Origin of the sequence: Streptomyces sp. NPDC000594, from assembly GCF_040299965.1 — a bacterium.
Taxonomy (GTDB): Bacteria; Actinomycetota; Actinomycetes; order Streptomycetales; family Streptomycetaceae; genus Streptomyces.
Genome location: NZ_JBEPCY010000032.1, coordinates 1 through 57,671, shown reverse-complemented (window position 1 = coordinate 57,671; position 57,671 = coordinate 1). Strand labels below are relative to the sequence as shown.

42 protein-coding genes and 1 pseudogene (1 of these 43 running past the window's edge) are annotated in these 57,671 nt (G+C 73.0%); 28 read left to right on the top strand and 15 right to left on the bottom strand.

Going from position 1 to position 57,671, the window contains the following annotated elements; all coding sequences use genetic code 11:
• Both ABT354_RS30365 and ABT354_RS30360 read right to left on the bottom strand, forming a co-directional pair.
• On the bottom strand, nt 1–1,846 hold the 5' portion of the coding sequence (locus ABT354_RS30365) for an N-6 DNA methylase (RefSeq protein ID WP_351499672.1). The gene continues 182 nt to the left of window position 1, outside the view; only the first 1,846 of its 2,028 coding nucleotides appear in the window; it begins with the start codon at nt 1,844–1,846; its stop codon lies off the left edge, out of view.
• Nucleotides 1,847–3,209: 1,363 nt separating this feature from the next.
• A complete protein-coding gene (locus ABT354_RS30360) occupies nt 3,210–4,106 on the bottom strand; it encodes a helix-turn-helix transcriptional regulator (RefSeq protein WP_351499670.1) in 897 nt (298 codons plus the stop codon).
• Nucleotides 4,107–4,259: 153 nt separating this feature from the next.
• Between ABT354_RS30360 and ABT354_RS30355 the strand changes: the two genes are divergently transcribed.
• Both ABT354_RS30355 and ABT354_RS30350 read left to right on the top strand, forming a co-directional pair.
• The gene (locus tag ABT354_RS30355) at nt 4,260–5,021 is read left to right on the top strand and encodes a nuclear transport factor 2 family protein (RefSeq protein ID WP_351499668.1); all 762 of its coding nucleotides are present in this window, start codon (nt 4,260–4,262) and stop codon (nt 5,019–5,021) included.
• A 221-nt stretch (nt 5,022–5,242) separates the two neighbouring features.
• Nucleotides 5,243–6,871, top strand: a complete 1,629-nt coding sequence (locus ABT354_RS30350; protein ID WP_351499666.1) for an MFS transporter — start codon at nt 5,243–5,245, stop codon at nt 6,869–6,871.
• 82 nt (nt 6,872–6,953) lie between these two features.
• Here ABT354_RS30350 and ABT354_RS30345 read toward each other — a convergent pair whose 3' ends face one another.
• From ABT354_RS30345 to ABT354_RS30330, 4 genes are all read right to left on the bottom strand, one after another.
• The gene (locus tag ABT354_RS30345; RefSeq protein WP_351499664.1) at nt 6,954–7,937 is read right to left on the bottom strand and encodes a hypothetical protein; all 984 of its coding nucleotides are present in this window, start codon (nt 7,935–7,937) and stop codon (nt 6,954–6,956) included.
• 78 nt (nt 7,938–8,015) lie between these two features.
• Nucleotides 8,016–8,987, bottom strand: coding sequence for a helix-turn-helix domain-containing protein (locus ABT354_RS30340; protein ID WP_351499662.1), 972 nt, complete (start codon nt 8,985–8,987; stop codon nt 8,016–8,018).
• A complete protein-coding gene (locus tag ABT354_RS30335; RefSeq protein WP_351499660.1) occupies nt 8,969–10,018 on the bottom strand; it encodes an AraC-like ligand-binding domain-containing protein in 1,050 nt (349 codons plus the stop codon). Before ABT354_RS30335 ends, ABT354_RS30340 begins: the two co-directional genes overlap by 19 nt.
• Nucleotides 10,019–10,312: 294 nt before the next feature.
• A complete protein-coding gene (locus tag ABT354_RS30330) occupies nt 10,313–13,297 on the bottom strand; it encodes a helix-turn-helix transcriptional regulator (protein WP_351499658.1) in 2,985 nt (994 codons plus the stop codon).
• A 173-nt stretch (nt 13,298–13,470) separates the two neighbouring features.
• Here ABT354_RS30330 and ABT354_RS30325 point away from each other — a divergent pair, with 173 nt between their 5' ends.
• From ABT354_RS30325 to ABT354_RS30305, 5 genes are all read left to right on the top strand, one after another.
• A complete protein-coding gene (locus tag ABT354_RS30325) occupies nt 13,471–16,344 on the top strand; it encodes an AAA family ATPase (protein ID WP_351499656.1) in 2,874 nt (957 codons plus the stop codon).
• Nucleotides 16,345–16,618: 274 nt separating this feature from the next.
• Nucleotides 16,619–18,499 carry an amidohydrolase gene (locus ABT354_RS30320; RefSeq protein ID WP_351499708.1) on the top strand — a complete coding sequence of 627 codons (1,881 nt, stop codon included), beginning with the start codon at nt 16,619–16,621 and terminating at the stop codon, nt 18,497–18,499.
• Between the two features lie 97 nt (nt 18,500–18,596).
• Nucleotides 18,597–19,259, top strand: a complete 663-nt coding sequence (locus tag ABT354_RS30315; protein ID WP_351499653.1) for a hydrolase — start codon at nt 18,597–18,599, stop codon at nt 19,257–19,259.
• A 41-nt stretch (nt 19,260–19,300) separates the two neighbouring features.
• The gene (locus ABT354_RS30310; RefSeq protein WP_351499706.1) at nt 19,301–19,828 is read left to right on the top strand and encodes a DoxX family protein; all 528 of its coding nucleotides are present in this window, start codon (nt 19,301–19,303) and stop codon (nt 19,826–19,828) included.
• Nucleotides 19,809–20,552, top strand: coding sequence for a DUF1275 family protein (locus ABT354_RS30305; protein ID WP_351499652.1), 744 nt, complete (start codon nt 19,809–19,811; stop codon nt 20,550–20,552). Before ABT354_RS30310 ends, ABT354_RS30305 begins: the two co-directional genes overlap by 20 nt.
• A 4-nt stretch (nt 20,553–20,556) precedes the next feature.
• Here ABT354_RS30305 and ABT354_RS30300 read toward each other — a convergent pair whose 3' ends face one another.
• Nucleotides 20,557–21,057 carry a carboxymuconolactone decarboxylase family protein gene (locus tag ABT354_RS30300; protein WP_351499650.1) on the bottom strand — a complete coding sequence of 167 codons (501 nt, stop codon included), beginning with the start codon at nt 21,055–21,057 and terminating at the stop codon, nt 20,557–20,559.
• Between the two features lie 96 nt (nt 21,058–21,153).
• On the opposite strand from ABT354_RS30300, the gene ABT354_RS30295 reads away from it, so the two are divergent.
• Both ABT354_RS30295 and ABT354_RS30290 read left to right on the top strand, forming a co-directional pair.
• Nucleotides 21,154–22,110 (top strand): pirin family protein, encoded by a 957-nt coding sequence (locus tag ABT354_RS30295; RefSeq protein WP_351499648.1) that lies wholly within the window; start codon nt 21,154–21,156, stop codon nt 22,108–22,110.
• A 23-nt stretch (nt 22,111–22,133) separates the two neighbouring features.
• Nucleotides 22,134–22,481, top strand: coding sequence for a GNAT family N-acetyltransferase (locus ABT354_RS30290; RefSeq protein ID WP_351499646.1), 348 nt, complete (start codon nt 22,134–22,136; stop codon nt 22,479–22,481).
• A 55-nt stretch (nt 22,482–22,536) separates the two neighbouring features.
• On the opposite strand, the gene ABT354_RS30285 is transcribed toward ABT354_RS30290, so the two are convergent.
• Nucleotides 22,537–23,961 carry a YVTN family beta-propeller repeat protein gene (locus ABT354_RS30285; protein WP_351499643.1) on the bottom strand — a complete coding sequence of 475 codons (1,425 nt, stop codon included), beginning with the start codon at nt 23,959–23,961 and terminating at the stop codon, nt 22,537–22,539.
• 447 nt (nt 23,962–24,408) lie between these two features.
• Here ABT354_RS30285 and ABT354_RS30280 point away from each other — a divergent pair, with 447 nt between their 5' ends.
• Nucleotides 24,409–25,449 (top strand): vWA domain-containing protein, encoded by a 1,041-nt coding sequence (locus ABT354_RS30280; protein ID WP_351499641.1) that lies wholly within the window; start codon nt 24,409–24,411, stop codon nt 25,447–25,449.
• A gap of 81 nt (nt 25,450–25,530) precedes the next feature.
• Here ABT354_RS30280 and ABT354_RS30275 read toward each other — a convergent pair whose 3' ends face one another.
• Nucleotides 25,531–25,950 carry a YjbQ family protein gene (locus ABT354_RS30275; RefSeq protein WP_351499639.1) on the bottom strand — a complete coding sequence of 140 codons (420 nt, stop codon included), beginning with the start codon at nt 25,948–25,950 and terminating at the stop codon, nt 25,531–25,533.
• A gap of 157 nt (nt 25,951–26,107) precedes the next feature.
• Here ABT354_RS30275 and ABT354_RS30270 point away from each other — a divergent pair, with 157 nt between their 5' ends.
• From ABT354_RS30270 to ABT354_RS30255, 4 genes are read left to right on the top strand one after another with little or no spacing between them, the layout of a single operon-like run.
• Nucleotides 26,108–27,283: an NAD(P)/FAD-dependent oxidoreductase gene (locus tag ABT354_RS30270; protein WP_351499636.1), complete on the top strand. Its 1,176-nt coding sequence runs from the start codon at nt 26,108–26,110 to the stop codon at nt 27,281–27,283.
• Nucleotides 27,284–27,322: 39 nt separating this feature from the next.
• The gene (gene hglS / locus ABT354_RS30265) at nt 27,323–28,765 is read left to right on the top strand and encodes a 2-oxoadipate dioxygenase/decarboxylase (RefSeq protein ID WP_351499634.1); all 1,443 of its coding nucleotides are present in this window, start codon (nt 27,323–27,325) and stop codon (nt 28,763–28,765) included.
• Entirely contained in the window at nt 28,762–30,375 is a 1,614-nt protein-coding gene (gene amaB, locus ABT354_RS30260) for an L-piperidine-6-carboxylate dehydrogenase (RefSeq protein ID WP_502983529.1), read from the top strand. Before hglS ends, amaB begins: the two co-directional genes overlap by 4 nt.
• A 45-nt stretch (nt 30,376–30,420) precedes the next feature.
• The gene (locus tag ABT354_RS30255; protein WP_351499632.1) at nt 30,421–31,608 is read left to right on the top strand and encodes an NAD(P)-binding domain-containing protein; all 1,188 of its coding nucleotides are present in this window, start codon (nt 30,421–30,423) and stop codon (nt 31,606–31,608) included.
• Nucleotides 31,609–31,618: 10 nt separating this feature from the next.
• Here ABT354_RS30255 and ABT354_RS30250 read toward each other — a convergent pair whose 3' ends face one another.
• Nucleotides 31,619–32,536, bottom strand: a complete 918-nt coding sequence (locus tag ABT354_RS30250; protein WP_351499629.1) for a PIG-L deacetylase family protein — start codon at nt 32,534–32,536, stop codon at nt 31,619–31,621.
• A gap of 107 nt (nt 32,537–32,643) precedes the next feature.
• A complete protein-coding gene (locus ABT354_RS30245) occupies nt 32,644–34,455 on the bottom strand; it encodes an ABC transporter ATP-binding protein (RefSeq protein ID WP_351499627.1) in 1,812 nt (603 codons plus the stop codon).
• Between the two features lie 395 nt (nt 34,456–34,850).
• On the opposite strand from ABT354_RS30245, the gene ABT354_RS30240 reads away from it, so the two are divergent.
• The 14 genes from ABT354_RS30240 to ABT354_RS30175 all read left to right on the top strand — a co-directional run bounded on the left by ABT354_RS30240 (nt 34,851) and on the right by ABT354_RS30175 (nt 52,561).
• The gene (locus ABT354_RS30240) at nt 34,851–36,845 is read left to right on the top strand and encodes an HAD-IIIC family phosphatase (RefSeq protein ID WP_351499626.1); all 1,995 of its coding nucleotides are present in this window, start codon (nt 34,851–34,853) and stop codon (nt 36,843–36,845) included.
• A gap of 12 nt (nt 36,846–36,857) precedes the next feature.
• Complete coding sequence (locus ABT354_RS30235) at nt 36,858–37,277, top strand: hypothetical protein (RefSeq protein WP_351499624.1); 420 nt, start codon at nt 36,858–36,860, stop codon at nt 37,275–37,277.
• A 274-nt stretch (nt 37,278–37,551) separates the two neighbouring features.
• Entirely contained in the window at nt 37,552–39,381 is a 1,830-nt protein-coding gene (locus tag ABT354_RS30230) for a fatty acyl-AMP ligase (protein WP_502983528.1), read from the top strand.
• Between the two features lie 3 nt (nt 39,382–39,384).
• On the top strand, nt 39,385–41,232 hold the full coding sequence (locus tag ABT354_RS30225; protein ID WP_351499620.1) for an acyl-CoA dehydrogenase family protein: 1,848 nt from the start codon (nt 39,385–39,387) through the stop codon (nt 41,230–41,232).
• The gene (locus tag ABT354_RS30220) at nt 41,226–43,052 is read left to right on the top strand and encodes an acyl-CoA dehydrogenase family protein (RefSeq protein WP_351499618.1); all 1,827 of its coding nucleotides are present in this window, start codon (nt 41,226–41,228) and stop codon (nt 43,050–43,052) included. The genes ABT354_RS30225 and ABT354_RS30220 overlap by 7 nt, the downstream gene beginning before the upstream one ends.
• A gap of 34 nt (nt 43,053–43,086) precedes the next feature.
• The gene (locus ABT354_RS30215; RefSeq protein WP_351499616.1) at nt 43,087–43,392 is read left to right on the top strand and encodes an acyl carrier protein; all 306 of its coding nucleotides are present in this window, start codon (nt 43,087–43,089) and stop codon (nt 43,390–43,392) included.
• Nucleotides 43,389–46,415, top strand: a complete 3,027-nt coding sequence (locus ABT354_RS30210; RefSeq protein WP_351499614.1) for a type I polyketide synthase — start codon at nt 43,389–43,391, stop codon at nt 46,413–46,415. Before ABT354_RS30215 ends, ABT354_RS30210 begins: the two co-directional genes overlap by 4 nt.
• A gap of 127 nt (nt 46,416–46,542) precedes the next feature.
• A complete protein-coding gene (locus ABT354_RS30205; RefSeq protein ID WP_351499612.1) occupies nt 46,543–47,583 on the top strand; it encodes a 3-oxoacyl-ACP synthase III family protein in 1,041 nt (346 codons plus the stop codon).
• A 106-nt stretch (nt 47,584–47,689) separates the two neighbouring features.
• Complete coding sequence (locus ABT354_RS30200) at nt 47,690–47,917, top strand: acyl carrier protein (RefSeq protein WP_351499610.1); 228 nt, start codon at nt 47,690–47,692, stop codon at nt 47,915–47,917.
• The gene (locus ABT354_RS30195; protein ID WP_351499608.1) at nt 47,914–48,771 is read left to right on the top strand and encodes a 2-oxo acid dehydrogenase subunit E2; all 858 of its coding nucleotides are present in this window, start codon (nt 47,914–47,916) and stop codon (nt 48,769–48,771) included. Before ABT354_RS30200 ends, ABT354_RS30195 begins: the two co-directional genes overlap by 4 nt.
• Nucleotides 48,704–49,648 (top strand): 4'-phosphopantetheinyl transferase family protein, encoded by a 945-nt coding sequence (locus ABT354_RS30190; RefSeq protein ID WP_351499606.1) that lies wholly within the window; start codon nt 48,704–48,706, stop codon nt 49,646–49,648. Before ABT354_RS30195 ends, ABT354_RS30190 begins: the two co-directional genes overlap by 68 nt.
• A gap of 339 nt (nt 49,649–49,987) precedes the next feature.
• Nucleotides 49,988–51,103: an alpha/beta fold hydrolase gene (locus ABT354_RS30185; protein ID WP_351499604.1), complete on the top strand. Its 1,116-nt coding sequence runs from the start codon at nt 49,988–49,990 to the stop codon at nt 51,101–51,103.
• Nucleotides 51,104–51,284: 181 nt separating this feature from the next.
• Complete coding sequence (locus ABT354_RS30180) at nt 51,285–51,545, top strand: hypothetical protein (protein WP_351499602.1); 261 nt, start codon at nt 51,285–51,287, stop codon at nt 51,543–51,545.
• 2 nt (nt 51,546–51,547) lie between these two features.
• Nucleotides 51,548–52,561, top strand: a complete 1,014-nt coding sequence (locus ABT354_RS30175) for an alpha/beta fold hydrolase (protein WP_351499600.1) — start codon at nt 51,548–51,550, stop codon at nt 52,559–52,561.
• A gap of 342 nt (nt 52,562–52,903) precedes the next feature.
• On the opposite strand, the gene ABT354_RS30170 is transcribed toward ABT354_RS30175, so the two are convergent.
• The 4 genes and pseudogenes from ABT354_RS30170 to ABT354_RS30155 all read right to left on the bottom strand — a co-directional run.
• Complete coding sequence (locus ABT354_RS30170; protein WP_351499598.1) at nt 52,904–55,615, bottom strand: AfsR/SARP family transcriptional regulator; 2,712 nt, start codon at nt 55,613–55,615, stop codon at nt 52,904–52,906.
• Between the two features lie 59 nt (nt 55,616–55,674).
• Nucleotides 55,675–56,718 carry an AfsA-related hotdog domain-containing protein gene (locus ABT354_RS30165; RefSeq protein WP_351499596.1) on the bottom strand — a complete coding sequence of 348 codons (1,044 nt, stop codon included), beginning with the start codon at nt 56,716–56,718 and terminating at the stop codon, nt 55,675–55,677.
• 361 nt (nt 56,719–57,079) lie between these two features.
• Nucleotides 57,080–57,406 carry a ferredoxin gene (gene fdxA, locus ABT354_RS30160; RefSeq protein ID WP_351499595.1) on the bottom strand — a complete coding sequence of 109 codons (327 nt, stop codon included), beginning with the start codon at nt 57,404–57,406 and terminating at the stop codon, nt 57,080–57,082.
• A gap of 38 nt (nt 57,407–57,444) precedes the next feature.
• Nucleotides 57,445–57,671: pseudogene (locus tag ABT354_RS30155) on the bottom strand (2-oxoacid:ferredoxin oxidoreductase subunit beta); the annotation flags it as partial.

The window sequence follows — 57,671 nt, the reverse complement described above, 5'->3', positions numbered from 1 at the left end:
TCCGAGAGGAACTCGACGCATGGGTACCGGCGTGGCGGGCATTGGCCGGCGCCTTGAGCGAACCCGCCAGGAACCAGGGATCGAGTACGTCCGGGTCGACCCGGAGGGCGTGGATCTGCGGACCGACCGCCATCGGCGGGCCGTCGTGGACCCAGGCCGAGAACTCCCTGGAGACACCGACGACCACCACTTCCCCGGATTCCACGACGACGGCGTCGTCCGGGTACGCCCAGCCGCCGGGGGATCCGTCCAGCAGCAGATCCGAAAGCATCAGCAGGGGGATCTCCTCGCGCCGGGGCTCCCTTGAGTCCACTTCGGCCGGGTGCCTGCCCGAACGAAGGGTGAGCGCCCCGGCCCGGACGAGCTCTCCGACAGTTGCGCTCGGCTGATCCGCCGTTCCGTTCGCGAGATCGAGCGCGGCCAACCGGGCGCTCTCGGTCCGGAGGCCGCCCAGCAGTTCGCCGACCTTGTTCCAGGAGTCAGCAAGCCGGGTTCCGGCGTGTCCAGGGACCGAGGCGATGTGGCGGCCAGGGGTGAGATCCACCTCGTCGTCGAGGAGGTCGATCAGCGGGACGACAGCGCTCCACGGGGTCACACCGGCGCCTGCGGCAGATGATCCGCCCCTTTCCTCGGCCTCTGTTCCCCGGCTGGCCGCGCCGATGATGGCAGACCGAATGAATGCTCGCATTTCGCCCCAATCAGGGCCGGTCTCCCGGGCTGCGGACCGGGGAAACCTCGCGGCAGCGTCCGCGAGCACGAGCTCCCCCGGGCCCGGCAGGATCTGCCCCGGGGTAGGCCGCCGCAGCACCCACAGGTGCAGCGAGAGGCTGTGTGGTGCAGCTGATCCGGGCGGGAGCGCCACCACAGCCCGCAGGGCACCCGTGCGCAACAGCGAGCTGCGGATCCTCCGGCCGGCCTTGCGCGCGGCCACGGCCGGCGGCAGCAGCAGGACAGCGCTACCTCCGGGACGGAGTCGTGCGAGGCAGTGCTGCACCCAGGCGAGCTCGGGTTCGGTGCGGGGCGGCATGCCGTGCGCCCACCTGGCGTCCGTGGCAAGGTCCTCGTACCCCCAGTCCCGTTCGTTGGATGGCGGGTTGCAGAGCACCATGTCGGCCTGTGTACCGATGAGGGGATCCGCACGGAGGGAATCCCCCGGCGCCACCACGGGCGCGGGCGCCCCGGAAGGCGGCAGCAGTGCGAGCCGCACGTCGGTGAGAGCAGTGAGCACGGGGTCGCGATCGCAGCCGAGGAGCGCGGCGGGGACGGCCGCCGCGGCGGCGGCCAGCAGAGAGCCCGCGCCACATGCGGGGTCGAGCACCGTGACGGGCTCCTCGCAGTGCTTGTCGGTGGCAGCCTCTCGCACCAGCAGGGCGAGATCGGCCATGAGGTCGGCGAGTGGTTCAGGGGTGGTGGTGATCTGGCGTACATGCCTGTCCAGCCAGCGGCGCAGCAGAAACGTGAGGATGTCGGACGAGCCCTCGCGCCGTCCCAGCTCCACAGCGGCCCGCACCGGGCTCGATCCGGCTTCGTCGGGGCCGCGGTCGTTCTCCACCCCGGCGAGCAGCCGTCCCGCAGCGGCGATGGCAAGCCCGGTCTCGTCACGGTCACCCAGGGCCTCGAACTGGGGCCAGAGCCATTCGCGGCTCGTGGCCTTCCCCAGCTTCCTGTTCTCCCTGAGCCATTTCTCGATCTCCGTCAAAGAGAAGTGCGGACTAGTATCCGTGCCGCCGATCCGTGGAGGAAAGGTGTCATGGCGGCGGCGCCAGTTGCTCACGGCGGCCCGTCCCACCCCCGCGAGCCGGGCAATCTCGGCCAGGGTCACTGGTACGGCGGGGGGCGAGATCATCACTTCTCCAGAGACGTCGGCCAAGCGGAATCGGAGTATCGGCTTGTGGGAGCACTCGAGCAAGCAACTGCTCGCGCCTCTCCCGCTCCCGAGTAAGGCTAACGCACGTTGACTTTGTTCACAGGCTCCCATCTCATAGCCTGGGCACCCTCCATGAGGGCACGGTCCTCAAGGACCACTGCCGGCTCGATTGCTCGCGGTGGTCGTCACGGTCGGCTTCTCCACCTGGAACCAGCCGAGCATCCTCTGCCCTTCTGGCGGGGCCAGTGCATACTGACGGCGGCCGGACTGTCGTACGCGGAATCTCGCTTTGCCTGAAGTCATCGTGGGATCGCGCCGCCGTCCAATCAAGCGGTGATGTCCGCCGACGGGAGCGGCATCGTTCAGCACGTTCACCTGCTGCCACTCCGGCAAATTCGTCACCGCTTGACCCGGGACAGCTGACGCACACTGACCTGTACCTTGGTTCGAGGTGTGCCGCCAACCAGGTGCCCACCCAAGGGTGAGTACAGGGGCGCGCGTTCGACAAGTGGCTGAGCTGATGGACTGCTGGACTGCCAGCTGCTCACAGGCAGCGGTGCCTACTTCCCTCCCTCTGCTGAGAGGCTGCCGTCCTGAGCGGTCTGCGGGGAAGCATAGGGGCGTAACGCACCAGATCCGCCGTGGTCGCAAGAACTTCCTTCACGCTCTTGTCCACCTGGCTGATAGCGGAGGGGTCCAGGGTGAACAGGTACTTGCCCTGCCACGCCCACGTCCCTTCACCAATGGGCGGGGGCAGAAGAACACGATCCCGCCGTCAGGTGTTCCGCGCCGGACCAGCTGCGTTCCTGGCGGCAGGTTCTCTCTGGTGGGAACCGGTACGTATCCGATTCTCTCGAAAGCTCGCTGCTGACTGGTCTCGCTTTCACGGCTGAAGCAGACCCGTCTGACTCCGCTACATCTCCGGATTATCTCAGTTGCTGACGCTCGAATCCGCCGGACCCCGCTGGGGCAACCTTCACCAGAGTCGAGCGATTCTGAGCGACTGAAAGATCTCCCCGTCCCCACGTGTCGCCTGCCGTACCACTCAAAACAGTAGTCCGACTCAGCTGCCCTCCACCACGGCCAAGCCGCAGCCATCTGCGGTCGGGGCATTGAGCATGCCCGGTTGATCCTGGTGACCTCCTCCGACGCAGCTTCCGTCTGTCACCGCCGGCATCGCCGGTTCTGGACCGCCTTCGCCAAGCCTCGGCCGGTTCCACTCTGGGGTCGTTGTTGCGCCGGCCATAGTCAAATCTCTCCCCCCCCCACTCGTCGGCACCGTCCACAGCCTGGACTTCGACACCATGCCGGAGCCTCACCAGGCGGGCGGGTACCCGGAATCTCACCTCGCGGGGTGTCCGCGGACCGTGTCGCGGAAGGCGATCGGGGTCTGTCCGGTGCGCTGGTGGAAGTACTTGCTGAAGTGGGTCGCGCTGGAGAAGCCCAGCTGGTCGGCGATGCGGGCGGCGGTCCGGTCGCTGTGGGCCAGGAGGCGCTTGGCTTCGAGGACGACGCGGCGGTCGATGAACTCCTTGGCGCCGAGGCCGGCGGTGGCGAGGGTGGCACGGGAGAGGGTGCGCGGCGAGTAGCCGAGCGTCTCGGCGTACTCCTCGACCCGGCGGGTGCGGGTGAAGTCCTTCTCCACGGCGTCACGGAACCGTAGGTACGTGGCGTCGGGCTCGGGTGCGGGACCGCCGGCGGGCGTGGTGAGGTGGGCCAGGCGCAGGACGAGGACGGCCAGCAGATGGCGCAGGGCCGCGGTGTGGATCTCCAGGGGCAGTCGTCCCAAGGCGTGGAACTCGGCGGTGAGGTGGTCGGTGGCCAGCCTCAGGGCCGCGACATCGTCGGGAAGGGGACGCCGCAGGATCGGGGCGTGCGGGTCCTCCAGGCGGGCGCCGTCGGTGGTGGTCGGGTCGAGGAAGTCCCGGCGGAACAGGATCAGGGTGCCTTCGGCGTGGGTGAGGTCGCCCCACTGCTGGACCTGACCGGGGCGCACCCAGAGCCAGGGGCCGGGGTCGAGGGTGTGGGCGGTGAAGTCGACCGTGTGCCTCAGGGTCCCCCCGGTGAGGGTGATCAGATGGTGGAAATCCGGGCGCTGAGGAGCCCTGAGCCGCTCGGCGGGTACGCGCCGGCGCAGGTCCGCGAGGGGCAGCACTTCGACGCCGGCGGGGGTTCCGGCAGGCGCGGCGAAGAAGATCTCCGGGATGCCACGAGCGGCATCGTGTCGCTTTTTGACCATCGTAAGTCGTCAGCGTATCCGATTCATCCTGCTCATCGCCTCTAGCGTAAGAGGGTCAGCCCATCCGGCGGCAAGACATTGTCGGAAATCGGCAAGAGAGTGCGCCGATCCGTCCAACGCCGCCGACCCGACCCCGCAAGGAGACCGTCCGTCATGAGCAACGCCAAGAACACCGTCCTGTCCGCCGTAGGTGAGCTTTTCGGCCGGAAGGACCCGAGCGCGGTGGACCGCTGGGTCGCCGCCGACTACCGCCAGCACAGCTCCCTGGCCGCCGACGGCCCCGAGGCCCTGCGGGGGCTGGTCGCCGGGCTGCCGGAGGGCTTCCATTACGAGGCGGCCCGGGTGATCGCCGACGGCGACCTGGTGGCCCTGCACGGCACGTACCACGGCTTCGGCCCCGACCCGCTGGTCGCCTTCGACATCTTCCGCGTCGATGCCGACGGCAGGCTCGCCGAGCACTGGGACGCCCTGACCCCGGTGGTCGAGGACACCGTCTCCGGCCGCTCGCAGACCGACGGTCCCGACCGGGTCACCGCGCCGGAGACGACCGAGGCCAACCGCGCCCTGGTCACCGCATTCGCGCGGAAGGTCCTGGTCGGGGCCGACTACTCGGTACTCACCGACTACATCTCGACCGGGACCTACCACCAGCACAACCCGGAGGCCGCCGACGGCCTGGCCGGCTTCGGGGCGGCCGCCGCGACCTGGGCCGAGCAGGGGAAGAGCCTTCTCTACCGGACCGTCCACAAGGTCATCGCCGAGGGAGAGTTCGTCCTGGTCCAGTCCGAGGGCGAGTTCGGTGTCCCGGTGGCGTACTACGACCTCTTCCGGGTGGCCGACGGCAGGATCGTCGAGCACTGGGACGTCATCGCTCCGGTCCCGGCGGCGCTCCCCCACACCAACGGCCTGTTCTGACACCCCCCGGGGGGGGAGGGCCTCGCAGAACAGCGAGCCCGCACCTCCCCCACCGCGTAACTGTGCACCGGAGGGCGTGTTCCCGTGCGCCGACAGGACAGACGGCGGTGCCACCGAACCTAGTCTGACGGCGCGACGGTCGCCGTTCGCCCCTGGATCCGGCGGCGAGGGCTCGGACCGGCGCCGCCTCCCCGCCCGCCCCGCACACGGTCTGGACACCTATGAAGAGCACTCCGCCGTCACCGGCGCCCGCCAGGGCCGACTCCCCTTGGGCGCCGCTCGCGGCACCCCTCTTCCGGGCGCTGTGGACAGCCCAGTTGGTCTCCAACATCGGCAGCTGGATGGCGACGGTGGGCGCCCAGTGGCAACTGGTCGGGCACAGCGCCGCGCTGGTGACACTCGTACAGACCGCCTCCAGCCTGCCTGTCGTGCTGCTGGCCCTGCCCTCCGGGGTGATAGCCGACCGTCTGGACCGCCGATCGGTGTTGCTGGCCGCGCAGTTCGCGATGCTCGTGGTCTCCGGTGCGCTGGCCGTACTGGCGTTCATGGACGCGCTGTCGCCGACGCTGCTGCTCGCCCTCACCTTCCTTCTGGGATGCGGTACGGCGCTGATGGGCCCGGCCTGGCAGGCGATCCAGCCGGAGCTGGTGGAGCGCCGATCTCTCGGCCAGGCGGCGGCGCTGGGCGCGGTGAACATGAACCTGGCCCGCGCCGTGGGCCCGGCGCTCGGCGGTGCGCTGGTCGCGGTGGCCGGCGCGGGGTGGGTGTTCGCCTTCAACGCGGCTTCCTACCTCGGCATCGCGGCCGTCCTCCTGGTGTGGCGGCGTCCCGCCGCGGCGTCCGCCCCGCCCGCCGCGGGCGAAGGGCTGCTGGCCGCGCTGCACGCCGGCCGCCGCTACGTCTGGAACGCGCCCGGCGTCCGCCGTGTCCTGCTGCGCACGCTGCTCTTCATACCCGGCGGCGCCGCCCTGTGGGCGCTGCTGCCGCTGACCGCGACCCACTCCCTCGGTCTGGGTCCGGGCGGTTACGGGCTGCTGCTGGCGGCGGTGGGGGTGGGCGCGGTGGCGGGCGCGTTCGCCCTGCCCCGTATCGGCCGCGTACTGGGGGGCAACGGCACACTGGCGGCCGGATCCGTGGTGTTCGCCGTGGTGCTCGCGGTACTGGCCACGGTCACCGTGCCCTGGCTGGTCGCGCTCGCCCTGCTGCCCGCGGGCCTCGCCTGGATCGCCGCCCTGTCCACCCTCAACGCGGCCGTGCAGACCCGGCTCCCCGGCTGGGTCAGGGCCCGCGGCCTCGCCGTCTATCTGCTGGTCTTCCAGGGCGGTCAGGCCCTGGCGGCGCCCTTGTGGGGCGCGGTCGCCGACGGGCTCGGGCTGGGCGCCTCGCTGCTGATCGCCGGCGCCACCATGCTGCTGAGCGCGCTCACCGTACGGTGGTGGCCGCTGCGCGACTCCGGGGACATCGACCCCACGCCGTCGGACCACTGGCCGTCGCCTCCCCTGGTGTTCGAACCCGGTGAATCCGACGGCCCGGTCCTGGTCTCCGTCGTCTACCGCGTCCCGGCGGAGCGGCAGCGGCTGTTCACCGACCGGATGCGTCACGTGGCGCGTTCCCGACGCCGTACCGGAGCCCTGTCCTGGGGCCTCTACCAGGACGGTCACGACCCGGAGCGGTTCATCGAGAACTACCTGGTCCCCTCCTGGGCGGGGCACCGGGCCCAGCACCATGTCCGGCTGACGGCGACGGACCGCCGCTACGAGGAGGAGGCACGCGCGCTGCTCGTACCGGGCACCGCGCCGGAGGTGACGCATGCCTTTGACGCCTCCGGCGGGCCGGCTGTACTGCCCTGACCCCACGGGCGGGCGGGGCGCGGCTCCGGGTCCGGGTCCGGGTCCGGGTCCGGGGGAAGTCATCCCTCCGGATACGGGCCGGTCAGCCCTCGCGCCGCTCGCCGTGCGCGACCCGGACGGTGAGCACGTTGGGATCGGTGTCGGTGAAGTAGGCGCCGCTGGCGATGTACGCCGTACCGCCCCGCACGGCGAGCGAGGTGGGGTTCTGGAGGCCGTCGGCGGCGGTCAGCACGGTCCGGTGACTGCCGTCGGGCCCGACCAGGGCGACCTCGTTGCCCCGGTTGACCGCAGCGAGCAGGGTGTCGCCGGGGCCGGTGAAGGCGAAGTCGTCGATGTCGGCCAGTCCGGTGGCCCGGGTCTCGACGGACCCGGCACCGCCGTGGCAGGTGAGGCGGATGCGCAGCACGGTGCCCTGGTCCAGATTGGTCACCCAGACCGCCCCGTTGTGGATCTTGATGCCGTTGGCGCCCAGGAACCCGGTGGGCCGAAGCCGGGGGACGGCGGCCCACCGCGTGGGCGTGCCGCCCGCGACGGGCACCCGCCAGACGGCACCGAGGGCCGAATCGGCCACGTACAGCAGGCCGCTCTGGCTGTCGAGTGCCAGGCCGTTGGGCAGGCTGTCCGCCGGGAGCGCGGCGACGCGCTGCGGGGTGCCCCCGGGGCGCAGGCGCCAGACACCGGTCAGGTCATCGGTGCCCGTGGCGTACACAAAGGACAGCGTCCCGTCGTGCGCGCGGACGATGCCGCCGAGGAACGGCGAGGTCAGAACCGGGGTGGCGGACCCGGCCGGGGGTGCCGGCAGGGTCGCCAGGACCCGCACCCCGCCGTCGGGGGCGATCCGGGCGACCTGGCGGGAGAAGGCGAAGGTGACGACCGCGCCACCGCCGGGCTCCAGGGCTATGTTCTCCGGTCGCTGTCCGTCGGCGATGTTCAGATGGGCGAGGAAGCGCGCGTCCGTCACCGGATCCGGGGCGGCTGTCGCCGATCCCGTGACGCCGGCGGTGAGGATCGCCGCCAGGGCCGCGGCCGGCAGTCCGGTCCGTGACCAACGCTTGGCTGTGGACATGTTGGTGTTCCCTTCGGTGGTGACGACAGGAGGACGGTGACCCGGGCTCGCCGGGGCGGGAACAACGGCCGCCGGGTGTCAGGTCTTCAGCTGTGCGGCGCGCCACTGCCCCGGCGACATCCCGTACGCCGCACGGAATGTCCGGCTGAAGTGGGAGGGGTTGGTGAATCCCCAGCGTGCGGCCAGCACCGCGATCGGCCGGTGGGCCGCGCCGGCCTGGGCCAGTTCCTCGCGCGCCGACTCCAGCCGTCGCGTCCGCAGCCAGGTGGTGACGGTGGTGCCCTGAAGCTCGAAGAGCCGGTGCAGATGACGCAGGGAGATGTTGTGCCGGTCCGCGATGGCCTGCGGGGTGAGTCCGGGGTGCCGCAACCGGGCCTCGGTGCATGCGGTGATCCGCTCCCACAGGGCGGGCGCGGTCCGGCTGCCGACCCGCTCCAGGGCCAGGGTGGCCAGGGCGTCCACCGCGATACGGGCGAGGTCGTCGCGCCGGGCCCCGGCGGTCCGCGTGACCTCTTCGGCCAGCCCGGACAGCAGCGGCAGCAGCAAGGCCGCCGCTCCTTCTCCCGTACCGTCCACCGCGGTGGCCGTCAGGGTGGACAGCTGCTCCTCCTCCAGGAGCAGCCGAGCGCGGGGCATCATGAGGACCCGGGCCCGCTGCCGGGCCGGCACCACGATCCGGTACGGCCGCAGCGTGTCGTGGAACGCCAGTCGACCGGGCCGGAGTTCGGCGGCGCGACCGTCCTGCACCAGCAGGGCGGTACCGTCGAGTTGGATCCGTACGAGGACATGGGTACAGGGGTCGGCGGCCACCGAGCGGACGCCGCGCCGGATCGTTCCCGGGCCGAACTCCTCGGTGGCGATCTGGAGCGCGCCCAGGCGCTCGGCGGTCAGCTCGCCCACCCATGGCCGGCCGCTCTCCACGGTGACTTCGAGAGCCGTGAAGACCTCCGACAGCGCGCGTTCCCAGGCCGCGGCGCGGTCCCCGGGGGCCAGGCTCCGGGTGGAGAAGGACACTCCCCGGCCCGGGGCGGTCAGCGATCCGGCCGGCACGGCGCTTCCCCCGTCCGGCGGCTTGCCCGCTCCCGGTCGAGCCACTCCGTGGGAGACATTCCGAAGGTGCCGCGGAAGGCCCTGCTGAACCGGGCGGCGCCGGTGAAGCCCCAGCGTCGCGCGACCCGGCTCAGGCTGACCGGCTCGGCCGCCGGTGCGCGCAGTTCGCGGCGGCACTCGTACAGCCGCAGCTCGCGGATCCACCGGGACACCGTGGTGTCCTCGGCCTCGAACAGCCGGTGGAGATAGCGGACGGAGATGCCATGGGCCTGGGCGACGGCCCGGGGGGTCAGTCCGGAGTCCGACAGATGCCAGCGGATGAAGGTCTTGATCCTCATCAGCAGGACCCGGTCGGCGCCCGGCCGGCCGGCGCTGTCCTCGCCCAGCCGGGCCGCCGCCGTGGCCGCGATCAGGTCGACGGCCGCGTCGGCCAGTCGCTCCGCCACCGGCGTCGTGTATGCCTCGGAGGTGTCGGCCAGTCGTTCCAGCATGGGGGTGAGCAGGGCGGGCAGACCGCCGCTCGGGCGCACGGCCCGCGCGGTGAGCCGCCGCATATCGGCCTCCGACCGCCCGAGCAGCTCCCTCGGGACCGTGAAGATCTTCAGCTGGAAGCGTTCCGGGAACGTCGCACGGAAGGGCCGGACGGTCTCGAAGAACCCGATGTCACCGGCGCGCAGTTCGGTGGTGCGGCCGTCCTGTTCGACGTGGGCCCGGCCGCTGCTCTGGAGCGCCACGAGGATGTCCCGCCCGTCGCCGCGGGCGATGAGGCGCGGCGACCGGTGGACGCGTCCCGGGTCGCCTTCCACCATGGTGATCCGCAGGCTCCCCAGGTGATCGGTGCGCAGGGCCGCGTCATAAGTGGGGCCGTCGGTGGCGATGTCCATCCCCACCAGGGTCGCGAGCACCGCGTCGTGCCAGAAGTCCAGGCTCTGACGCGGCGGAACCGAGCGGGTGCTCAGCACCAGGGCGCGGCTCCCGCCGGACGCCGGACGCCGATGTCTCTCCGCCAAGGAGTCGATCACGGTGGGCATACGGTGAGCATGCCGGTGCCGTGCCGTCCGGCGCATCAGTCGGTCGACTGGTCGTCAGCCCGGTGACACGGTTCCCCGGCTCGGATCGGCCACGTCGGAGGCAGAACCGGCCGTCGGAGCCGTCCGGGTGGAGGGCCCTGGTTCTGCTCGCTCATGTCCCGGGAGCCGTCGGCGGCCGTGGTGACGACCGGCGGCGACGGCCGGCCCGGCTCCCGCGCGGTCGCCCGCCACGGTGGGTCGGTCCACGGGCCGAGCAGGGCCGGGCACAGGGGCCACCGGACGGTCCCTCCCCCCTCAGCCCTTCCGGAGGAGGTCCCGCAGTTGCTGGCGGCGGCTGATGCCGAGCTTCGGGTAGACGTTGTACAGGTGGGAGCCCACGGTGCGGGGCGAGAGGAAGAGCTGTTCACCGATCTCACGGTTCGACAGGCCGCGTGCGGCCAGCTGGGCGATCTGCCGTTGCTGTGCCGTCAGCCGCTCCAGCGCACCCGGGGTGCCGGGGGTGGGGGCCGCCCCGCCGGCGCGCAGCTCGCGGGCCGCGGCCGTGGCGAGGGCGCCCGCGCCCAGGCGTTCGGCGGCTTCCAGCGCGGTGGTCAGCTGCTGACGTGCCTCGCGTGTCCGGCGGCGGCGCCGCAGCCAGATGCCGTGGTTGAGGCGGGCGTGGGCCCGTTCCCACGGCCACCGGCCCGCCTCCGGGCCGGCCAAGGCGAGGCGGAAGTGCCGCTCGGCGTTCTCGTCCGGGCCGACCAGTGCGGCGGCATGGTGCAGGAGCAGCGTCATCCTGGTGCCCGGGCGCTCTCCCCGCTCCGCGCGGATACGGGCGAGCAGCGGCACGATCTCGTCGGACCGACCGAGACGCTGGGCCACGGCGGCGAGTTCGGCGATGCTCCGGGGGGACAGGAAGGGGTGCAGCGGCGAACCGTCGGCGGTGAACAGCGCGCGCAGCTGCCGCCAGCCACCGTCCCAGTCACCCAGGGCGAGGGAGGCGAGTCCCCGCGCGCGCAGCAGTCGGGCGTGGGTGGCCCGGTTCTCGTCCAGGCAGACGGCGCGCCAGATCGAGGGGGTGAGCAGGGGCTCCGGCGGGACGGTGCCCCGAAGGGCCTGGAGGGTCAGGGCCTGGGCTTCCAGATCCGCCTGGAGGCGGGGCAGGCGCAGCACCGCGGCCTCGGCCGTGGTCTCCCGGATCAGCTCATCGGCCTCGGTGAACCAGCCGACGCCCACGAGGGTGTCCACGAGGGCGGAAGCCGTCCAGCCCCGGATGCCCAGGGCACGGGCGGCGCCGAGCCGGGCGTCGGTGTCGCGGAACTGTCCGAGGCAGACATCCGCCTCGTCCGCGAGATGGGCCGCCGCGTGGACCGCCGTACGGGCGGCCAGGGTGTACGGGTCGGCCGGCGGCGCTCCTTGCGGCCCCGCGGCGCTCGCGGGCGAGCCTTGCGCGCCCGGCGGGTGGAGAACCGCGGAGATCAGCGCCTCCAGGGCCCGCTGGGTGTCCGGGTGGCCGGGGTGCCAGGTGGCCGGAGGCCGGTGCGGGTCGGTACGGCCGGTGTCCCGGGGGGCGTCGGTGTCCCAGGAGTCGTCGTCCGGGACAGGGCCGGTGTCCGGTGCAGGGCAGGTGTCCGGTGCAGGGCAGGTGTCCCGGGCAGGGTCGGTGTCCTGGGCATCACCCGTATCCCGGGCATGGGCGGCCCGGTGACCGGGGCGGGCCCGCTGGGTACGGTCGAGCAGCCCGGACAGCCCGGCCCGGTGTTCCGGCAGGCCGGACTGGACGGTGATGCCCGCCGCCACCGCCGTCAGCGCGAGCGCGACGGGGCGGCCGACCGCCGGAAAGTGCCCGGAGGCATCGACCAGAAGGTCGAACGCCTCCCGCTGGGAGGACTCCAGCGACAGATTCGCGGCCAGGGCACCGGCCGCGACACAGACGAGTTCCGGATCTCCCCCCTCCCGGGCGAACCGTCCGTACAGCTCCCTCACCCAGCCGGGATCCCCCACCGCATGCGCCGCCACCAGGGCTTCGGCCAGCCTGCGGGCGCGTGCCGGCCCCGGCGGGCCGATGCGGGCCGCCTGTTCCAGGGCGCGCGCGGTGCCCACGACATCCTCATGGCACCACGCGGAGTCCTCCAGCGCGGCGGCCACCGGCTCGCTGGGGCGCAGGGTCGCGGCGGCCAGGTGGCGGGCTCTGCTCTCCGGCCGTGCGACGGCGGCCGCGAGGTCCCGCCGGGCCCGCTGCCGTTCGGCCGCCGGATGCCGCGCGAGAACGGCCGAACGCGCCAGGGGATGCCGGAGGACCAGGCGGTCCTCGACCAGCGAGACCAGGCCGGCGGCCTCCGCCGGGGCCCACACCGCGAGGTCTCCGTCGCCCAGGGCGGTCATGAGCGAGGCGACGCTCTCGCCCGGCTCCGCGGCCGCGGCGTAGAGCAGGGCCCGCCCTGTCCCGGGGGGCAGCGCGTCGATACGGGCCGTGAGGCCGGGTGCCGTCGGCGGGTGCGGCACCGGGGCGCCGGCGGTGCCGCCCGCCCGGCGGGCCGTGGGCGCACGACGGCTCAGTTCCACCAGGGCCAGCGGGTTGCCCGCGGCCTCCGCCAGGATCTCCAGCCTGGACCGGCCGGTGGGCGCGTCCGGCTGCCGGTCCAGCAGCGCCGCGGCCCAGGGAGCGCTCAGCGGACCCAGACGGAGGTGCTCCGCGCCGGGCGGGAGGCCGGGCCGGGGCGCCTCGCTCCGCGCGGTGAGCAGAAATCCGACCGGCCGGCCGGCCAGCAGCCGGATGCCCGCGCGGAGCGCGTCGGCGAAGGCGCGGTCACAGGCGTGGAGGTCGTCCACGCACACCACCACCGGGCGGGACGCGGCGAGGTGGTCCAGCAGCACCAGCAGTGCGGTCCGTACCTGTGCGTCGTCCGGCCCGCCGTCCCGGGCCGCGGGCTCCAGGGCGGCGCTCAGCACCCGGCCGTGCGCCGCGGGCAGACGGGGCACCTCGTCCAGGACCGGCACCAGCAGCTGGTGCAGACAGGCGCGGGCGGGCCGGAGATCCGTGGCCCAGCCCTGCGCCGACAGGACGAGCGTGCCGTCGTCGGCCGCCCGTTCCCGGACATGGCGGAGGACTGTCGTCCGCCCGATCCCCTCCTCCCCGAGGAGCAACAGCGCCTGGGGGCTTCCGGGCCGACACGTCACGCACCGCAGGATCCGGTCGATCTCGCTGTCCCGGCCGAGCGGGCGCGGCACCGTCGTACGGCCGGACAGACGGGCGGCGTCCTCGCCGGCCGCCGATCGGGGTGGGTGGACCGTCATGCACATACTCCGGACCTGCTCGGCTGCCCACCGCTGTGGGCGTGTTCTGCGGACGGGCCCATCCTCGGGGAGGCGAGGTCACGGCGCTTCTGTCACATGACCAGTCGTCCGCCGTCCCCGGCCCGGACCCGCGTCGCCGCCGCCCGGCGGTCGTGCACGGCGGGGTTGGCATCATGGGGCCCGAGGGGGCGATCACGGACATGGGTGCGTACACCGTTCATCAGGGTGACGAGCTGCGGGGCAGGGACCCCGAACTGGCGGCGATCCGGCGGCTCCTCGCCACCGTCGAGCCAGGGGCGTACGGTCCCGCCGCCGCCGAGGCAGGAGGAAACGGCATCGCCGTGCCGGGAGGGGGCGCCGCCGCCTCCGGTCCGAACGTCCTCGTCCTGACCGGAGAGCCGGGGACGGGAAAGACCACCCTCGTGACACACGCCGGCACCGAGGCCAGGGCGCGCCGCCTGCGGGTGCTGCGGGCACAGGGCTCGGAAGGGGAGCGGGACCTGGCCTTCGCAGGCGTCCACCAGCTGCTGCGACCGGTCCTCGGCGCGGTCGGCGGCCTGCCAGCCCGGCACCGCGACGCCCTGCGGAGCGTGTTCGGCACGGCCGGCGACGGACAGGAGGCTCCCGATCCGCTGATGATCAGGATGGGCGTGCTCGGCCTGCTCTCCGACGTGGCCACCGGGCAGCCGCTGCTCATGACCGTGGACGACGCCCAGTGGCTCGATATCGGTTCGCTCGATGTGCTCGCCTTTGTCGCCCGGCGCCTGGCGGGCGAACGGATCGCCCTGCTGCTCGCGGCGCGGGAGGACGCGGTGCCGAGGCGCTTCGACCGTGACTTCGCGCATCTGCCGGTCGGCCCGCTGGACCGGGTCTCGGCCGGGCAGTTGCTGGACGCGCAGCCGTACCGCCCGCGCGGCAGGGCCCGTGCCCTCGTCCTGGAGCAGGCGGCCGGCAACCCGCTCGCCCTGGTCGAACTGGCCCGTGCCGCCGCCGGGTCCACGCGCGGCGGCGGCCCCGGTGCCCTGGACGATCCGCCCCTCACCCAGCGGCTGGAGCGGCTGTTCGCCGCCGACCTGCCCCTTCTTCCCGAAGCGACCCGTGGCGCGCTGCTGCTGGCGGCGGCCGCGGGCACCGACACCCCACTGGAGGCGTGGCAGGCCGCCCCGTTCCCGGACGGCGATGCCCGGGTGTGGCTCCCCGCGGAGCAGGCCGGGCTGGTACGGGTGGAGAGCGGACGCGTCCGTATCCGCCATCCCCTCGTCCGCTCCGCGGTCTACCGGGCCGCTTCGTTCACCGAGCGGCGTACGGCCCATCTGGCCCTCGCGGAGTTCCACGCCGGTGAACCCGACCGGCGGGCCTGGCATCTGGCCGCGGCCGCGCCCGGGCCGGACGAGGGCGTCGCGGCGGCCGTCGCGGAGAGCGCCGAGCGCTATCGGCGCCGGGGCGGTTACGGAGCCGCCGCCAAGGCCCTGGAACGGGCCGCCGACCTCACTCCCGACACCGGGCGGCGCGCCGGACGGCTGCTCTCCGCGGCCTCGTACGCCATGCTGGCCGGGCATCCCCAGTGGGTCGGCGAGATCACCGGCCGGGTCGACCGTCTCACCGACGACCCCCGGACGCGCTCCGAGGCGGCCCTGCTCGGCGGCTGGTCCCTGGCGGTGACCCTGCGGCACGAGGACTCCCTCGGCTTCCTGCTGCCCGTGGCGGAGAGGATGGCCACCGCCGCGCCGGAGCTGGCGCTGAACGCCCTGAGCACCGGCGCCACCCCCGCGTACAACTCCGGCGACCCGTTCCACCGGGCCGAACTGCGCCGCGTCGGCGGGCTGATACCGCCGCGCCCTGAGCACACCGGGAGTCTGTGGCCACGGCTGGTCGCCGATCCGTTCACCGGGCGGCGGGCAGCCGTCGAGCAGCTGAGCGGTCTGGTCGACGCCCTGCCGGAGGACTCCCTCCCCGGTCTGGTCCTCCTGGGTGCCTGTGCCTGGATCCTGGACGAGACCGGGACGGCCGTTCGCCTCCTCGGCCGGGCGCGGGACCACCATCGCCGCGCCGTCACGGCCGGCACCAACTGCACCGTCACCCAGACCCTCGCCCTCGCCCTGTTCGAGAGTGGGGCGTGGACGGCGGCCGAGACCGCTGCCGAGGACGCCTTCTGCATGGCCACGGAGGCGGGTGCGGACAATGTCGCCGTGGGCGCCCCGATCCTCCTCGCCACCCTGCGGGCCGCCCGCGGCGACCACGCCGGTGCCCGCGCCCGCGCCGGCGACGCCGTGCGCGGCGTCGACCTGCGCGGCTCCCGCAGCCTCTTCGTACGGCACTGCCATGCCCTCGGCCTCGCCGCCCTGGCGGAAGGCGACCACCGGGCCGCGTACGAGCATCTGCGCGGGGTGTTCAGCCGGGACCTCCACCCGGCCCCCGTCCATCACCATGCCTCGTACTACTACGTCGCCGACCTGGCATCGGCCGCTGTCCGGACCGACCGCCGGGACGATGCGCGGGCCGTGCTGACCGCCACGACCGCCGTCCTGGGGACTCCCGGATCCGCGCGGCTCGCCGCCCTCGTACACCGGGCCACGGCGCTGCTGAGCGACCCCGACGAGGCGGAGCCGCACTTCCGCGCGGCGCTCGCCGGTCCGGAGGCGTCCCGGTGGCCCTTCGAAAACGCCCTCGCCCAGCTCGACTTCGGCGAGTGGCTGCGCAGGCGCCGCAGGTCCGCCGAGGCCCGTCCCCTCTTCGCCGCGGCCCTGGATGTCTTCGAACGGCTCGACGCCCGCCCGTGGACGGAGCGCGCGGCCTCCGAGCTACGGGCGGCGGGTGTGTCCGTCGCCGTCGCCGCACCGCCGTCGGCCGCCACCGGGCTGACCGCGCAGGAGCTGAACATCGCACGGCTGGCGGCGGCGGGGCTGACCAACCGGGACATCGCCGCCCGCCTGTATCTGTCTCCCCGGACCGTCGGATTCCATCTGGGCAAGGTCTTCCCGAAGCTCGGTGTCACAGGCCGGGCCCAACTGCGCGACGCACTGGCCCGGTTGCCGCGCCGCGGCTGACCGGGCGGGGGGCCGGGCCCGGTCGCCGGAGGCGACGCCGGGGCGCGAACGAAGGACACGGAGCCTGTACGGGGTGGGACGGCGCGCTCCCGTCGGGGCGGGCGGGGCACAGCTGTGCACTGCCGGGCCGGTACCGGTGCGCTGTCGGAAAAGCCGGGTCCCGCGCGCCCGCCTAGCGTGGCGACGCAGCGGATCTTGAGCAGTTCGCCGGGAGCCGTGCCGTCCACGTCGTGCGTCCCGTCGACGCCGTAGGAGGTTCCGGAAGGTGTCCACGATGCCGGTCGGCGGTCTGGTTCCCCAGACCACCGAGAACGCGGCGGACCTCGTCGTCCGCAATGCGAAGATCTACACGGGCGACCCGTCCCGCCCCGCCGCCCAGGCTGTCGCCATCCGCGACGGCCGGGTCCTCGGCGTCGGCGACGACCACGACATGGCCGGCCACGTCGGCCCCGCGACCCGGGTGGTCGACGCGCTCGGCCGCCGCGTGGTGCCCGGCCTCAACGACTCCCACCTCCATGTCATCCGCGGCGGTCTCAACTATGTGCTCGAACTGCGCTGGGACGGAGTGCGCAGTCTCCGCGAGGGCCTGGCCATGCTGCGGCAACAGGCCGCCCGTACCCCCAAGGGGCAGTGGGTGCGCGTGGTGGGCGGCTGGTCGGCCGAGCAGTTCGCGGAGCGGCGGCCGCCGACCGTCGCCGAACTCAACGCCGCCGCGCCCGACACCCCGGTGTTCGTCCTGCACCTGTATCGGTCGGCGGTGCTCAACCGGGCCGCGCTGACAGCCGCCGGCTTCGACCGGGACACGCCCGACCCCCGGGGCGGGCAGATCGTACGGGGCCGGGGCGGCGAGCCGACCGGTCTGCTGCTCGCGGCGCCGAATGCCCTGATCCTCTACTCGACCCTCGCCAGGGCGCCGGTCCTCGGCGGCGAGGACAAGAAGACATCGACCCGGCACTTCCTGCGCGAACTCAATCGCTTCGGGCTCACCTCGGCGATCGACGCGGCCGGCGGCTTCCAGAACTTCCCCGACGACTACGGCACGGTCGTGGACCTCGCGAGGGCGGGACAGCTGTCGCTGCGCATCGCCTACCACCTCTTCCCGCAGACCAGCGGCCAGGAGATCGCCGACCTCACCCGCTGGATCGGGATGGTCCGCCCGGGCGACGGCGACGAGTGGCTGCGGCTCAACGGCGCCGGGGAGAACCTCATCTGGGCGGCGGCGGACTTCGAGAACTTCAGCCAGCCCCGGCCCGAACTCGCCTCCGGCTACGAGGCGGAGTTCGGAAAGGCCGTCCGCCTCCTCATGGAGCACGGCTGGGGATTCCGGCTGCACGCCACCTACGACGAGACCATCCGCCGGGACCTCGCCGTCTTCGAGCGGCTGGCCGCCGATGGCCTGTTCCCGGCCGGCAACCGATGGCTCTTCGACCACGCCGAGACCGTCACCCGGGACAGCCTGGACCGGATCGCCGCACTCGGCGGCGGACTGTCGGTGCAGAACCGGCTGTCGTTCCAGGGCGAGGCGTTCGTACGGCGGTACGGGGTCGGCGCCGCCGCCGACGCGCCGCCGATCCGGGCCATGCTGGAGCGCGGTCTGACCGTGGGCGCGGGCACCGACGCCACCCGTGTCTCCACGTACAACCCCTGGGTCGCGCTGCACTGGCTGGTCTCCGGCCGCACCGTCGGCGACCTGCTCGTCCGCCCGCCGTCCAACCGGGTCGACCGGCGCACCGCACTCGCCATGTTCACCACGGCGGGCGCGGAACTCACCGGCGAGCAGGACATCAAGGGCATCCTGCGCCCGGGATACCTCGGCGACCTCACGGTCCTCACCGAGGACTACTTCTCCGTACCCGAGCCCGAGATCGTCGGCATCGAGTCGCTCCTCACGGTCGTGGGCGGCCGGGTCGTGTACGCCGCGGGCGAGTACGAGGGCCTGGACGAGGAGCTGCCGCCGGTGAGCCCCGGCTGGAGCCCGGTCGCGCACTTCGGCGGCTACCGGGCCGCCCCCGCAACGCGCCACGGCGGCGTCCGCCAGGCCGAGCTGATCACCGAGGCCGCCGACGAGTCCGGCGAGCACCTGCGGTGGCGCATCCGCCGGGGCCTCGCGCCCGGGCAGGAGAACGGGTTCTTCGACCCCTGCACCTCCCTCTGAGACCACAGCGAAGTCACACGAAGAAACACGAAGACACACGAAGACACACGAATCCGCACCGATGCATCCCGGTGCCACTCGATGAGAGGCAGTACCCATGGTCAACATCGCCCAGGTCACCGCGGCCCCCAGCCCTGATCTGCTCACCCCCGACAACTGTGCCGTCCTCTTCATCGACCACCAGCCGCAGATGTTCTTCGGGACCGGCAGCGGCGACCGCACCGCGATCGTCAACTCCACCGTGGGCCTGGCGAAGGCCGCCCGGGTCTTCGATGTGCCGGTGGTGCTGAGCACCGTGGCGGCCGAGTCCTTCTCCGGCCCCATACTGCCGCAGCTCGCCGCCGTCTTCCCCGACCGGACGATCATCGACCGCACCTCGATGAACGCCTGGGAGGACGAGGCGTTCGTCGAGGCCGTGAAGGCGACCGGCCGCGGGAAGCTGGTCATCGCGGGCCTGTGGACGGAGGTCTGCGTGGTCCTGCCCACCCTGTCCGCCATCGCCCAGGGCTATGAGGTGTACGTGGTCACCGACGCGTCCGGCGGCGTCAGCCCGCAGGCGCACGACCACGCCATACAGCGCGTGGTCCAGGCCGGCGCGGCACCGGTGACCTGGCTCCAGGTGCTCCTTGAGTTCCAGCGCGACTGGGCCCGCACCGAGTCGTACGTCGCCACCACCGATGTCGTCAAGGAGCACGCGGGCGGCTACGGCCTCGGCGTCCTCTACGCCCAGGCCATGATCGACCCCCACGCGGCCGGCTGACACGCCGGAACGGACACAGGAACAGAGCGGGCGGCAACATGATGGACACCGGGCTGTTGATCCTCCGGCTGGTGACGGGACTCCTCGTCGCCGGCCACGGAGTGCAGAAGGTCAGTTTCCGGCTGGGCGGCGAGGGCCTGGCCGGGGGAACCGAGGAGTTCCGGCGGGACGGGTTCCGCGGCGGCCGGCTCACCGCGCTCGCGGCGGGCGGCGGCCAGATCGGCGCCGGCCTGTTCCTGGCGGCCGGGCTCCTCACACCCGCGGCGGCGATGACCGCCGCGGGTGTGATGACCGTGGCCACCACCGTCAAGTGGCGCAACGGGCTCTGGGTGCAGCACGACGGGTACGAGTACCCGCTCTTCCTCGTCGTCGTGGCCGGGGCGCTCGCGCTCACCGGCCCCGGCCGCTGGTCGGCGGACCATCTGCTCGGATGGACTCCCTGGCCCGGGTGGATCTCCGTCGTCGCCCTGGTCACCGGTCCCGTCAGCGGACTGCTCGTACGGGCGGTGCTGCACCGGGCCCGCTCCACCGCGGAAGGACCGGCCCACGATGCGCGCGCTGCTGGCTGACGCGGCCCGTACGCTGGTCCCCCCGAAGGGGGACCGGCACGGCCCGCTGCCGCCGCTGGTGCTCGCCCTCACCGCGGTGACGGGCCTGGTGGACGCCGTGAGCTATCTGGGGCTCGGAAACGTCTTCGTCGCCAACATGACCGGCAATGTGGTGTTCCTGGGCTTCGCCGTCACGGGTGCGGACGGCCCGTCGGCGACGGCCGCCGCCGTCTCCCTCGCGGCCTTTCTCGCCGGAGCGCTGGCCGGTGGCCGCTTCGCTGTCCGCTTCGCCGCGCACCGGGGCCGGCTGCTCGCCTCGGCCATGGCCGTCCAGGCGGCGCTGTTCGCAGCCGCCTTCGCGATCGCCCTGTTCGCGACCGCCGGGGCCCGCGGCGAGGTGGGCGTCGCCGTCCAGTGCACCTTGATCGTGCTCCTCGCCCTGGCGATGGGGCTCCAGAACGCGGTCGCCCGGCGGCTCGGCGTCCCGGACCTGACGACGACCGTGCTCACCCTCACCCTGACCGGGCTCGCCGCCGACTCCGGCCCGGCCGGCGGGGCGGCGCCCCGGCCCGGCCGCCGGATCCTGTCCGTGCTGACCATGCTCCTCGGTGCCCTCCTCGGAGCCGTCCTCCTGAAGGTCGGGCTCTGGCTCGTCCTGGGCGTGGCACTGACGCTGCTGGTCACGGGCGCCGTGGTGGTGTGGCGGCTCTCGGCCCCGGGCGCGGTCTGGGCCACGGCCCCGTAGGGGTTCAGCGGGCGGGAGTCTCCCGTACCGGGTGCTTGCTCAGGATCGAGACCCGGTTGAAGGCGTTGATCGTGATCGCCACCCAGACCACGGCGGCGATCTCGTCGTCGTCCAGCACCTGCCCCGCCTCCGCGTACGCCCGCTCCTGGGCGAGGGCGTCGGCGGGGTGGGTGGTGGCCTCGGCCAGCGCGAGGGACGCGCGCTCCCGGGCGGTGAACAGCTCCGTGTCCCGCCAGGCCGCGAGCACCCCGAGGCGCCGCGCGGATTCCCCGGCGCGCAGCGCGGTCCGGGTGTGGACGTCGAGGCAGAAGGCGCAGCCGTTGAGCTGGGACACCCGGAGGTTGATCAGCTCGACCAGGATCCGGTCCAGGCCGGCCTCGGCAGCCGTCGTACGGACGGCGTCGGCGGTCCTGACCAGCGCCTGGTACGCGGCGGGGCTCTGCTTGTCGAGGTAGATCCGTCCATTGGACCGGTGGGTTTCCACGGCCTGCGCGGTCTCGGTCATCGGTGTTCCTCCGTCTGTTGTCCCGGGTTGCCTTCGGATCTATGATCACCCATAATTGTTGAATCCGAAACTACTTAGCTCGGGGAAGGCCGGGAGATGGATCACACAGGTATCGCGATCGAAGCCGACATCGAGGGCGGCGTCGAGGTCCTCACCGCCCGGGACGTCCCGCTGGGCGGACCCCGGGCGATGACCGTACGGCGCACCCTGCCGCAGCGGGCCCGGACGCTCATCGGGGCCTGGTGCTTCGCCGACCACTACGGTCCCGACCGGGTCGCCGACTCCGGCGGCATGGACGTCGCGCCCCACCCCCACACCGGGCTCCAGACCGTCAGCTGGCTCTTCAGCGGAGAGATCGAGCACCGCGACAGCCTGGGTACGCATGCCCTGGTGCGGCCCGGCGAGATCAACCTCATGACCGGGGGCCACGGCATCAGCCACACCGAGGTCTCCACCCCCGGCACCACCGTGCTCCACGGCGTCCAGCTCTGGGTGGCCCTCCCCGACGAACACCGCCACGCACCGCGCGAGTTCCAGCACCACGCACCCACGCCGCTCCGCGTCGACGGCGCGGAACTGCGGGTCTTCCTGGGCACACTCGCCGGCGACACCTCCCCCGTACGCACCTTCACCCCGCTCCTCGGCGCCGAGGTCCTGATCGACGCCGGCGTCACCGTCACCCTCGACGTCGACCCCCGCTTCGAGCACGGACTCCTCGTCGACGACGGCGACGACGTCCGCCTCGACGGAACCACCCTGCGCCCCGCGGAACTCGGCTACGCCGCCCCCGGCCGCACCTCCCTCACCCTCACCAACGACTCCGACCGCCCGGCCCGGACGATCCTCCTGGGCGGCCCGCCGTTCGAGGAGGAGATCGTGATGTGGTGGAACTTCATCGGCCGCAGCCACCAGGACATCGTCGAGGCACGGGAGGACTGGGAGCGCGCCGCCGACCGCTTCGGCACCGTCGAGGGCTACCCCGGCGAGCGACTGCCCGCCCCCGCCCTGCCCAACGCCGTCATCACCCCCCGCAAGAACCGCTCCCCCCGCTGACCCGAACCAGGAAGGCCGCCCTCATGAGCGAGCAGACCACCAGCACCCCCGCCGTCCGCCATGTCGACACCCGCCACCGTTACGAGATCCTGGTCGAGGACGACCGCGCCGGCCTGACCGCCTACCGCGACCGCGACGACGACCGGCGGGTCTTCTTCCACACCGAGATCGACGACGCCTACGCCGGCCGGGGACTCGCCGCGATCCTCGTCGAGCAGGCTCTCACCGACGTCCGCGCCTCCGGGATGCGGATCGTCCCCGTCTGCCCCTACGTGGCCAAGTTCCTGACCAAGCACCGCGAGTTCGCGGACATCACCGACCCCGTCACCCCCGAGATCCTCACCTGGCTCGACTCCCGGCTGGGGCGCTGAACTCCTCGTACTCCAGTGAGAGATCACTGCGTGAGCCAGGCCGGTGTCCGGTGTGTCAGGTGCAGTTGATGAGGAGTCCGGTGGTGGCGGTGCAGGTGCGGGACGCGCTGTCATTGGCGGGGTTGGGGTCGGTGGGTGTGCTGGTGGCACGGGTGGCGGTGACGGTGTAGGGGGTGCCGAGGCTGAGGACGGCGACGGGCACGGTGACCCGGCGGGTGGCGCTCGCGCCGGGGGCGAGGCCGGTGGTGGTGCAGGTGGCCTTGCCCGTGGTGAGGGTGCAGTCGGGGCTGGTCGCCCCCGTGGGAGTGGGCAGGTCCAGGGTGACGGTGGCGGAGGCCAGGGTGCGGGGCCCGTGGTTGGTGAGGGTCACGGTGTAGTCGATACGGCCGTTGAGCAGCCCGGGACGGGGAGTGGCGGTCAGTTCCACGCCGAGGTCGGCGGTGGGGCGTTCGGCGATCGCGATGTCGACGGGGGTCCTGCCCACGGGGATGCCGCTGGTGGTGTGGGTGGCGGTGTCGATCACGGAGACGGTGGCCGAGTTGCCGTTGGCGGTGTAGACATGGCCGCCGTCCGGGGTGACGGCCACGCCCCTGGGGGTGTTTCCGGCGGCGGTGGTCGCGGTCACCGTGTTCGTCGCGGTGTCGATCGTGGCCACGGTGGCACCCTGGCCCCGGGAGACGTAGACGCGCGCGCCGTCCGGGGAGACGGCGACGTCGTACGGGCCGTCGGTGAGGGGGACGTTGCCGGACACGGCGTTGGTGGCCGTGTTGATCACCACGACGGAGTTGGAGAACGGACGGGTGACATAGGCGCGGCTGCCGTCCGGGGTGAAGGCGACGCTCTGGGGGAACCCGCCGACATTGATGGTGGCGGTCACGGTGTTCGTCGCGGTGTCGACCACCGATACCGAGCGGTCGTTGTAGTTGGTGACATAGGCACGGCTGCCGTCCGGGGAGACGGCCACCTCCTGCGGGGCGCTGCCGACGGTGACGGTGGCGGTCACGGTGCCGGCCGCGATGTCGATCACCGTCAGCCGCTGGAGGGCGCTGTTGACGACGTACGCGCGGGACCCGTCGGGCGACACGGCGATGCCGTTGGCGCCGTTGCCCACGGGGATGGTCGCGGTGACCGTTCCGGTCGAGGTGTCGGTCACCGAGACGGAGTCGGCGTTCCCGTTGGTCACATAGAGGCGGGCTCCGTCCGGGGAGGCGGCCACGCCCTTGGGGCCGTCGCCGACCGGGAAGGTGGAGGTGACGGTCTCGGTGGCGGTGTCGATCACGGAGACCGTGTCGTCGCTGTAGTTCGTCACATAGGCGAGCGGCGCCTCAGCCGCGGCCCGTGGCGCGGGTGCGGAGTGCGCGGCGGGAGCCACGGCGGTCAGCGAGGCCATGGCCAGGCCACAGGAGCCGGCGATCGCGAGGAGTCGGCGGCCGGGCCGCTTCCGGGACCGGACGGATGCGGTGGGCAGACTCGGACTCATACAGGGGTTCCTCTCCCATCGGGCCCCGGCGTGGGAGCGGCCAGGTGGCCGGCCGGTGGCACGTGCGGTGATGTCGTGGAAACAGGTCAGCCGGTGGTGCGGCGGGTCATGCGCCGCACACCACGGGCGGCCGCCCCGCCCCGGACGAACCTCCGGCGACGTGCCACCGACAGCCGCCCCCGTCACCATCGGCATGACCCCGCTGATCACTGTGGTGCCTCCCGCGCCGGTCCGATCGCGACCACCGGCACAACAATCCGAATGGATGATCATTCGCTCATGTGTTCAACCTGTCGGCCGGGAGACCGTTCAGCCGGATACGGTCGGCGGCCCAGCGCACAAACCGCCTGGACCGGGACGACCTCGTGTCGGGGACGAGCCGGACTCGATTGTCAGTGGTGGGTGAGACGGTGAGGAACATCGACTCGTCACGAGGGGGAGCTGTCCGTGTCCGGAAGCCAGAACTACATCAACCACGTCGCTCTTGTGCTGGATGCCAGTTCGTCGATGTCGCACCTGAGCCGCAAGGTCGTCGAGGTCGCCGACCAGCAGATCACCTATCTCGCGCGCCGGTCGAGGGAGCTGGACCAGGAGACCCGTGTCACGGTGTACGTCTTCGCCGACACGGTGGAGTGCGTCATCTACGACAAGGACGTGCTGCGGATGCCGTCCCTGAAGCAGCTGTACCGGGCCGGTGGTATGACGGCCCTGCTGGCGGCGGCGCTGAAGTCACAGCGGGAGCTGGCGCAGACGGCTCAGTTGTACGGCGACCACAGCTTCCTGACGTTCGTGCTCACCGACGGGCAGGAGAACGCGAGTCATCGCTGCCCCGACGCCCCCAGCCGGAATCCCCAGCAGCTGGTCCAGGCGGTGACGGAGATGATCGAGGCGCAGAACGACAACTGGACGCTGGCCGTCCTGGTGCCGGACCAGGTGGGCAAGCGCGAGGCGATGCAGTGCGGTTTCCCGAAGGACAACATAGCCGTCTGGGACGCGACGACCGCACAGGGGCTGGAGGAGGCCGGGCAGGTCATCCGGGAGGCCACCGAGAAGTTCATGGTGGGCCGTACCAAGGGCATCCGGGGATCGCGGGCGGTGTTCTCCACGGGTGTGGAGGCGGTCAACAAGGACACCATCCAGGCGGCCGGGCTCACCCCGGTGGACCCCTCGGCGTTCGCGCTGATCCCGGTGGACCGTGACACGGCGATCCGGAACTGGGTCGTCGAATCCGGCCACACCTACCGTACCGGTGGTGCTTTCTACCAGCTGAGCAAGACGGAGAAGGTCCAAGCGCGGAAGCAGATCGCGGTGCTGGAGAAGACGACGGACCGGGTGTACACAGGGCCCGAGGCCCGTGCCCTGCTCGGCCTGCCGGATGTGGAGGTGCGTATCAAGCCGGACCACAACGACGACTTCACCATCTTCGTGCAGAGCACCAGCGTGAACCGCAAGCTCGTGCCGAACACCCGGCTGCTGCTGATGCACTGACCCGCCCACGAGCGCCGTCTCCAGGGGAGCGAGAAGGTCCGTGTCTCTCTCCGTTCCGGACGCGCGGAGTACGCGGCTCGATCAGCCGAGGAAGCTCAGCCGCACCTGACGCCGTGGATTGTCGACGTTCGTGTCGACCAGACAGACCGACTGCCACGTCCCCAGCTCCAGCCGGCCCCCGATCACGGGAAGGGTCGCATGGGGCGGGAGGAAGGCCGGGAGGACATGGTCGCGGCCGTGGCCGGGGGTGCCGTGGCGGTGTTGCCAGCGGTTGTCGGAGGGGAGGAGGGTGTGGAGGGCGGCGAGGAGGTCGTCGTCGCTGCCGGAGCCGGTCTCGATCACGGCGATGCCCGCGGTGGCGTGCGGGACGAAGACATTGAGGAGGCCGTCGCGGCCGGCGGCGGCGGAGTGGAGGAAGTCCTCGCAGGCGGCGGTGAGATCGGTGACGCTCTCGTCGGAGCCGGTGGTCAGGGAGAGCACTCGGGTGGTGAAAGGGGGCATACATCCATCCTCCACCGGACGGGGCGGGCTCGCTCGTATCGTGGGCCGGTGTCGGACACCAGGACACGCAAACGGGACACACACCAGGGCACGCAACAGGACACCAGGGCGCCAGGACATCGGCAGGCCAGGCGCCGGAGTGGCGGTGGGAGACCGGATGGTGGAGGGATCGGGCCCGGCAGAGGCCGTCGCGGAGGTCGTGGTCGTCGGGGGCGGGGTGATCGGGGCGTCGGTGGCGTTCCATCTGGCCGAGGCCGGGGTGCGCGATGTGCTGGTGGTGGAGCGCGACGAGGTGGGGGCCGGGTCGTCGGGGAAGCCGATCGGGGGCATCCGGGCACAGTTCTCGGACCCGTTGAATGTCGCCCTGGGACAGCGGAGTCTGGAGGCCTGGCGGGCCTTCACCGAACGGCCCGGGGCCGATGTCGGCGTGGACAGCACCGGCTATCTCTTTCTGCTCGGCAGCGAGGAGGAGGTGGCGCTCTGCGAGCGGGCGGTGGCCGTACAGCGGGCACTGGGGGTCCCCGGCAGGATCGTGGGCGCGCGCGAGGCGGCGCGGCTCTGTCCCTATGTCGATCCGGGGTCGCTGCTGGCCGCCGCGTACTCGCCCGACGACGGTCAGGCGCTGCCGCCGAGGGCGGTCCAGGGCTATCTGCGGGCCGCCCGCCGGCTGGGGGTACGGGTCCGGACGCGGTGTGCGGTGACCGGGATCGAGGTCGTGGACGGGGCGGTACGGGCGGTGCGCACCGACGCGGGACGGGTGCGGACAGACGCGGTGGTCTGTGCCGCGGGCGCCTGGTCCGCGGGGGTCGGGGCGCTCGCCGGGGTGGCGCTGCCGGTGACTCCGCTGCGGCGCCAGATCGGTTTCACCGGGCCGCTCCCGATCGCGCCGCCGAGGATCCCGTTCACCCTGGATCTCGGGTCGACGCTCTACTTCCACGGCGACGGGGCCGGCGGGCTGGCGCTGGGCTTCTCGGATCCGCGCCAGGAGCCGGGGTTCGGGCGGGAGTTCAGCCGCGAGTGGCTGGAACCGTTCCGGGCGGTGGCCCGGCGCCGTGCCCCCGCGCTGGCCTCGCTGGAGGTGCGGCACGGCTGGGCGGGGCTGTACGAGGTGACGCCCGATCACAACGCGCTGATCGGGCGGGCCGCGGAGGTGGCGGGGTTCTGGTACGCGACCGGCTTCTCCGGGCATGGCTTCCTCCAGGCGCCCGCGGTGGGTGAGGTCGTCCGCGATCTGATGCTGGGGCGCCGGCCGTTCACCGATGTCGGTCCCCTCTCGGCGGCGCGGTTCACGGCCGGCGGGGGCGCGCCACGCCCCGAGGCGCACATCATCTGAACCGGAGGGACCCATGACCCACGACGGCGGGGAGCGGCGATGGCGGTGACATGGGAGCTGCGGGCGGCCTTCGCCCGGCGTCTCTCGGCGATGTACGGAGTGGAGGTCCCGGCGTACACCACCCTGGTGGAGGTGGTCCGGGAGATCAACGCGGAGGTGGTCGCCCGGGGCGGGGACACCGGGCGGCTCGGCGGGATCGAGCGGGTGACCGCCGAGCGGCATGGCGCGATCCGGGTCGGCACCCCCCGTGAGCTGCGGCAGGCGGCGCAGGTGTTCGCCGCCCTGGGGATGCGGCCGGTCGGCTTCTACGATCTGCGCGAGGCGGCGGTGAGCGCGGTGCCGGTGGTGTCCACCGCGTTCCGGCCCGTCGACGCGGACGAGCTGGAGCGCAACCCGTTCCGCGTCTTCACCTCCCTGCTCACCACGGCGGACCGTCGCTTCTTCGGCGCGGATCTGGAGCGGCGGCTGGAGGCCTTCCTGGCGCGGCGGGTGCTGTTCCCGCCGGAGCTGCTGGAGCTGGCACGGCGGGCGGAGCGGGACGGCGGGCTGGAGGAGGGGCCGGCGGAGCGCTTTCTGTCGCTGGCGGTGGCGGCGTTCGAGCTGTCGCCGGAGCCGGTGGACCGGGCCTGGTACGCCGAGCTGGAGCGGGTCTCCTCGGTCGCCGCCGATATCGGCGGGGTCTCCCGTACCCATGTCAACCATCTGACGCCGAGGGTGCTGGACATCGACGAGCTGTACCGCCGGATGACCGGGCGCGGGGTGGCGATGATCGACCGGATCCAGGGGCCGCCGCGCTGGGCGGGGCCGCCGGTGCTGCTGCGGCAGACCTCGTTCCGGGCGCTGGCGGAGAAACGGCTCTTCCGGGAGGCGGACGGCCGGGTGGGCGCGGGGTCGCTGCGGGTGCGGTTCGGTGAGGTGGAGGCGCGCGGGATCGCGCTGACCCGGGCCGGGCGGGCGCTCTACGACGAGCTGATCGGTGAGCCCGCCGCCGTCTGGGAGCGCCGTTTCCCGGCGACCGAGCGGGGGCTGGCCCGGGCGGGGCTGGGCTTCTTCCGCTACGCACCGGGAACGGCGAGAGGAACAGGAACGACGAGAGGAACAGGAACGACGGGAGGAACAGGGGCGGGGGCGGCGGGAACGGCGGGGAGAACGGCGGACGAGCGCGAGGCCGGGCACGGGAACGGTGCCGGGCACCACGACCCGGACGCACTGCTGGACGACGGGCGGCTCATCGCCCGCCCCCTCGTCTACGAGGACTTCCTGCCGCTCTCCGCCGCCGGCATCTTCCAGTCGAATCTGACCGGCGCGGGCACCCGCGCCACCGGGGCGGGCGGTACCCCCTACGACCGGGCCTGGCTCTCCGAGACGCTGGAACGCCCGGTGCACGACCCCTTCGCGCTGTACGAGGCGGAGCAGCGCGACTCCCTGTGCCGGGCCCGCGCGGCGCTCGGCCTTCCTCCGGACCCCAAGGACTCTCCGTGACCGATGCATCGACGGTGACCGTGCCCGGTACCGACACGCTGCGGGCGCTCGCCCGGGCCGGCCTGCTCGCCTGTGGTGTGCCCATGCCCCCCGACGAGGAGACCGCCGGGGAGACCGGCGGGGGCCTTGTCGCGCGGACCCCGGTGACCGGGGGTGTCCTGTGGCGGCTCCCGGCAGCGGGCGAGGCGGCGGCGGAGGCCGCGGTGACGGCGGCGGCCGAGGCGTTCCTCGGCTGGCGCACGGTGCCCGCGCCGCGCCGGGGCGCGCTGGTGAAGCGGCTGGGTGAGCTGCTGACCGAGCACCAGGAGCACCTGGCCGACCTGGTCACCGTCGAGGCGGGCAAGATCCGCTCGGAGGCGCTGGGCGAGGTGCGGGAGATGATCGACATCTGTGAGTTCGCGGTCGGGCTCTCCCGTCAGCTCTACGGGCGGACCATGGCGAGCGAACGGCCGGGGCACCGGCTCTCGGAGAGCTGGCATCCGCTGGGCGTGGTGGGGGTGATCTCGGCGTTCAACTTCCCGGTCGCCGTCTGGGCGTGGAACACCGCCGTCGCCCTGGTCTGCGGGGACACCGTGGTGTGGAAGCCGTCGGAGCTGACCCCCCTGACGGCGCTGGCCTGTACGGCGCTGCTGGACCGCGCGGTGGCCGAGACGGGTGCCCCGCCGGGTGTGCACCGGCTGGTGCCGGGGGGCCGGGAGGCGGGGGCGCGACTGGTGGACGATCCCCGGGTGGCGCTGCTGAGCGCGACCGGTTCGGTGCGGATGGGCCGGGAGGTCGCGCCCCGGGTGGCGGCGCGTTTCGGGCGCTGTCTGCTGGAGCTGGGCGGGAACAACGCCGCGGTGGTGGCGCCGTCGGCCGATCTCGATCTGGCGGTCCGGGGCATCGTGTTCTCCGCGGCGGGTACGGCCGGACAGCGCTGCACCACCCTGCGGCGGCTGATCGTCCACGAGGACATCGCGGACCGGGTGGTGGAGGGGATCGTCCGGGCGTACGGGAACCTGCCGGTGGGGGATCCCTTCGCGGCCGGGACCCTGGTGGGGCCGCTGATCTCGCCGAGGGCGGGCCGGGCGATGGCGGATGCCCTGGCCCGTGCGGTGGCCGAGGGCGGGCGGGTCCTGGCGGGCGGTGAGCCGCTGCCGGTCCGGTACGCCGCCGATGAGAAGGGGGCGGCGGGCGGTACGGGGAACGGTACGGAAGGCAGCGAGGAGGCCGTCTATGTGCGGCCCGCCGTGGTGCGGATGCCCGCCCAGAGCGCCGTGGTGCGCGAGGAGACCTTCGCCCCGCTCCTCTATGTGCTCACGTACCGCACCCTGGAGGAGGCCGTCGCGCTCCAGAACGGGGTCCCGCAGGGGCTCTCGTCCAGCATCTTCACCCGGGACCAGCGGGAGGCGGAGCGCTTTCTCGCGGCCGACGGCTCCGACTGCGGGATCGCCAATGTCAACATCGGCACCTCGGGGGCGGAGATCGGCGGCGCGTTCGGCGGTGAGAAGGAGACCGGGGGCGGACGCGAGTCCGGCTCGGACGCCTGGAAGGCGTATATGCGGCGGGCCACCAATACCGTGAACTACTCGGACGATCTGCCGCTCGCCCAGGGGGTGAGCTTTCTGTAGGGCCCGGTCGGGAAGATCCCGGCACCCCCCAGAGTTAGTAGAAGCGTGAACGACTTTGGGGTACGGGTGCACACCGTCGATGTGGCCGTCATCGGCGCCGGACAGGCGGGGCTCTCCGCCGCCTACCATCTGCGCCACGCGGGACTGGTCCCCGACCGCGACTTCGTGGTGTTCGACCATGCGCCCGAGCCGGGCGGCGCCTGGCAGTTCCGCTGGCCCTCGCTGACGTACGACCGGGTCCACGGGGTGTACGACCTGCCGGGCATGGAGCTGACCGGGGCCGCCCCGGGCCGGCCGGCCTCCGAGGTGATCGGCGCGTACTTCGCGGCGTACGAGGAGCGCTTCGGGCTGCGGGTGCGGCGGCCCGTCGATGTGCACGCCGTACGGGACGGGGCCGACGGGCGGCTGCTGATCTCCACCTCCCAGGGTGAATGGGCGGCACGGGCGCTGATCAACGCCACCGGTACCTGGGACCGGCCCTTCTGGCCCCGCTATCCCGGTCAGGAGAGCTTCCGGGGGCGCCAGCTGCACACCGCCCGGTACCGGGGGCCCGGGGAGTTCGCCGGGAAGCGGGTGATCGTGGTCGGCGGCGGCGCCTCGGCGACCCAGCATCTGCTGGAGATCGCCCCGCTCGCCGCGGCGACCACCTGGGTGACCCGCAGACCGCCGGTCTTTGTCGAGGGCCCCTTCGACGAGAACGCGGGACGGGCCGCGGTGGCCCGGGTCGCCGAACGGGTCCGGAAGGGACTGCCGCCCGAGAGCGTGGTCTCGGTGACCGGGCTGCCCCTCAACGACGCCCTGCGCAACGCCCGTGACCAGGGTGTTCTCGACCGGCTGCCGATGTTCGAGCGGATCACCCCGGAAGGCGCGGTCTGGGAGGACGGCCGTTCCGTGGCGGCCGATGTGATCCTGTGGGCGACCGGCTTCCGGGCCGCGATCGACCATCTGGCACCCCTGCGGCTGCGGGAGCCGGGCGGCGGGGTCCGGATGGACGGCACCCGCGCGGTCCGGGACGAGCGGGTGCATCTGGTGGGGTACGGGCCGTCCGCCTCGACCGTCGGCGCGAACCGGGCCGGGCGGGAGGCGGTACGGGAGATCCGGCGGCTGCTGGAGCACCCGACCCCCCGGAAACCGCGGACCCCCGGAAACCCTCAGGTCCCCACGGACCCGCCGACCCGCACGCCCCCGCAGGCCCTTACGCCCGCACCGGCCCCCGCGACCCTTTCGGCGTGAACCGTCAGAGTTACGCCGGCTTCCCGGTGGTGTAATTGCTGGGCAGGGTGTAGACGAACTCACGCGGATCCGCGTAGGCGTTCTCCAGCCAGGTCGGCACGCTGTGATAGCCGAGCGAGTAGAGCTTCCTGGCAGGGTCCCAGGTGTTGTAGGCGAGGATGGAACGGCGCTTGGCGGACATCCAGGACGACCCGATGTTCAGCACATAGTTGGCCCCATTGCCCCGGTCGGGCACCGGACGCTGCACATACGCGTAGATGTGATTGAACCTGAGGTCGCCGACATCGCGCCGGGCCAGATAGGCCGCGTCGCTGCACGCCTTGTGCGTGCTGTTGCCGTCCAGCCAGCCCGCCGCGAACTTGTGGGAGGCTCCGGGATACAGGTCGTTGAGGCTCAGAATATTTGTCTTGATCCTGCTGACCAGGGAATTGTATTCGGCCGTGCTCCCATAGGCGCTGTCGGTCAGCCTGAGGTTGATGACCCTGTCGACCCCCAACGCCTGCGCGGAGGCCATGAACTCGGCCGTTCGCGCTATCACCACAGGATCCTTCAGGCTGTCCACCCTGTTGGGCACCCAGCCGAGGTTGTGGTAGTGACCGGGAGCGGAGCACAGCGCCCGGTTGGTGAATGCCGGGCAGTTCCCCGCGTTCATATAGTTGAGAAGTCCGTCGTTCTCGCCCCGGGTCACCAGGACGAGATACACCGGCCTTCCGGCGGCCTTGTGTTCCATGATGGAACCGGCCATCCCGATGGCCTCGTCGTCCTGGTGCGGCGAGTAGAAGATGGCCGGTGCGCCCGAAGCCGCCTGGGCGGGCGAGGAGAGGGTGATGCCCTCAAGTCCGGCGCCGGCCGCCGCCAGTGCGGATATCTGGAGAAACCTGCGACGGGAGGCCGAGGCGACCTTCGACGGTACTGCGTCATTGATCATATTGATGATGATGGAACGACACAGACACAGGTTCCCAGGACCGGGGCGCTGAATTCGGCCATTCCTCACCGTATTTCGGGTGAACACCGTTCACCGCCGGACACGGCTCAGGAGGACGCCGGGGTCCCCGCCCGCTCGTCGCCCCGGACCAGCGCCTCGTACCGCCCGCCCAGCGCCACCAGCTCCGGATGGGTCCCGCGCTCCACGACCCGGCCCCCGTCCAGGACCACGATCTCGTCGGCCTCCCGGACCGTGGAGAGCCGGTGCGCGATGGTGATCGTCGTCCGCCCCGCCGCGAGGGCGTCGATCGCCTGCTGGACGGCGTGCTCGGTACGGGTGTCCAGTGCGCTCGTCGCCTCGTCCAGGACCAGGACCGGCGGATCCCGCAGAATGGTCCGGGCCAGTGCCAGCCGCTGCTTCTCCCCGCCCGAGAAACGGTGGCCCCGCTCCCCCACCAGGGTGTCGTAGCCGTCCGGCAGCGCGGCGATGTGGTCATGGATCTGGGCGGTACGGGCCGCCGCGACGATCTCCTCGTCGGTGGCTTCCGGCCGGGCGAACCGCAGATTGTCGGCGACGGAGGCGTGGAAGAGATACGTCTCCTGGGAGACCACCCCCACCGCGCGGGCCAGGGTCTCGAAGGACAGCTCGCGCACATCGACCCCGTCCAGGGTGACCCGCCCCCCGGTCACGTCGTAGAGCCTCGGGACCAGATGGCCGAGGGTGGACTTCCCGGACCCGGTGGCACCGACGACGGCCAGGCTCGCACCCGCCCGTACCGTGATCCCGACCCCGTCCAGGGTGGGCCGCGGCTGCTCCGGGTCGTACGCGAAGGACACCTCCTCGAAGCGGATCTCCCCCCGTACCCGCTCCAGCGGAACCGGTTCGGCGGGCTCGGTGATGTCGACGGGCAGATCCAGATACTCGAAGATCCGCCGGAAGAGCGCCAGCGAGGTCCGCAGCTCCACAAAGGTCGTCAGCAGGGAGACGGTGGGCCGGAACAGCCCCTGCTGGAGGGTGACAAAGGCCACCAGTGTGCCCAGTGAGACGGGTGTGCCGCCGTGCTGGAGGGCCAGCCCGGCGGACCAGTAGAGCAGTGCGGGCATGGCGGTCATCACGATCCCGATGACCGCCATCCGCCAGCGGCCCGCCGTACCGGCCCGGATCTCCAGCTCCACCAGGCGTTCGGACTCCTCGGCGAAGGAGCGGGTGAGCGAGTCGGAGCGGCCCATGGTGCGGCCCAGCAGAATGCCGCTCACCGACAGCGACTCGGTGACGGTGGCGGCCATCACGGCCAGCTGCTTCTGACGGCGGGTGGTGATCCGTTCCCGCTCGCGGCCCACCCGGCGGCTGATCCGGACGAAGACCGGGAGCATCAGCAGGGAGACGACGGTCAGCCGCCAGTCCAGGGCGAGCATGGCGACGACGGTGGCGACCACGGCGGTGAGATTGGAGACCAGGGAGGTCGCCGTGGAGGTCACCGTCGACTGCATGCCGCCGATGTCATGGGCGATCCGTGACTGGACCTCGCCGGTACGGGTCCGGGTGAAGAAGGCGAGCGACATGCGCTGGAGCCGGGCGTAGACCGAGGTCCGCAGATCGTGCATCACCCGCTGGCCCACGGTGGTGGAGATCCGGGTCTGGAGCACCCCCAGGACGGCGGTGAGCACCGCGATGGCGATCATCCCCAGGGCCAGCAGCCCGAGCAGCCCGGTGCGGCCCTCGGGGATGGCGGTGTCCAGGATCTCCCGCAGCAGGAACGGGGAGGCGACCGAGACCAGGGCGGACGCCCCGACCAGCAGCGCGACCAGGGCGAGCCGGCCCCGGTAGGGGACGAAGAGCCGCAGGATCCGGCGGAGGTCGACCGGGGGCTGGTCCGGGGAGGCGGGCGGGGGTGTCCAGGAGATCCGTTCGGGGCGCATGGGCTCCTTCGTGCGGTGTGCGGGACGCCGGGGGCGTACGGGCGGGGCGGTGCCGGTGGTCCCCCGAGCGTACGGCGCCGCGTACGCCATCCGGACGTCCGTATGCGGCACCCGGACGGACCCGGGAGGCACCGGGAGGCACCCGGACGGTGGGACGGCCCGGTACGGAGGAGCCGGATCCGGTACGGGGGAGGGGGCGGGGCCGGTGCGGGAGCGCTGGTACGGGGGCCGGGCGCCGGGGATCCGCAAGAGCCACTTAAGCCCCGCACGGCAGGCTCGGGCCGACCCTTCGGGAGGGCCGGGCGCCCGGCCGTACCGACCGCACGCACCCCCTCAGCACCCGCACACGCACCCGTAACGCACCGACGACGTGCATGTCAGTGAACGGAGACACCATGGCCACGGTCGCCAGCACCACCGTGGGAGAGCGGACCGGACCACTGGACCGGCTGCGCGCCCTCCATCGTGAAGCACGTCTCGCCCAGGCCTACCCCGAGGTGCCCGGCCTGCTGGCCGAGCTGGCGGCGACCGGCGACCCCGCCGGGCCGCCCGCCCCGGACCTGGTACGGGCGGGCCAGCTGCTCGCCCGCCTCGACCCGGAGGCGGTCCGCGCCGCCCACCCCTCCGTCGACACGGTCACCGTCGCGGTCACCGGCCACTCCACCCTCAGCGGCCTCACCGCCCCGCTGACCGCCGAACTCGCCCGCCATGGGCTGCTGGCCCGGCTGCACTCCGGTGACTTCGGCGCCTGGTTCCGCGATCTCCAGGACACCGGGAGCGAGCTGTACACCGCCCGGCCCGATGTCGTCCTCTGTGTCCTGGACGCCCAGGTGGTCCTCGACGAGCTGCCGCACCCCTGGCTGGTGGAGGACCTGGAGCGGGTCGCCTCGGCGAAGCTGGCGCTGATCGGCTCGCTCGCCGAACGCTATGTCGCCCACGGCGGGGGCACCCTGGTCCTCAACACCGTCCCGCTGCTGCGCTCCCACACCCGCCGGCTGGTGGACGCCCGCTCCCGGGCGCGGCTCGGGGTGGCCTGGCGGGAGTTCAACGCGGGGCTGCTGCGGCTGGCCGCCGCGTACGACCGGGTCCATGTGGTGGACCTCGACCCGCTGGTCGCCGCGGGCGGCCCGGTGAACGAGCCCCGGCTCGCCGCCTACGCCAAGGTGCTCCTGGGTGACGAGGTGCTGGCCGGGTACGCCCGCGAGATCGGGCATCTCGCCCGGGGGCTGCGCGGACGTACCAAGAAGGTGCTGGTCGTGGATCTCGACAACACTCTCTGGGACGGCATCCTCGGCGACGACGGACCCGAGGGGATCGCCGCGGCGACGACCTACCGGGGCGAGGCGTTCGGCCGTTTCCAGAAGGCGGTGGGGCAGATCGGCGCCCAGGGCGTCCTGCTCGCGGTGTGCAGCAAGAACGATCTCGAACCGGTCCTCGGGGTGCTGCGCGACCACCCCGACATGGCGTTGCGCGAGGGCGACTTCGTCCGGATCAACGCCAACTGGGAGCCCAAGGACGGCAATCTGCTGGATATCGCCCGGCGGCTCAATCTGGGCGTCGACAGCCTGGTCTTCGCGGACGACTCGCCCTTCGAGTGCGGGCTGGTGGCGGGGAGCCTGCCGGGGGTGGCCGTGATCCGGCTGGACGAGGAGCCCGCCCTCCATGTGGAGCGGCTGCTCGCCGACGGCTGGTTCGATGTGCCGGAGCTGACCGCCGAGGACCGGGCGCGGGCGGCGCAGTACCGTACCGACGCGGCCCGGCAGGACCTCCAGGAGAGCGCGGGCTCGATGGAGGAGTATCTGGCGGGGCTGGGGGTCGAGGTGTCCTTCTCGCCGGTCCAGGAGCATGAGATCGCCCGGGTCTCCCAGGTCACCCTGCGCACCAATCAGTTCAATCTGACCACCGAGCGGCTTCAGCAGGCCGATATCAGGGCGCGGCTGGACTCGCCGGACCACCGGGTGCTGGCGATCCGTTCCCGGGACCGCTTCGGGGACAACGGGCTGGTCGGCGCGGTCCTGATCGACACCGCCCCGGACGGGGGCGGCTGGCGTATCGACAACATGCTGCTGAGCTGCCGGGTCTTCGCCCGGGGTATCGAGCAGTCCTGCCTGGCGGCGGTGTTGCGGGCGGCCCGGGATGCGGGTGCGGGGGCGGTGCACGCGCGCTACCGGCCCACCGCCAAGAACCACAAGGTGCGCGGTCTCTATCCGTCGGTGGGCTTCACCGAGGCCATCGAGACCACGGGGACGAACGGGACCGCAGGGACGGTCGGGACCGCCGGGGACCAGAAAGCCGAAGGGGCCGTCGTCTTCCGGCACGATCTCGCGGAGGAGCGGCTGCCCCCGGTACCCGGGCATGTCCGTCTCTCCGCGGACCTCGCGCGGTCCTGAAGGGCCGGGCGGATGACCACGATCCCCGGAGCAGGACCGGGACCCCTGCGGCGGACCGCGCACCGGGCCGCCCACCGCGCCGGACGGTTCCTGCTGCGCGGCTTCGCCTCGCTCGCCGCGATGTCCGGGGTGCTCCCGGCGGAGCACTTCAGGGCCGCGGCCCGGCAGTGGACACGGACCGACACCCCGGCGCCGCCCGCCGCACGCGGGCCCGCCGCACCGCCCGAGCCCTGGGTGACGCCCCGGGGCGGAACCTGGGGAGAGGCGGAGGGGGTGGCGTTCCCCTGGGGGCTGCCCCCGGTCGGCGGCGCGGTGCTCCCGCTGGACGAGCCGCCGCCCGCCCATCCCGAGCGGCTGGCGCGCGAGCGCCCGCCGACCCCGGGTGAGCGTGCGCTCTGGGCGCAGCTGGAGGGCCCGGCGCCGCCCTTCTGATCCGGTGCGCCCCGCCGAGCCGGTACCGCCCGCGGGCCCGCGTGCCGGTGCGCCCGGCCGGCGGTCCCCGTACCCCGCGTACCCCGTCCCCCCTACCCCGTACCCCGTACCCCGTACGCCGGGGATTCGTCCGTACCCCACGGGCCCGGCGGGACCCGGCTCGGGTGAAGCGCAAGACCGGCTTTAGAGCCGGAGCCGACGATCGGCTCAAAGAGTCGGCGGAACTTTCGGTCCGAACAAACTCACATCGCTTCACACAGGCGAGGGGATCACGGTGGCGGAATTCGGTTCATTCGCGGAGCTTGTGCTGACGCGGTCGGACGAACGGGGTGACGCGGACGCGTTCGTGTTCCTCGCGGAGGGCAGGGGCGGCGCGACGGCCGAGCGGCTGCCGTATCTGGAACTGGACCGGGCCGCCAAGGATCTGGCCTCCTGGCTCCAGGACCGCGGGCTCCAGGGGCGGCAGGTGCTGTTGCTCTACCCGTCCGGCCTGGAGTTCATCAAGGCGTTCGTGGCCTGCCTGTACGCGGGCTCGGTGGCGGTGCCCGCGCCGCTCCCCAGCGAGGCGGGGCAGCACTTCCAGCGGGTCTCGGGCATCGTCCGGGACGCCCGGGTGGGCGCGGTGCTCACCCTCGCCGCGCACACCGGCGATGTCGAGGCGTGGCTCGCGGCGGAGGACTTCGCCGATGTGGCCTGCCTCGCCACCGACAAGGGCCCGGTCGGTGACGCGGGCGCCTGGCGCGATCCCGCTCTCGGCCCGGAGGATCTGGCCTTCCTCCAGTACACCTCGGGCTCGACCAACGCCCCCAAGGGGGTGATGGTCTCGCACGGCAATCTGCTCGCCAATGAGGCGGCCATCGCCCGGGCCACCGGCAACACCTCCGACATGGTCGTCGGCGGCTGGCTGCCCTTCTACCACGACATGGGACTGATCGGGCATGTGCTCCAGCCCCTGTACCTGGGCACGGTGAGTGTGCTGATGTCCCCGGTCTCCTTCCTGCGCAAGCCGGCCCGCTGGCTCCAGATGGTCAGCGAGTACGGGGTGCACGGCAGCGGCGGCCCCAACTTCGCCTATGACCTGTGTGTCCGCCGGATCACCGACGCCCAGTTGGAGGGGGTGGACCTGTCGACCTGGCGGACCGCCTGCAACGGCGCGGAGCCGGTACGGGCGGAGACGCTGCGGGCGTTCACCGAGCGGTTCGGGCCGTACGGCTTCCGGCCCGAGGCGATGTTCCCCTGCTACGGGATGGCCGAGACCACGCTGCTGGTGACCGGTACCCGGCGGGAGCGGGACGGTCAGGGCGCGCTGCTGCGCGAGGTGGACGCCGGCGGTCTGGAGCGCGGCACGCTGGAGGGCCCCTATCTGGGCTCGGCCCGCCGTGAGCTGGTCAGCAGCGGTGTCGCCCATTCCGAGGACTTCGAGGTGCGGGTGGTGGAGCCGGACAGCCGGGCGGAGCAGCCCGAGGGCCGGGTCGGGGAGATCTGGGTGCGCGGGCCGAGTGTGGCGTCGGGCTACTGGGAGCGCCCCGAGGTGAACGCCGAGATCTTCGGCGCGCGGATCGCCGGCCAGGAGAGCCTCGGTCCCTGGCTGCGCACCGGTGACCTCGGGGTCCTGGAGGACGGCGAGCTGTTCGTCACGGGCCGGCTCAAGGAGATGGTCCTGATCAACGGGCGCAATATCTACCCGTACGACGTGGAGAGCGCGGTGCGGGCGCTGGATCCGGCGATCGGCACCGGGGCGGTCTTCGGGATCGACGCCGACGGCCAGGAGCATCTGGTGGTGGTGCATGAGATCAAGGCGGCGGCGGCCCGGTCGGACCTGAAGTCGGTGGCGACCGACATCCAGCGGATGGTGGGCAAGGAGTTCGCGGTCCCGGCGGGCAATGTGCTGCTGGTGCGGCCCGGCACGATCCGCCGGACCACCAGCGGCAAGGTGCAGCGGACCCTGATGCAGCGGCAGTTCCTGCGGGACACGATCCCCTCGCTGCACGCGGTGGTCGACCCGGCGGTGCGGGCGCTGATCGAGCGCACCGCTCCGGCAGCGGCTTCCGCCCCGGCCGCGGCGCCCGCCGTCGCCGCCCCCGAGCCGGCTCCGGTGGGCTGACCCATGGAACACCGTCCCTATCGCGTCGCCCAGGAGCTGGAGCTGCTGCTGGGTGATCCCGAGGACCCCGAGGTGGTCTTCTCCCACGCGCGCAGTCTGGAGCTGGACGAGCGCGAGGAGTTCCCGGCGGACATCTGCCGGACGCTGGAGAGCTGGGGCATCCAGGAGTACTACATCCCGGCGGAGCACGGCGGCCGGCTCACGGACTACGAGACCGTGATGCAGGTGATGCGGGTGGTCGCGCGCCGCGATCTGACCGTCGCCATCGGACATGGCAAGACCTATCTCGGCGGGGTGTGCGTCTGGGTGGCGGGCTCGGCCGAGCAGGCCCGCCGGCTGGCCGGGGACATCCGGGCCGGGGTGCCGGTGTCGCTGGCCCTGACCGAGCGCGCCCATGGCAGCGATCTGCTGGCCGGGGATGTGCTCGGGGAGCCGGACGGCGCCGGGGGCTGGCGGCTGACCGGGGAGAAGTGGCTGATCAACAATGCCACCCGGGGCAGTCTGCTGTCGGTGCTGACCCGGACGGACCCGGACGGCGGCCCGCGCGGCTTCACCGTCCTGCTGGCGGACAAGCGGCGGATGGAGCCGGGTGAGCACTACCGCTGTGTGCCGAAGATCCCCACCCATGGCATCCGGGGCGCGGACATCAGCGGGATCGCCTTCGCGAACGCGCCGGTCGCGGCGGACGCGACGGTCGGCCCGGAGGGCTCGGGCCTGGAGACGGTGCTGAAGGCGCTTCAGCTGACCCGGACCATGTGCTCCGCGCTGTCGCTGGGCGCGGCCGATCACGCGCTGCGGATCGCGCTGCACTTCGCCGAGGAGCGGGAGCTGTACGGGCGGCGGCTGATCGAGCTGCCGCAGGCCCGCCAGGTGCTGGCGGGGGCGGCGGCGGATGTGCTGGCCGGGGAGGCGCTGGCGACGGTGGCGGCCCGGTCGGTGCATACGGTCACCGATGAGCTGAGCGTGGCCGCCGCGGTGGCCAAGTATCTGCTGCCGACCGGGACCGAGGCGGTGATCACGGAGCTGACCCGGCTGCTGGGCGCGCGTGCCTTCCTGAAGGGGGTGCACGCCCGGGGGATGTTCCAGAAGGTGGACCGCGACCACCGGATCGTGGGGCTCTTCGACGGGAACACGCTGGTCAATCTGAACTCGCTGGTGAACCAGTTCCGCGCGCTGGCCAGGGGCTGGCAGCGGGGTACCGGGGACACGGCGGGGGCGGCGGCGGCGTTCGATCTGTCGCGGGAGCTGCCGCCGCTGGAGCCCGCGCGGCTGACGCTGGTGGCCCGGCGCGGCAGCGGGATCATGGCGACGCTGCCGGAGTCGGTGGCGGCGCTGCGGACGGAGGCGGCCCGGCGGCCCGAGCTGAAGGGCGCGCTGGGTACGGCGGAGCGGCTGTTGACCGTCACCGGCCGGATCCATGAGGAGATGGAGACCTACCGGGCGGTGGTCTCCGATGTGCCGCCCGCCGCGTTCGAGCTGGCCCGCAGGTACTCCCTCTGTCTGGCCGGGGCGGCGGCGCTGGGTCTGTGGGCGCACAACCACCGGGCCGGTGGCGCGGGCCGCACCGGCGGGCTCTGGCAGGACGCGGTCTGGCTCTGGCCGGTCCTCGACCGGCTCCTGGTCCGGCTGGGCGAGCGGGGCGCCGGGGAGCCGGAGGCCTATCCGAGGCTGCTGGAGCGGTTACGCGCGGCCGGGGCGGCGGGCGAGCTGTTCTCGCTGCTGCCGCTGCGGCTCGCCGCGGGCGGCGGGGGCCCGGCCGGCTCGGACTCCGCGCCGGCCACGACCGTACACACCACCACCGGGACACCGCCCGAAGGCGGCGCCCGGACATCCGAGGGGACGTCATGCTGAGTGATCCCGCCGTCCCGGGGCTGCGCGGCGAGGCTGCCCCGACCGGCACCGAGAACACCACCGGGCAGGGGCCCGGCGCCACCGTCCATCGGGCGGTCGTCCACGAGGCGCAGGAGAGCGCCGTCCAGGGGCGGATCGCCGATCTGGAGAAGCGTTTCGGCGACCCGGCGGACCCGGGGAACCCGCTCTCCGCCGACCGTATCCTCGCCGCCGACGAGGCGGCCGAACTGCCCGGCGCCGGCGAACGGCTCCTCGACGAGGTGGTCCTCAACGCCGAGTTCGTGCCCACCGCACTCGGCGGGCGGCTGGACCGGCTGGACTCCCTGGTACGGGTGATGCGGCAGGTCTTCCGGCGCGATGTGGCCCTGGGCCTCGGCTACGGGATCACCTCGTTCATGGCGGCGGCCAATGTATGGACCGCCGGCAGCGATCAGCAGCGGCGCCGGCTCGCGGAGCTGCTGCTGGAGAACGAGAAGATCTCCGTGGCCTACCACGAGCTGCCGCACGGCAATGACTTCGTGCGCAATGAGTTCCGGGCCGACCCGGTGGCCGACGGCTATCGGCTGAGGGGGCGCAAGGAGGTCATCAACAACGCGGACCGGGCGGCGGCCTTCTCCCTCTTCAGCCGGACCGACGCCAAGCCGGGCAGCCGCAGCCACTCGGTCCTCTTCATGGAGCGGGACCAGCTGGACAGCGCGCGCTTCTCGGTGCTGCCCCGCTACGCCGCGGTGGGGGTGCGCGGCTGCCGGCTCTCCGGGCTGGAGTTCGACGACTGCCCGGTGGACGGCTCCACCCTGGTGGGCGAGGTGGGGCAGGGCGTCGAACTGGCGCTGCGCTCCTTCCAGCTCACCCGCAGCGCGATCCCCGGGATGGCGATCGGGGCGCTGGACACCAGTCTGCGGACGGTGGTCCGGTTCGCGCTGGGGCGGCAGCTGTACCGGCGGCCCGTGATGGAGATCCCGCATGCCGCCGAGACCCTCACCGGTGCCTTTCTCGACCTGCTGATCTGCGACAGCATGGCGCTGGCCGCCACCCGGGCGGTGCATCTGCTGCCGGACGAGACCAGTGTGTACGCGGCGGCGGTGAAGTATCTGGTGCCGAAGATGCTCACGGACACCATGTACGACCTGTCGATCGTGCTGGGGGCGCGCTTCTATGTGCGCGAGGGCGAGTTCGGCCTGTTCCAGAAGCATGTCCGGGACCTGCCGGTGCTGAGTCTGGGCCATGCGGGCTCCGCCGCCTGCCAGGCCACCATCATTCCCCAGCTGTCCCGGCTCGCCCGGCGGGCCTGGTTCTCGGGGGACGAGGCGCCGCTGTCCCTCTTCCGCCCCCGCGAAGGGCTGCCCCCGCTGACCTTCGACCGGCTGGCGCTCGCCAGCGGCCGGGACAGTCTGAGCGCCTCGCTGGTCGCGGCGGTCGACGGCCTGCCCAGCGGCTCCCCCGAGGAGCTGGCGATCCAGGCGCTGGTGATGCGGATGCTGGACCAGCTGCGCCAGCTCCAGGAGGACAGTCTCGGCCTCTCCCCGCAGGACCGTACCGCGCTCGCCTCCCCCGCGAGCTTCGCCCTGGCCGACCGCTATGCCGTCTTCCTGGCGGCGGCGTCCGTCCTGGGCGTGTGGCGGGCCGCCCGGGACGACGGCGATCCCTTCCTGGCCGACCCGGCCTGGGCCGCCGCCGCCCTGCACCGGCTGGCCCGCCGGCTGGGCCAGCGCCCCGCAGGACTGCCGCCCTCGTGCGAGGGGCGGGTGCACGAGGAAGTGCTCCGGCGCTTCCACGAACGCCGCAGTTACGACCTCTACGACACCCCGCTGGCCGGCTGAGCCCGACCGCGCGCCCTCACCTAGGAGTCACCCCATGTCTGTTCCCGCCTCCGTCCCCGCGACCGCAGGTTCCGCCGAGCACAGCCTCGAGTCCCTGAGCGGCTGGCTCTCCGACCGGATCGCGCTCTACCTCAAGCGGTCGCCGGCGGAGATCGTCCCCTCCGTGCCGCTGGCCGAGTACGGTCTCGACTCGGTCGCCGCGCTCAGCCTCTGCGGAGACATCGAGGAGGACTTCGACCTCGTACTGGAGCCCACCGTGGCCTGGGACTACCCCACCATCGACGCCCTCGCCGGCCATCTGGTGGAAGAACTGCGGGCGCTCGCGAGTGATGCCCGATGAGGCCAGTCGCCATCGTCGGGCTGGACTGCCGTTTCCCGGGGGCGCCGGACGCCGGCGCCTACTGGGAGATGCTGATGCGCTCCGGCGAGGGGGTGGGAAGGGTGCCCGGCCAGCGGTGGAACGCGCGGGAGTTCCACTCCCCCACCGGCGCCGAGGGCCATTCCAACACCACCGAAGGCGGATTCATCTCCGACCCCGACGCCTTCGACAACGAGTTCTTCACCATCTCGCCGCGCGAGGCACAGGCGATGGATCCGCAGCAGCGGCTGCTGCTCCAGTGCGCCTGGCGGGCCGTGGAGGACGCCGGGATCGCCCCGACGAAGCTCGCGGGCAGCTCCACCGGTGTCTTCGTCGGCATCATGGGCAATGAGTGGGCCCAGCTGCATCTGACGGACTACGCCCGGGTCACGGCCCAGGTGGGCTCCGGCAACGGCTACTGCATGACGGCCAACAGGATCTCGTACCACCTGGATCTGAAGGGTCCGAGCCTGGCGGTCGACACGGCCTGCTCGTCCTCGCTGGTCGCGGTGCATCTGGCCTGCAACGCGCTGCTGTCGGGCGAGTGCGACACCGCCATCGCGGGCGGGGTGAACGTGGCCCTGACCCCGGCGCTGGGGATCTTCTACACCCAGGCGGGGCTCTCCGCGCCGGACGGCCGCTGCAAGCCGTTCAGCGCCGACGCCGATGGCATCGGCCGCGGTGAGGGCGTGGGCGCGGTGGTGCTGCGACGGCTGGAGGACGCCATCGCGGACGGCCAGCCGGTGTACGCGGTGATCCGGGGCACGGCCGTCAACCAGGACGGGCGGAGCAATGGGATCACCGCGCCGAACCGCTGGTCGCAGCAGGAGGTGCTGTCGGCCGCCTATCGGCGGGCGGCGGTCGAGCCGTCGGACGTGACCTTCATGGAGGCGCACGGCACCGGCACGGTCCTCGGGGACATGATCGAGGTCAAGGCGCTGGGCGGGCTGCACACGGGCCGTTCGGGGCGTCCGCTGGCCTTCGGTTCGGTCAAGGGCAGCATCGGGCACACCGAGGGCGCGGCGGGCATCGCCGGGCTGATCAAGGTGGCGCTCTCGCTGCACCACCGGGTGGTGCCCGCCAGCCGGTACGCCACCAAGGAGAACCCGGCGCTCAAGCTGAACACCCAGGGGCTGCGGCTGCTGAAGACGCCGCTGCGACTCCAGAACCGGCCCACCATCGGCGGGTTGAGCAGCTTCGGGATGGGTGGCACCAACGCCCATGCGGTCCTGGAGTCCGCGCCGCCGTACGCGGCGCGCCCGGAGGCGGCGGGGACGGATCCCGGCTCCGTCTCCGTCGCGCACGGCCGGACCGGTCTGGGCGGCGGGGTGTTCACCCTGAGCGCCCCGAACCCGGCGGCGCTGCGCCGGAATCTGCTGGCGCAGGCGGACGCCGTCCAGAAGCGCCGGGTGCCGGTGGGCCCGCTCTGCTGGAGCAGCAATCTGGTCAAGACGGGCCACCGCTACCGGTTCGCGCTGCCCGCCGGGGACACCGTCGAGCTGGCGGGCGCGCTGCGCGAGGCGGCGGGCGACGAGGCCCTGCTGGCCCGGCTGAGCGGCGGCCCGGTGGGGAAGCCGCTGGTGGCGCTGTTGTTCACCGGGCAGGGCTCGCAGTATCCGGCGATGACGGCCCGGCTGTACCAGGAGTCGCCGCTGTACCGGAAGTTCCTGGACGAGGCGGACGCGGCGCTGGCACCGCACACCGGTGGCTCGGTACGTGAGCTGCTGCTGTCGGGCGATGTGTCGGTGCACCGTACCGGGTGGACCCAGCCGGCGCTGTTCGCGGTGGAGTACGCCCTGGCGTCCGCCCTCACCGAGCTGGGGGTTCCGCCGGCGCTGCTGCTCGGCCACAGTGTGGGCGAGTACGCGGCGGCGGTGGTCGCCGAGGTCTTTCCGCTGGAGCAGGCGGCCCGTCTGATCGCCGCGCGCGGCGCGCTGATGGAGCGGCTGCCGGAGGGCGGCGGGATGCTGGCGGTCCGCGCCGACCCGGCCGAGGTCGCCGAGCTGGTCGACGGCGAGCCCCTGGTGGGGGTGGCCGCGGTGAACGGGCCGAAGGCGACGGTGCTCTCGGGCGATCTCGCGGCGCTGGCGCGGATCGAGGCGGAGCTGCTGCGCCGGGGGGTGCGGTCGCGGCGGCTCGATGTGTCGCACGCGTTCCACTCGCCCCTGATGGAGCCGATGCTGGAGCGGTTCGCGGCCGTCGCCGAGGACGCCGGGGGCGGGGTGCCCAAGCTGCCGGTGTACTCGACGGTACGCGGGCGGCTGCTGGAGGCCGAGCCGATGGACGCCAAGTACTGGACGGAGCACATCAGCGCCCCGGTGCTCTTCGCCGACGCGGCCGGTCAGCTGCTGGCGGCCGGTCCGACGCATCTGGTGGAGGTCGGCCCGCAGCCGGTGCTCACCCGGATGGCGCGGAAGCTGGGCCGGGAGACGGGGACATCGGTCGCCCTGGTGCCCGGTGCGGAGGCCGACGGCCGGGAGCTGGCACGGGCGGTGGCGGAGCTGTACCGCACCGGGCTGGAGCCCCGGTGGAGTGCGGTGTACCCGGAGGAGGACCGGGTGCGGCAGCGGCTGGCGCCGTACGCGTTCTCCGACGCGCACCGGTTCTGGACCCGTGGCCCGGTGCGCGCCCAGGGCGTCGCCCCGGCGGTGTCCGCCACGCCGGAGGGGCAGACCGTGCCCCGCCCCGGTGAGGAGGGTACGGCGGCCGGTGCCGGGCGGCCGGGCGGCCCGGTGCTCGACATGGCGGCGCACCCGGTGGAGCGGGCGGTGATCGAGGCGGTGGCGGAGGTCGGCGGCTATGCCGTGGACGAGGTGTCCCCGCTGTCGCTGCTCTACGAGGACCTGGGCTTCGACTCGGTGATGGTGATGGAGCTGAAGGACCGGATCCAGGAGCGGCTGCCGGTGGTCGGGACGATGAGTGTGCAGGATCTGCTGCCCCGGCTGTCGTCCGTCGGCGACCTCATCGGCTATCTCCGCGAACGGACCGAGCAGGCCGCCGCGTAGGGCCCGCCGGTCGTACAGGCCCCTCGGCCGCACAGGATCGTCGGCCGCACAGAATCGTCGGCCGCGCCGGCCCCCTCGGCCGTACAGGCCCTCGTTCGGATGGCGAAGGACAGAAAGGACCCGCACGATGCAGTCACCCCAGGAGTCCCCCGGGCCGGTGGCCTATCTCGCCGGTGTCGGCACGGCGCTGCCCGGCGACCCCGTGGACAACGCCCGGCTGGCGAAGGCGATCGGCGTCAACGACGAGTGGATCGATGTGTTCATCGGGACCAGGACCCGGCACTTCGCCCGGGATCTGGACAGCGGTGAGGTGCGCTGGTCGCTCGCCGATCTCTGTGCGCAGGCCGGGGAGCGGGCGATCACCGCCGCCCGGATCGCCCCCGAGGAGATCGAGTTCGTGGTGATGGGCACCGCGACGCCGGACCATCTGATGCCCGCCACCGTCAATACCGTCACCGATCTGCTGGGTCTCGACCAGATACCCACCTATCAGCTCCAGTCCGGCTGCGCGGGCGCGGTGCAGGCGCTGGAGCTGGGCCGCACCCTGATCACCGGGGGCGGCTACCGCACCGGTCTGGTGATCGGGGGCGATGTATGCAGCAAGCATCTCGATCTGAACCGCGATCTGTCCGGCGCCGCCCCCAGCGATCTGGTCAACTATGTCCTCTTCGGGGACGGCGCGGGCGCGGTGGTCCTCACCGACGAGCCGCGCGGCCAGGGCATCGCGGTCCGGCGGGTCCTCAACCGCTTCACCGGTCTGGGCCGGGAGCCGGGGCAGATCATCGACTGGTTCGGGCTGGCCGACCGGCATGAGGACCGGCAGGCGGTACGGGAGGACTACAAGGCCATCGAGGAGTCCGTCCCGGTGATCGCCGAGGAGATCCTCTGGGAGCTGCTGGAGGAGCTGGGCTGGACCACGGACGATGTGGACTTCCTGCTTCCACCGCAGCTTTCCGGTCATATGACAAGGAAGATCACGCAGCAGTTGAACCTGCCGGGTGCGGTGGAGGTGTCCTGCGTCGCGGACACGGGAAACAATGGAAATGCCCTGCCCTTCCTTCAACTGGACGCTCTTGTAGGCCAAATGACGCAGGGACAGAGAGCGCTTGCCGTCGCCGTCGAGTCCAGCAAATGGATCAAATCCGGTTTCGCGCTGGAGAAAGCCTGACGGCCCGCGCGCCGTTCGTACACCGTGGCTCTGGGCCCGTCCCGCCGTCTCCGGCGGGACCGGCCCTACCGTTCATCATTGGCTCCACGCCCGGGAGGGCAGCACGATGCAGACCATCGACGACTTCGTCCGCCTCGTCAGGGACGAGCTGGGCATGCCCCTTCAGGACCACGAGGTCGACTCCGATCTCGACCAGCTTCCCGAGTGGGACTCGCTGTACCTGTTGAAGCTGGTCACCGTTCTGGAGCAGACCACCGGCCGGCCGCTGCCGGTCGGCCGCCTCCTGGAGGCCCGCAGCCTCCAGGAGATCTACCAGCTGGCGGTCCGGACATGAGCGGGTCCGCCGGCCCCTCGGGGGACCCGCCGCGGGCCCGCTCCGAACGCCGCCGCCGGCACACCCTGTACTTCCTGGAGCACGCGGCGCGGCAGCGGCCCGTCCATCTCGACACCGATGTCGACATGAGCCGGATCGAGGCGCACCGGACCGCCGCACGGGCGGCCGGTGTCCGCCGGTCGCATGTCACCTATCTGCTGTACGCGACGGGCCGGGTGCTCCACCGGCACCCCGAGGCCAATGCCGCGCCGGCCCCCCGTCCCTTCGGGCTGCGCGGCCCGCGGACGGTGCGCTTCGACTCGGTCACCGCGAAACTGGCGCTGGACCGCCGGGTGGACGGCGAGCGGACCGTCCTGTCCGCGCTGCTCCCCGGGCTGGAGAGCGCCGGCCTGGGCGCCATCCAGGAGCGGATCGACCGCTACCGGGAGCCCGGGACGGCGCAGCTGCCCGAGTTCCGGGGGGTGCGGCTGCTGGGCCGGCTGCCCGCGCCGCTGGGGCGGCTCGCCTTCGCCGCCGCCCTGCGCGACCCCCGCCGCAGACCCGGTGTCCTCGGCACGGTCTCGGTCAGTTCGCTCGGTCACCGCCCGGTCGACGGCTTCCACTCCAGCGGCGGCACCGCCGTCACGCTGTGCGCGGGGCGTGTGGTCGAACGGCCCGTCGCACGGGACGGGCGGGTGACGATCGCCCCGATGATGCGGCTCGGACTCACCTTCGACCACCGGGTCATCGACGGCGCAGCCGCGGCGGATGTGCTCGGCGATCTCAAGACCAGCTTGGAGGAGTTCGATGACGGCGCGGAGGGGGACGGCTTCCAGACCCTCGTTCGGGGAGCCGGTCAAGATCTCCGGGCGTGACGGTGCCTGGGACCGGGTGCGCGCCGATCTGGAGCGGCACTCGGTCGCGGTCCTGCACGCCCGGCTCGCCGACTGGCGGCCCGACCGGACCGGCGGCCCCCGGCTGCGGGCCCTGCTCGGCCGGGACTGGGAGCGCTATCTGGAGATGACCCACCCGGACGTACGGGCGCGGTTCGCCGCCTCCCGGGTGCTGCTGAAGTTCGCCGCGGCGGTGGCGCTGCGGGTGCCCCCGCAGGTCATCGAACTCGGCTACGGGCCCACCGGACGCCCCTATCTGCGGGGCTGCGACGCCGTCGACATCAGTCTGAGCCATACCGACGACCTGCTGCTGATCGGCCTGGCCACCCGGGGGCTGATCGGTGTCGACGCCGAGCGCGAGGACCGGCCCCTCTACACCCGGGGGCTGCACCGGCATGTGTGCACCCCCCATGAGCTGGGGGCGCTGGCCCGGCTGCCGACCGAGGAGCGGGGACCCGCGCTGGTACGGCTGTGGACGCTCAAGGAGGCGTACAGCAAGGCGATCGGGCAGGGGCTGCGGTTCCGCTTCACCGAGTTCGGCTTCGGGCCCGACGGGCAGCCCGCCCAGGTGCTGGCGCCGGACGGGGCCCCGGGCACGGGTGTGGAGTGGGAGTTCGGCACCTTCGCGGTGGACGGCGGATACGCGGTCAGTGTCGCGGTGAGCGACTCCGGCTTCGGCGAGGTGGCGGACACCGCCGCCACGACCATGCTCGACCCCCATGTGGTGGCGCTGCTGACGGAGACCCTGGGCGAGGACGACGACGGCGACATCGAGGACCCGGACGGCGTCCTCGGCGTGCCGGGGTCGTCGGCGTGGGGCGGCGGGAGCGACCGGCAGCGGGACGCGTTGGCGCTCTGACCCGGCCCGGGAGCGGGCGCCCGATGGACCGAAGGGCGCCGTGACCAAAGGGAATCGTCCCTTTGGTCACGGCGCCCTTCCGGCTGCCCGCAGCCGGGAGAGGGCTCCGGCGGCCGACAAGCGTGCCTTAAGGGACAGGCGCCAGAGTGTCCCTGGGCGGGCGCTCCGCCGGGGGCACATCCCCCCACCCCGGCACGGCGCCCGCCCGCGCACCCACGGGGCGGCGGCAGAACGGCACGGCACAGACACCGCTCCGCGTTTCGCACTCCCAGGACGGGCCCGGTCCCGGACCACCTGGCACGGGCCCTCGGATCCGAGGGAGACGGAGGACAGCCAGCCATGAACCATCTCGACGAGCTGAAGGAGTTCGCCCGGCTGCACGCCCGCGGTCAGGGGATCACCGAACGCCAGGTGGCCGCGGTACTGCCGCGGATCACCAACGACGAGCCGGGACACCCCGCCTCCTGGGCCCGGGTGTGGACCGCCGAGGCCGACCGGCTGGCCCGGGCGGGCCGGCCGCTGGACGCCTGCCGCCGCTACGCACTCGCCCGTTTCCCCCACCACGGGGACGAGGACCGGGTACGGGCCCAGGCCAACGGTGTCCGCACCTTCGACGACTGGCGGCGGCGCCGGGGCATCGGGCGGCTGGTCCTCGACCACCCGGACGGCACGGTCGCCTGCTGGACCGCCGGACTCGACGCCCGCCGCCCCCGGCCGCTGGTGATCGTCTGCGGTGGCATCGTCAGCGTCAAGGAACAGTGGGCGCCGCTGCTGCCGAAGCTGGCCCGCCTCGGCTGGGCCGCCGTCGCCACCGAGATGCCCGGGGTCGGCGAGAACACCCTGCGGTACGGGGCCGACTCCTGGCGGCTGCTGCCGTTTCTGCTGGACCGGCTGGAGGGGCGGGCCCGGGTCGGGAGCACCCAGATCCTCGGGCTCAGCTTCAGCGGGCACTTGGCGCTGCGGGCGGCGGCCCAGGACTCCCGTATCCGCGGTGTCCACACCGTCGGGGCGCCGGTGGCCGGGTTCTTCACCGATCCGCTGTGGTGGCCCCGGGTCCCCGGGATCACCGTGGAGACCCTGCGCCGGCTCACCGGGGCGGCCGACGAGGCGGCGCTGCGCGGGCTGCTGCGGGAGTTCCCGCTCGGCCCGGAGGTGCTGGGCGCGGTGGACATCCCGGTCGGCTATGTCGTCAGCTCCCGTGACGAGATCATCCCGGCGGGCGACCAGCGGCTGCTGGCGGCGGCCCTGCCCCGGGTGCGGTTCAAGGAGTACGACGATGTCCACGGCTCCCCCGCGCATCTGGGGCCGATGCGGGGCTGGCTGGCCGGCTCGCTGCTGCGGGCCCGGTTCGGTGCCGCGCCGGGCCGTTCGGCGGGTGTCCGGCCCCCGGCTCCCGGCCCGGTGACGGCGGCGCGGACCGCCGGGGCCCCCGGGGTCTCCGAAACCCCGGGGTGAGCCCGGTCCCCCCGCTTCTGACTCCGCTTCACCCGTGGCCCGGGTGAACCGCCGGTCCTCCCGGCCCCCTTGTCTCCCCCTCCCCCACGGTTCCCCCCACGGCTCGTTCACGGCTACCGCCCGCCGGCGGCGCCGCGCCCCCAGGGGCGCACCCACGCACAGCGACCGAGAGGCGGTTGCCATGTCCACCACCACCACACGTCCCCGTACCCGGCCGCACACCGCGTCCCACGGCACCGTCCTGCCCTGGCGTTCCCTCGCCTCGCTGGGCATCGAGCCGGGCTTCACGGGTCTGCTCGACATCGGAGCGCCGGAGGATCCCCAGATCCCGGCCGCAGCCCCGGTCCCGGCCGCGGTCGCGGTCCCGGGCACCCCCGACGGAAGCGCCCCCCGGGACGACACCCCGACCGGCCCCGCCCACCCGGACCGCCAGGAGGACTGAACGTGACCGGCAGCACCGGCGACCGCACACGGTCGCCCCGGCCCCGGCAGCGGCCCCGCGCCGTCGGCGGGAACGAGATCCGGCTGCGCACCCGTGATCTGCACGGCTACCGCCAGGCGTACCGCATGGCGGGCCGGGGTGACGCGATCGTCCTCATCCATGGCATCGGGGACTCCTCGTCCACCTGGGCGGAGATCATCCCCTCCTTGGCCGGGCGGTACCGGGTCATCGCCCCGGACCTCCAGGGCCACGGCGCCTCGGCGAAGCCCCGGGGGGACTACTCCCCCGGGGCGTACGCCAATGGGATACGGGACCTGCTCAGCGCGCTGGGGGTGGAGCGGGCCACCCTGGTCGGGCACTCGCTCGGCGGCGCGGTCGCGGCGCAGTTCGCGTACCAGTTCCCGGAGCGCACCGAACGTCTGGTGCTGGTGGCGAGCGGGGGCATCGGCCGTGAGCTGACCCCGCTGCTGCGGGCGGCGACCCTGCCGGGGGCCGGTCTGCTGCTGGCGGCGCTGCGGCTGCCGACGGTGCGGTGGCAACTGGAGCAGTATCTGAGGCTGCTGCGGGTCTTCGACACGGATCTCGGCGTGGACGCGCCGGAGTTGCTGCGGGCGATCGACACCCTCCCGGACGCGGGGGCGCGCAGTGCGTTCGTCCGGACGCTGCGGGCGGGGGTGGACTGGCGGGGGCAGGTCGCCACGCTGCTGGACCGCAGCTATCTGACGCAGGGGATGCCGACGATGATCGTGTGGGGCGGGCGGGATGTGGTGATTCCGGCGGTGCAGGCGAGTCTGGGGCATGTCTCGATGCCGGGGAGCCGGCTGGAGCTGTTCGAGGGGGCGGGGCACTTTCCGTTCCGGGCGGATCCGGAGCGGTTTCTGTCGGTGCTGCATGACTTTATTCGGACGACGGAGGCGGCGCCGTTCAGTGCGGAGGAGTGGCGGCAGTTGCTGCGGAACCGCCGCCCCCAGGAACGCCAAGCCCCCGAGGCACCCCCACCCCGCGCCGTGGGCTGATCCTCCCTTGGGCCCCGGCCCCCGGTCCCCCGGGCGCCGGGGCCTTTTGGCGATTCCAGCCCGTTGGGGGTCCCCCCGGACGAAGTCTGGGGGAGTTTGAGGACGGACCTCGACACCGAGTCACCTCGGCCGGACGTCAGGGGCCAGGGTGCCATTTTTCAGCCCGTCCGGCGTTTGAGGACGGACCTCGGCACCGAGTCACCTCGGCCGGACGTCGGGGCCAGCCCCGAACCCCGCTCCTCAAACGCCGGAGAGGCTGGATTTTGAGGCCCCGCTCCTCAAACGCCGGACGGGCTGGATTTTCTGAGGCCACCGTCGGGGCCAGCCCCCGTGGGGCTGGGTTTAGACCGCCAGGGCAGGCGTCGGGGTACGGCTCGGCGGGGGGCCGATGAGCCACATGCCGGGGCGGACCTCGACGGCCTGGGGGGCGGGGCGGCGGACGGAGGCGGCGGAGACGCGGGCCTCGGTGCGGCGGGTGTACTCCGCCCAGCGGCGGTCCCCGAGGCGCTCCGCCGCACGCCGGCACTGGGCCAGCTGGCCCATCGCGGTCTCCCGGCGCCCGAGGCGGAGGTTGACGAGGGCCAGACCGTTGAGCGCGGCGACACCGCCCCAGAGGTCACGCGCGGAGGTGCAGAGGGCCAGCGCCCTCCCGTAACGCCGGGCCGCGGGGCCCAGACGGTCCTGGCCGAGGAGGATGTCGGCCACGCCGATACGGCAGCGGGCGGAGCCGACACGGTCGCGGACCCGGTCGAAACAGCGCTGGGCCGCCGTGTAGTGGGCCAGCGCCCGATGGGCGTCGCGCCGCTGCCAGGCGAGGCCGCCCAGGGAGTAGCGGACCGCCGCCTCCGCCGCCGTGTTCCCCGCCCGCAGCGCCGCGTCCAGGGCGAGCCGGTGGGTCTCCTCCCAGTCGTCCCACGCGGCGCAGGCGTGGAAGTAGCCGGTGGCGCTGTCGGCGAGTTCCCAGACCAGGGGCCAGAGCCCGGCCGCATGGGCCTGGCGTACCGCCTCCACCAGCCCGGTCGCCTCGTCCTGGAACCAGCGCAGGGGGCCCTCGCCGATGACCGCGGCGCCGTCGAGGCGGACCGGGGCGGTAGGGGCGGTCGGGCGGAGGTGCCAGTCACGGCCGGGGGCGAGCCGGCCGTCGGCGTAGCGGGCGAGGGAGAGATAGGCGTGGCAGAGCCGCTCCACGGCCCGGCGGGTGCGCCCGCCGTCGCCGTCCTTGATCGCCTCGGCCTCGCGCAGCTCCACCGCGAGGACCCGCAGCAGCGAGTGGAAGCCGTAGCGCGGGGGCCGGCCGCCGGTCCTGGCCTCCAGGAGGTGGGCCCGTACCAGCTCCTCGGTGAGTTCCTCGGCGGCGCCCGGCCCGGTGTCGAGGAGGGCGGCGGCGGTCCAGCCGGCGAAGTCGGGCGCGGGGGCGAGGGTCAGCAGCCGGAAGGCCCGCTGCTGGGCGGGGCCCGCCTCCTGGTAGCCGGTCAGCAGGCTGGAGCGCAGATCGAGATCGCCCTCGCGGAGCACACCGAGCCGGGTGCGCTCGTCGCGCAGCCGCTCGGCGAGGGCGGCGGCGGTGGTGTGGGGCCGTGCGGTGAGGGCCGCCGCGGCGACCCGCAGCGCGAGCGGCAGATAGCCGCAGAGCCGGGCGATCTCGGCCGCGGCGGCGGTGTCGTCGCCGATCCGCTCCCCCGCCGCGGTGAGCAGCAGCTCGACGGCCTCGTCGGGGCGGATGGCGCCGAGGACGAGATGTTCGGCGCCGTCCAGGGCCGCGGGGGTACGGCGGCTGGTGACGATCACCGCACTGCCCTCGGGGGGCGGCAGCAGGGACCGTATCTGCTCCTCGGCCGCTACATCGTCGAGGACCAGCAGGACCCGGCGGCCGTGCAGCGCCTGCCGGATACGGTCGGCCGGGTCCCCCGGGTCGGTGGGCCGGCCCTCGGGGACGTCGCCGGTGAGCCGCCGCAGGACGGCCGCCTCGGCCTGGGCGGTGGTGAGGGGGCGGCCGTGGGCCCCGCGCAGGCTCACCAGGAGCTGTCCGCCGGGGAAGAGTTCGGCGCTGCGGTGGGCGAGCCGCAGCGCCAGTGCGGACTTGCCGATCCCGGCGCGCCCGGAAACAGCGAGGACCCGTGCGGGGGCCTGGTCGGTCCGGCCGTGCAGGACCTTCTCCCCGGCGGCGAGTTCCTCGTGGCGGCCGACGAAGCCGGGGGCCTCGACGGGCAGGACGAGGGGGGCGGGCCGGGGGGCCGGTTCCGGGGGTGTGCCCCGGTCGGGGCGGGGCACGGCGGGGGCGGGTCTCAGCGGTCTCCAGTCCAGCGCGGGGTCGCGGCGCAGCACCCGCTCATGGAGGCGGGCGAGGCCGGGGCCCGGTTCCACCCCCAGCTCCTCGACGAGGGAGTGGCGGAGTCTCCCGTACACCCGCAGGGCGTCGGAGCCCCGGCCGGTGCGGTAGAGCGCCACCATGAGGTGGCCGTGGAGGGTCTCCCGCAGCGGGTGCTCATTGGCGAGGGCGAGGAGTTCACCGGCGAGTTCCTGGTGACGGCCGAGGCGGAGGTCGGCGACGATCCGCTGTTCCAGGACCTCCATGCGCAGCTCGTCCAGGCGGATCGCGGCGGATTCGAGCCGTACGCCGTGCGGGATGCCGGAGAGCGCGGGGCCGGCCCAGAGCCCGAGGGCCTCCTGGAGGAGGGTGGAGGCCAGGGCGAAGTCCTTCTCCTGGTAGGCGGTGCGGCCGTCGGTCCGCAGCCGTTCGAAGCGCGGCAGGTCGAAGTCGTCCTCCCGGTCGGGGAGCTGGAGCAGATATCCCGGTGCGCGGGTCAGCAGCAGTCCGCCGGTGCTCTCGGCGGTGCCGTCCTCGGCGAGGATCTTCCGCAGCTGGGAGACATACACCTGGAGGGTGGTGGTGGCGGTCCTCGGCGGTTCGGTGCCCCACAGTTCGTCGATGAGGCTGTGGGCGGGGACGACCTCTCCGACCCGGACCAGCAAGGTGGCGAGCAGCGCGCGCGGCTTGGCCGCGGATGGGGTGCGGGGAGACATGCTCACCGGCCCCAGGACCCGGAAACGCATGGATGGGCTCCTCTCGATCACGAAGGGGAGTGGGGGGTGGGGTGGGGGCCCGTGAGAGTTCAGCAGTCCTGGAGCAGGGTGGCCGACGCGGTCGCGAGGACCCGGCTGCCCTGACTGAAGGCGATCCGGGTGCGGACGGTGGGGCGTCCCGCGGTGTCCCTGAGGGGGTCGCGGGAGGTGACCGTGCAGGTGAGGGGGAGGTCGGTTTCGCCGAAGCCCCGGAAGGAGGCCCACCAGTGGGTGAGCACGGCATGGGCGGGGCTGAAGCCGTGGAGTTCGGCGGCGACGATGAGGGCCGCCTGGCGGGACGCCTCCAGGAAGACGGGGCCCGGGACATGGCCCTCGGTGCCGCCGTCGAAGAGTTCATGGCCGGGTGCGGGGGCGACCGGGAGGACGAACTCGCCGTCGATGGCCCGCAGGGGCGGTCCGACGAGAACGTTGTCGGGGTCGGTGCGTCCGACGCGCCCGGGGGGTGACACCGCCGGGCGCCGGTCGGGTGGCGGGGGTGCGGAGACGTTTCCGTGGAGGCTCTCGCGCCGTCCGAGGTCCCGGTGGGCGCGGTAGACGCGGGGCATCAGGAAGAGCAGTCGCGCGGTGCCGCTGCCGCAGAGGGTGCCGTCGAGGGCGACGCTGCCCCGGCAGTCGAGGCCCCGGGGGATCCCGTTGACCACGTCGACGGGGGTGAGGGTGATGTCGAGCGCCATATGGGCCGGGCGTCCGGTGCGCCGCCAGGGGGTGAGGTCCTGGATGTCCATCCCGCTGGAGACGAAGACGGCGGGGCGTTCCGCGGGGACCCGGAAGTACTGGTGGGCGACGAAGTGGGTGGCCTGGCGGAGGGATTCCGCGGCGAAGAGCAGATCGTGGAAGGTGCCGGGGCCGTCGTTGAAGAAGCGGTGTCCTTCCGGGAGTTCGGCGGAGAGTGCGAAGTGCTGTTCGACCGGGGCGGTCGCGTCCAGCAGGAACCCCTCGGGGGTGACGGGTCTGTGGAGCAGATGGAGCGGGGCCGCCCCGGGGAGGTGGGCCGGGGCCCGGGCTACGGGAGGGGCCGCGGGCCCGCCGTCTCCCGTGGACGCGGTGGTGGAGGCATCGGACACGATGTCCATACCAGCTCCTTCGATGTGTCCTCGGGCGGGCCGGGGACGGGGTCGATCGTCGGCCCCCGCGGCGCGGGCTCCGGCCGTCGCACGGTCCGCTCGCGCCCGGCCGGCGGGGGGGGGATCCCCGGGGGCCGGTGGGCGGGGTGTGGGCCGGGGCGGTGGATACCGCCGGGGCCCCAAGAGAAAGGGCGGTGGCGGGAATCCGCCACCGCCACCACACTCTCCTGGGCCGCTGCAATCGCTCTGGACTTGTCCTGGACCGGTGCTGGACCCGAAGGGGTTCCCGCCGGTGTCGCTCCGGAAGTGGCGCTTTTCCGCTCCTGTGGAGGGTGGGGCCGGGAGGCCCGTGCCCAGTCCGCGAGGGCCGTCAGGACTGGGGGGCGAGTACGGGCCGGGCGGCGACGAGGGGGTGGTCGCCGTCGAGGGGTCCGGTGCCGCTGGCTCCGCCCGGTGAGCCCAGGGTCTCGAAGATCTCGGTGTCCGCCGTCCGGTACTCGCTCCACTCGGCGGGGACGTCGTCCGCGAAGAAGATGGCCTCCACCGGGCAGACCGGCTCACAGGCTCCGCAGTCCACACATTCGTCGGGGTGGATGTAGAGCTTGCGGGACCCTTCGTAGATGCAGTCGACCGGGCACTCGTCGATGCAGGCCCGGTCCTTGATGTCGACACAGGGCTGGGCGATCACATACGCCATGGTGGCTCTCCTGAGGACTGACAGGGGTGGTTCGGCGGTCAGGCGGCGGTACCGACGACGGTCCAGTTGTCCGTCCCGGTGAGCAGCGAGGTGAGGCTTCCCGGGCCGAGCCGGGCCTCGGCGTCCGCGAGCTGGTCGGCCATCTGGTTGTCGTAGACCGGTCGTTTGATGTCGCGGAGGATGCCGATGGGGGTGTGGTGGAGGGTGTCGGGGTCGGCGAGGCGGGAGAGGGCGAAGGCGGTGGTGGGGGAGGGGTGGTGGGCGT

Bases quoted from the DNA above. Each gene is read 5' to 3' on its own strand.
- ABT354_RS30360 (WP_351499670.1), bottom strand. From the start codon at position 4,106: ATGGTCAAAAAGCGACACGATGCCGCTCGTGGCATCCCGGAGATCTTC.
- ABT354_RS30355 (WP_351499668.1), top strand. From the start codon at position 4,260: ATGAGCAACGCCAAGAACACCGTCCTGTCCGCCGTAGGTGAGCTTTTC.
- ABT354_RS30350 (WP_351499666.1), top strand. From the start codon at position 5,243: ATGAAGAGCACTCCGCCGTCACCGGCGCCCGCCAGGGCCGACTCCCCT.
- ABT354_RS30345 (WP_351499664.1), bottom strand. From the start codon at position 7,937: ATGTCCACAGCCAAGCGTTGGTCACGGACCGGACTGCCGGCCGCGGCC.
- ABT354_RS30335 (WP_351499660.1), bottom strand. From the start codon at position 10,018: ATGCCCACCGTGATCGACTCCTTGGCGGAGAGACATCGGCGTCCGGCG.
- ABT354_RS30330 (WP_351499658.1), bottom strand. From the start codon at position 13,297: ATGACGGTCCACCCACCCCGATCGGCGGCCGGCGAGGACGCCGCCCGT.
- ABT354_RS30325 (WP_351499656.1), top strand. From the start codon at position 13,471: ATGGGGCCCGAGGGGGCGATCACGGACATGGGTGCGTACACCGTTCAT.
- ABT354_RS30320 (WP_351499708.1), top strand. From the start codon at position 16,619: ATGCCGGTCGGCGGTCTGGTTCCCCAGACCACCGAGAACGCGGCGGAC.
- ABT354_RS30315 (WP_351499653.1), top strand. From the start codon at position 18,597: ATGGTCAACATCGCCCAGGTCACCGCGGCCCCCAGCCCTGATCTGCTC.
- ABT354_RS30310 (WP_351499706.1), top strand. From the start codon at position 19,301: ATGGACACCGGGCTGTTGATCCTCCGGCTGGTGACGGGACTCCTCGTC.
- ABT354_RS30305 (WP_351499652.1), top strand. From the start codon at position 19,809: ATGCGCGCGCTGCTGGCTGACGCGGCCCGTACGCTGGTCCCCCCGAAG.
- ABT354_RS30300 (WP_351499650.1), bottom strand. From the start codon at position 21,057: ATGACCGAGACCGCGCAGGCCGTGGAAACCCACCGGTCCAATGGACGG.
- ABT354_RS30295 (WP_351499648.1), top strand. From the start codon at position 21,154: ATGGATCACACAGGTATCGCGATCGAAGCCGACATCGAGGGCGGCGTC.
- ABT354_RS30290 (WP_351499646.1), top strand. From the start codon at position 22,134: ATGAGCGAGCAGACCACCAGCACCCCCGCCGTCCGCCATGTCGACACC.
- ABT354_RS30285 (WP_351499643.1), bottom strand. From the start codon at position 23,961: ATGAGTCCGAGTCTGCCCACCGCATCCGTCCGGTCCCGGAAGCGGCCC.
- ABT354_RS30275 (WP_351499639.1), bottom strand. From the start codon at position 25,950: ATGCCCCCTTTCACCACCCGAGTGCTCTCCCTGACCACCGGCTCCGAC.
- ABT354_RS30270 (WP_351499636.1), top strand. From the start codon at position 26,108: ATGGTGGAGGGATCGGGCCCGGCAGAGGCCGTCGCGGAGGTCGTGGTC.
- hglS (WP_351499634.1), top strand. From the start codon at position 27,323: ATGGCGGTGACATGGGAGCTGCGGGCGGCCTTCGCCCGGCGTCTCTCG.
- ABT354_RS30250 (WP_351499629.1), bottom strand. From the start codon at position 32,536: ATGATCAATGACGCAGTACCGTCGAAGGTCGCCTCGGCCTCCCGTCGC.
- ABT354_RS30245 (WP_351499627.1), bottom strand. From the start codon at position 34,455: ATGCGCCCCGAACGGATCTCCTGGACACCCCCGCCCGCCTCCCCGGAC.
- ABT354_RS30240 (WP_351499626.1), top strand. From the start codon at position 34,851: ATGGCCACGGTCGCCAGCACCACCGTGGGAGAGCGGACCGGACCACTG.
- ABT354_RS30235 (WP_351499624.1), top strand. From the start codon at position 36,858: ATGACCACGATCCCCGGAGCAGGACCGGGACCCCTGCGGCGGACCGCG.
- ABT354_RS30225 (WP_351499620.1), top strand. From the start codon at position 39,385: ATGGAACACCGTCCCTATCGCGTCGCCCAGGAGCTGGAGCTGCTGCTG.
- ABT354_RS30220 (WP_351499618.1), top strand. From the start codon at position 41,226: ATGCTGAGTGATCCCGCCGTCCCGGGGCTGCGCGGCGAGGCTGCCCCG.
- ABT354_RS30215 (WP_351499616.1), top strand. From the start codon at position 43,087: ATGTCTGTTCCCGCCTCCGTCCCCGCGACCGCAGGTTCCGCCGAGCAC.
- ABT354_RS30210 (WP_351499614.1), top strand. From the start codon at position 43,389: ATGAGGCCAGTCGCCATCGTCGGGCTGGACTGCCGTTTCCCGGGGGCG.
- ABT354_RS30205 (WP_351499612.1), top strand. From the start codon at position 46,543: ATGCAGTCACCCCAGGAGTCCCCCGGGCCGGTGGCCTATCTCGCCGGT.
- ABT354_RS30200 (WP_351499610.1), top strand. From the start codon at position 47,690: ATGCAGACCATCGACGACTTCGTCCGCCTCGTCAGGGACGAGCTGGGC.
- ABT354_RS30195 (WP_351499608.1), top strand. From the start codon at position 47,914: ATGAGCGGGTCCGCCGGCCCCTCGGGGGACCCGCCGCGGGCCCGCTCC.
- ABT354_RS30190 (WP_351499606.1), top strand. From the start codon at position 48,704: ATGACGGCGCGGAGGGGGACGGCTTCCAGACCCTCGTTCGGGGAGCCG.
- ABT354_RS30185 (WP_351499604.1), top strand. From the start codon at position 49,988: ATGAACCATCTCGACGAGCTGAAGGAGTTCGCCCGGCTGCACGCCCGC.
- ABT354_RS30180 (WP_351499602.1), top strand. From the start codon at position 51,285: ATGTCCACCACCACCACACGTCCCCGTACCCGGCCGCACACCGCGTCC.
- ABT354_RS30170 (WP_351499598.1), bottom strand. From the start codon at position 55,615: ATGCGTTTCCGGGTCCTGGGGCCGGTGAGCATGTCTCCCCGCACCCCA.
- ABT354_RS30165 (WP_351499596.1), bottom strand. From the start codon at position 56,718: ATGGACATCGTGTCCGATGCCTCCACCACCGCGTCCACGGGAGACGGC.
- fdxA (WP_351499595.1), bottom strand. From the start codon at position 57,406: ATGGCGTATGTGATCGCCCAGCCCTGTGTCGACATCAAGGACCGGGCC.